This window comes from Streptomyces sp. NPDC091972 (assembly GCF_044756385.1).
Taxonomy (GTDB): Bacteria; Actinomycetota; Actinomycetes; order Streptomycetales; family Streptomycetaceae; genus Streptomyces.
Window position 1 is genome coordinate 225,990 of sequence record NZ_JBIVSV010000011.1, and the last position, 54,608, is coordinate 280,597.

Consider the following 54,608-nt stretch of genomic DNA (forward strand, 5'->3'; position numbering starts at 1 on the left):
CGCTGCCCTGGTACCTCACCTGCGCCTGCGCCGTCGCCTGGGCCGTGCTGCGCGCTCGCGAGAAGGCGGCCCGCGGCGGCCACGAGCCGCGGACCGGGACCGACGTCCGCACGGATTGGGACCAGGCCGCCTGAGAGTCCGGACGGCGGCTTCGGTCACCCCTCCGCGATCACCACGGCCGACGCGACCCCGGCGTCATGGCTGAGCGAGACGTGCCACGACCGCACCCCGAGCGCGGCGGCCCGCGCTGCGACGGTCCCGGTGACCCGCAGCCGGGGCTGCCCGCTGTCCTCGACGTACACCTCGGCATCGGTCCAGTGCAGCCCGGCCGGCGCCCCGAGCGCCTTGGCCAGGGCCTCCTTCGCGGCGAACCGGGCGGCCAGCGAGGCGACTCCGCGCCGCTCCCCGCTGGGCAGCGTCAGCTCACTGTCCAGGAACAGCCGCCGGGCCATCCCCGGCGTACGCTCCAGCGACGCCGCGAACCGCTCGATCTCGGCGACGTCGATACCGACCCCGATGATGCTCATCCGGGCACTCTACGATCCTCCCGGCACCCTCAGGCCGCGGCCAGCTCGCACCACACGTACTTCCCCCGGCTGCCGTGCCTGGCCAACGGCTGCCACCCCCACAGGTCGGCACACGCCTTCACCAACGCCAGCCCCCTCCCCTCCTCCGCCTCCCGCAGCAGATCCATCTCGCCCGGCGGCTCGGGCGGTTCGGGGTCGGCGTCCCACGCACCGATCCGCAGCACCCCGGCCGACCAGCACACCCGCAGCGCGGCCGGCCCCTTCGTATGGCGTACGGCGTTCGAGACCAACTCCGCAGCGAGGAGCTCCGCGGTGTCCGTCAGACGGATCAGACCGTGCAGGGTGAGGATCAGGCGCAGGGTGCGGCGGGCGACGGTGACTGCTCGGAGGTCGTTCGGGATGTACAGGGTGTACTCCCAGGGTGCGCTTTCGGGCATGCGGCAACTCCAGTCAGGTGGCAGGGGGTTGGCTGCGGTGGCAGTGCCGCCACGGCCGTCCTGGCGGGACGGGGCGGTGCGCTTCCGCAGCGTGTCGTTCTCGTCACCGACGGTAGATCTATACATAGAGATTGAGCAAGTGGATCGCGTAATCTGACCCCGAACGAGTCGCGCCCCCAGGCGCGTTGGACCTAGGAGCGTTCGAGAGCTTTGAGGCGCGAACCGACGGCACGCCAGATGCGACTGGCCACTGAGCTGCGCAGACTCCGAGAGGCCGCGGACCTCACCGCCCGCCAGGCGGCAGCGCTGCTAGGTGTGAGCCCGGCCCAGATCACTCACATCGAGTCCGCCCTCGCAGGGGTGAGCGAGAAGCGACTACGCCGCCTCGCGGCCCACTACGCCTGCACGGACGAGGAGTTCATCGACGCCTTGGTCTCGATGGCCACCGATCGCACCCGAGGCTGGTGGGAGGAGTACCGGGGGCTGCTGCCCACGCCGTTCCTGGACATCGCCGAGCTGGAGCACCACTCCACGTACCGGCACGACGTGGAATTCCTGTTCATCCCCGGCCTGCTCCAGACGCCGGACTACGCCCGCGCCGCCTTCTCGTCCAGGGTCCCCGAACTGCCCGACGAAGAGCGTGAATTGCGTGTACGCCACCGCATGGAGCGTCAGCGGATCACGGTCCCGTACGAGGCGGTCATCCACGAGGCGGCGCTGCGCATCCGGCTCGGGGACCGCGCCGCCTCACGCGCCCAGCTCAACCACGTCCTCGCACGCTCCGAAGCGGATCACATCACCGTGCGCGTGATCCCCTTCGACCTGGACGGATTCGGAGGAACGTGGAGCACCATGATGCTCGCCGGCGGCCCCGTGCCCCGGCTGGACACCGCCGTTCGTGACGCACCCCACGGCACCGCCTTCGTCGATTCCGAAGCCCAACTAGGCGTCTTTCGAACGCTCTTCCATAGAGTGAAGGACGCGTCACTGGACCCTGAGCGCTCCCGTGACTTCATCCACAGGCTGGGCAAGGAACTGTGAGGCACCCCATGACCGAGAACTGGCGGAAGTCGTCCTACTCAGGCGGCGGCGACGGCAACAACTGCGTCGAGATCGCCACCCACCCCACCCACATATCCGTCCGCGACTCCAAGACCCCGGCCGGCGCCACCCTCACCCTGCCGACCGAAGCCTTCGCCACCTTCCTCGACGGACTGAAGGAACCTCACTCCACCGTGACCGACTTCGCCAGGTTCCTCGGCTGATCCACCTCGTTGCCCCGGGCCGTCGCCAGCTCGCACGCGAACACCTGCAACGGCACGGTCGCCACCAGCGGCTGGAGCAGCGTCGGCGTGGCCGGGATCCGGATCAGATGGTCGGCGTACGGCACCACCGTCTCGTCGCCCTCCTCCGCGATCACGATCGTGCGCGCGCCCCGGGCCCGGATCTCCTGGATGTTGGACACGATCTTGTCGTGGATCACGGACCGTCCCCGGGGCGACGGTACGACCACGACGACAGGCAGGTCCTCCTCGATCAGGGCGATCGGCCCGTGCTTCAACTCCCCCGCCGCGAAGCCCTCGGCGTGCATGTAGGCGAGTTCCTTGAGCTTCAGCGCGCCTTCGAGGGCCACCGGATAGCCGACGTGCCGCCCCAGGAACAGCACCGTGTTCTTGTCGGCCAGCGAGCGGGCCAGCGCCCGCACCGGCTCCATCGTCTCCAGCACCCGCTCGACCTCGCCGGAGATGTGCGAGAGGTCCCGGATGACGGCGGTGATCTCGTCGCCCCACTTGGTCCCGCGCACCTGCCCCAGGTACAGCGCGACCAGGTAGCACGCGACGAGCTGCGTGAGGAACGCCTTCGTCGACGCGACCGCGACCTCGGGCCCCGCGTGCGTGTACAGCACGGCGTCCGACTCACGGGGGATCGTCGAGCCGTTGGTGTTGCAGATCGCGAGCACCTTGGAACCCTGCTCGCGGGCGTGCCGCAGCGCCATGAGGGTGTCCATGGTCTCCCCGGACTGGGAGATCGCGATCACCAAGGACCGCGGTCCCAGGATCGGGTCCCGGTAGCGGAACTCGCTCGCCAGCTCCACCTCGCAGGGGATGCGGGTCCAGTGCTCGATGGCGTACTTGGCGATCATCCCGGCGTGGAAGGCCGTACCGCACGCCACGATGACGACCTTGTCCACCTCCCGCAGTTCGGCGTCGGAGATGCGGACCTCGTCCAGCGTCAGGGAACCGGCCGCGTCGATACGGCCGAGCAGGGTGTCGGCGACCGCCTTCGGCTGCTCGGCGATCTCCTTGAGCATGAAGTAGTCGTAGCCGCCCTTCTCGGCGGCGGAGGCGTCCCAGTCGATGCGGAAGGAACGCACGTCGGCGGGCCGGCCGTCGAAGCCGGTGACGGTCACGCCGTCGCGCCGCACCTCCACGACCTGGTCCTGACCGAGTTCGATCGCGGAGCGGGTGTGGGCGATGAAAGCGGCCACGTCCGACGCCAGGAACGCCTCCCCCTCCCCCACGCCCACCACGAGCGGCGAGTTCCGGCGGGCGCCCACGACCACGTCCGGCTCGTCGGCGTGCACCGCGACCAGCGTGAACGCACCCTCCAGCCGCCGGCACACCAGTCGCATGGCCTCCGCGAGGTCGGCCGTCGCCGAGAACTCCTCGGTGAGCAGGTGCGCGACGACCTCGGTGTCGGTCTCGGAGGCGAGCTCGTGCCCCCGCTCCTCCAGCTCGCCCCGCAGCGCGGCGAAGTTCTCGATGATCCCGTTGTGGACGACGGCGACCCGCCCGGCGTTGTCCAGATGCGGATGCGCGTTGGCGTCCGTCGGCCCGCCGTGCGTGGCCCAGCGCGTGTGCCCGATACCGGTGAGCCCGGTCGGCAACGGCCGGTCCACCAGCTCCTTCTCCAGATTGACCAGCTTCCCGGCCTTCTTCGCCGCCGCCAGCCCGCCGTCCGCCAGCACGGCGACGCCTGCCGAGTCGTACCCCCGGTACTCCAGCCGCTTCAGCCCGGCCATCACGACATCGAGCGCCGACTGCGACCCCACGTATCCCACGATTCCGCACATGCGCGGCAGCCTAGGGCGCGGGCGGCGCCGGATCACGGCACTTCGTGCCCGGATTCGGATATCGCCGCGCCGGAGCACACTGCGATCATGGGCGTCCGGCCCTGATCCCCACTGGTCGTAGGAGCCACGTGAGCTACAGCATGTACGTCTGGCGTTTCGTGGACGAGGAACCCGCCCCCATGGACGAATCCGCGATACGCGACACCCTCGGCCCCGTCACCGTGGGCGGCATGCCCCCCACCGGTCTGCCGGAGTCCTGGGACCTCGAAGCCGAGGACGGCGGTGGGTCCGAGGTGTACGGGGACGCACTCGGGCTCACGTTCCACCGCTTCTCCCCCGGCCGGATCCTCGATCACGTGGCCGCACTCGTCCGAAGGACCGGCGCGGGCGTCATGCCGCTCGACTGCCCGATGATCATCACGAGCGAGGCCGACCGCGGACACCTCCCGGAGAGCCTGCGCGCGGAAGCGATCGTCGTGACCCCCGAGGCCCTGACCGGACGGGCGATCCAGCTCGTGATCTCCCCGCAGCCGGAGCCCCGCAGACGCCCCGCCCTGCCTTCGTTCCCCTACCACCCCAGCCCCGTCGCCACCGGATCCGTCATCGCCTCCGACGACCGGTGCGTGTGCTGCGGACAGGAACGCGGCTGGATCTACACCGGCCCCGTCCACGCCACGGACGCCCCGGACTCCGGCATCTGCCCGCACTGCATCGCCTTCGGCAAGGCCGCCGAGCGTTACGACGCCACCTTCACCGACGGCATCGAGGGTGACGTACCAGAAGACGTCGTGACAGCGATCCTCAGGCGCACCCCGGGGTTCTCCGCCTGGCAGTCGCCGCCCTGGCTCACGCACTGCGGTGACGGCGCCGAGTTTCTCGGTCGCGTCGGGGCGAAGGAGCTCGACGGGTACCCGGACGCCGTCGACCACCTCCGCCGGCAGTGGCCCCACGACGGCTTCGACGACCACCTCGGCTCCCTCGACAAGGACGACCAGCCCACCGCGTACCTCTTCCGCTGCCGGGTCTGCGCGACCCACCTCGCCCACGCGGACTTCACGTGACGGGCCCCGCGTGACGCACCCCACCCCCCACCCCGTTCAAACTCCGTTAACAATGGACTGTGATCTCTCCGGTCTCCCCGATGCCCCGGAGCGCCCACCGGCACAAGCCGGAGGCGACTCCCTACGTCGACCTCACCCGAGCGGAGTGGAGTGCGCTGCGCGACAAGACGCCGCTCCCCCTCACCGCCGACGAGGTCGAGAAGCTGCGCGGCCTCGGGGACGTCATCGACCTCGACGAGGTGCGGGACATCTACCTCCCGCTGTCCCGGCTGCTGAACCTGTACGTGGGCGCCACGGACGGCCTCCGAGGCGCACTGAACACCTTCCTCGGCGAGCAGGGCTCCCAGTCCGGCACCCCGTTCGTCATAGGGGTCGCCGGATCGGTCGCGGTGGGCAAGTCGACCGTCGCCCGACTCCTCCAGGCGCTGCTGTCCCGCTGGCCCGAGCACCCCCGCGTCGAGCTGGTCACCACCGACGGCTTCCTCCTCCCCACCCGGGAACTGGAGGCCCGCGGGCTCATGTCGCGCAAGGGCTTCCCGGAGTCGTACGACCGCCGCGCGCTGACCCGTTTCGTGGCCGACATCAAGGCGGGCAAGGACGAGGTCACCGCCCCCGTCTACTCCCACCTGATCTACGACATCGTCCCGGACCAGCGGCTCACCGTCCGCCGCCCCGACATCCTGATCGTCGAGGGCCTGAACGTCCTGCAACCGGCCCTGCCCGGCACGGACGGCCGCACCCGCGTCGGTCTCGCCGACTACTTCGACTTCAGCGTGTACGTCGACGCGAGCGCCGAGGACATCGAGCGCTGGTACCTCAGCCGGTTCAAGAAGCTCCGGCAGACCGCCTTCCAGGACCCCGACTCGTACTTCAGGAAGTACACCCAGGTCTCGGAGGAGGAGGCCCTCGACTACGCCCGCACCCTGTGGCGCACCATCAACAAGCCCAACCTGGTGGAGAACATCGCCCCGACCCGCGGCCGCGCCACCCTCGTCATCCGCAAGGGCCAGGACCACAAGGTGCGCAAGCTCAGCCTCCGCAAGCTGTGACCACCGGCGCCTGTTAGAAAGGCGTCATGCTGCATCTGCGCCTGATCACACCGTCCGACCGGACCGCCGACGTGGTCCGTCTGATCGAGGGGACGGTCGGCACCACCCATCTCGTCGTGCTGCCGGGCGCGGCCCGCAACCCGCAGGGGGACGTCGTCCTGTGCGATGTCGCCCGTGAGGCCGGCGACGAACTCCTCAGCGAACTCCAGGAGTTGGGCCTCGACGACAGCGGCTCCATCGCGGTGGAGAACATCGACCTGTCCCTGTCGAAACGCGCCGACAAGGCCGAGGCGGAGGCACCCGGCGAGGGCGCGGACGCGGTCCTGTGGGAGCACCTGACCGATGCCACGCACGAGGAGTCGACGCTCTCCGCCACCTACCTGGCCTTCATCACCCTGGCCACGATGATCGCGGCCTGCGGTGTGGTGCTCGACAACGCGGTCCTCATCGTGGGCGCGATGGCGGTGGGCCCGGAGTTCGGCCCCCTCGCCGGCATCTCCACCTCGATCGTGCAGCGCGCGCCCCGCCTGGCCCTGCGCTCCCTGATCGCCCTGCTGGCCGGCTTCGCCGTGGCGATGGCCGTGACGGTGGGCTTCAGTCTCTTCATGGACGCGCTGAACCTGTTCAGCGAGGGCAAGCTGGAGGGCGACCGTCCGCAGACCGGCTTCGTCTACGCCCCGGACGCCTTCTCCTTCATCGTCGCCGTCCTCGCGGGCGCCGCCGGCACCCTCTCCCTGACGTCGGCGAAGTCCGGCGCCCTGGTGGGCGTGGCCATCTCGGTCACCACGGTCCCGGCGGCCGCCAACGCCGCGGTGGCCCTCAGCTACGGCGACACCAACCAGACCTGGGGCTCGACGGAGCAGCTCCTCCTGAACCTCCTGGGCATCGTCCTGGCGGGCACGCTGACCCTGCTGCTCCAGAAGTGGGCCTGGCGGAAACGCCGTTAGGGGCGCGGGGAACTGCGCGACCAGCCACGACGGACCCGCAGCCCGCACCAGCGCAGGACCCCCGCCCCCACCCCGGACCCGGACCCGGACCTCAGCCCAGCGCGGACTTCACCGCATCCGCGAGCCGCCCGGCAACGGACCGCGCCTGATCGATGTCCGCGGCCTCGACCATCACCCGCACCAGCGGCTCCGTACCCGAGGGCCGCAACAACACCCGCCCCGTCTCCCCGAGTTCCCGCTCCGCCTCGGCGACGGCGGAAGCCAGTTCCGCGGACGTCGACACCCGCGACCTGTCCACATCAGGCACGTTGATCAGAACCTGCGGCAACCGCTCCATCACCGAGGCCAGCTCCCGCAGCGAGCGCCCGCTCTGCGCGACCCGCGCCGCCAGCATCAGCCCGGTCAGCGTCCCGTCCCCGGTCGTCGCGTGATCGAGGATGATGACGTGCCCGGACTGCTCGCCGCCGAGGGCGTACCCGTGCTCCTTCATCTCCTCGAGCACGTACCGGTCGCCCACCGCGGTCTGGACGAGCCGGAGCCCCTCCCGCTCCAGCGCCAGCTTGAACCCGAGGTTCGACATGACGGTCGCGACCACGGTGTCGGACCGCAGCGCGCCCCGCTCCTTCATCGCGAGCGCGAGCACGGCCATGATCTGGTCGCCGTCCACCTCCTCGCCGGTGTGGTCGACGGCCAGGCACCGGTCCGCGTCCCCGTCGTGCGCGATGCCGAAGTCCGCCCCGTGCTCGACGACGGCGGCCTTCAGCAGATCGAGGTGGGTGGAGCCGCAGCCGTCGTTGATGTTGAGCCCGTCCGGCTGGGCACCGATGGTGATCACCTCGGCGCCGGCCCGCGAGAACGCCTCCGGCGACACCCGGGCGGCGGCGCCGTGCGCCTCGTCGAGGACGATCCTCAGCCCGTCGAGCCGGTTCGGCAGTACGGCGATCAGGTGGGCCACGTACTTGTCGAAGCCCTCGGTGTACTCGCGGACCCGGCCGACACCGCCGCCGGTGGGCCGCTCCCAGGGCTCACCGCCCTTGTGCTCCTCGTAGACCGCCTCGATGCGCTCCTCCAGCTCGTCGTCGAGCTTGTGCCCGCCGCGGGCGAGGAACTTGATGCCGTTGTCGGGCATGGCGTTGTGGCTGGCGGAGAGCATGACACCGAGGTCGGCGCCGAGCACGCCCGTGAGATACGCCACCGCGGGGGTGGGCAGCACTCCGACGCGCAGGACGTCCACACCGGCGCTCGCGAGGCCCGCGACGACGGCGGCCTCCAGGAACTCCCCGGACGCGCGCGGGTCCCGTCCGACCACCGCCGTCGGCCGGTGGCCCTGGAACGTACCCGCCTCGGCCAGCACGTGCGCCGCCGCGACCGACAGACCGAGCGCCATCTCGGCCGTCAGATCCGCGTTGGCGACACCGCGCACGCCGTCCGTGCCGAAGAGTCGTCCCACTTGTCCTCCTGAGGAAGCGTCAGTAACGGAGATCATCCGATCACATGAGCCTTTGAGCGCCTTGTGCCGTTATACGCCTAAGGCTGTGATAAACGAACGCCCCGGCGGCACTGTGGCGTGCCGCCGGGGCGTTCGGACGTACAGGCAGCTGCGATTAACGCTTGCTGTACTGCGGAGCCTTGCGGGCCTTCTTGAGACCGGCCTTCTTGCGCTCGACCGCACGGTCGTCGCGGCGGAGGAAGCCGGCCTTCTTGAGGGCGCCGCGGTTGTTGTCCACGTCGGCCTCGTTCAGCGCGCGGGCCACGCCGAGGCGCAGGGCACCGGCCTGACCGGAGACGCCGCCACCCGAGATGCGGGCGATGACGTCGTAGCGGCCCTCGAGCTCGAGCACCTTGAAGGGCTCGTTGACTTCCTGCTGGTGCACCTTGTTCGGGAAGTAGTCCTCGAGGGTGCGACCGTTGATCTTCCACTTGCCGGTGCCCGGGACGATCCGGACGCGGGCGATGGCGTTCTTGCGACGGCCCAGGCCGGCGGCCGGCTGCGGGTCGCCGAAGCGGGACGCGAGCGACTCCGAGGTGTACTCGCCCTCGACGGGGACCTCGGACTCGGTGGTGTAGCTGTCGATGTCGACGATCTCTTCGCCCTCGACGGGCGTCTCGACGGTGGTCTCGGCCACGATTCTCCTCAGATTCTCTTCTGTCTTAGGGGGTGGCCGGACTTACTGCGCGACCTGGGTGATCTCGAACGGCACCGGCTGCTGGGCAGCGTGCGGGTGCTGGTCGCCCGAGTAGACCTTCAGCTTCGAGAGCATCTGACGGCCCAGGGTGTTCTTGGGGAGCATGCCCTTGACGGCCTTCTCGATGGCCTTCTCGGGGTTCTTGTCGAGGAGCTCGTCGTAACGGACGGAGCGCAGACCACCCGGGTAGCCGGAGTGGCGGTACGCCATCTTCTGGGTCCGCTTGTTGCCGGACAGGTGCACCTTGTCGGCGTTGATGATGATGACGAAGTCACCGGTGTCGACGTGAGGGGCGTAGATCGGCTTGTGCTTGCCGCGCAGCAGGGAGGCGGCAGTGGTGGCGAGACGGCCCAGGACGACGTCCTGAGCGTCAATGACGTGCCACTGGCGAGTCACATCGCCGGGCTTGGGGCTGTACGTACGCACTTCGCAGCCTTCTTCTTCAGTGGATGGGTGCTGACACATGGCATCACTGAAGCGATCGTGCAGCTGGGGACGACAATGGCCGGGTCACTGCCCGTATGCCGCCCACTGGTAACTGCTCCAGGGAACCTAGGTAAAGGCCACTCGGTGAGAATGAGGAGGCCGATACACAACGAAGAAGCAGGATACCCGGGGTCCCACGGACGGGTCAAAACGAGTCCGGCGGCGAGGGAGACGTCGCCGGCGTGCACGGCGGCCCGCCCCGGGTCTCCCGCGGCGGGGGCGACGCGCTCCCTGCGCCGGCCTCCCGTCCCTCGCGGTACCGGCCGAGCGTGGCCCGCGCCACATGTGCCGTCGGGGCCCCGATCTCCTGCACCGGCGCCGCAGGCGGCGGCCAGGCAGAACGCCACACCAATCACCCGGAGATGTCATGTTTGCCCGTGCTTCTTCCCCCGAACGCCGGGCACTGAGGGGCTTGTTGGGGCGGAGCAGTGGACCGCGTGCCCGTCTAAGATGCGCCCCATGAGCTTTGGGCAGCAGGGGGGACCCCCGTCCCAGTGGGATCCCTGGAAACCGCAGTCGCAGCAGCCGTGGAGCAGCGGCGGGGGCGAGCAGACTCCGGACTGGGCCGCGCTCGCCGAGGCCTCCGAGATCCGCAACAAACGGCGCCGGCTGTTCTTCATCGTCGGCGGCGCGCTCGCCACCGTGGCGATCGGCACCGCCGTGGCGATGGCCGTCGTGTCGGCGAACGGCGGTGACGAGGCGAACAAGCCGGCGTCCTCGCTGTCGGCCGCGGCGCTCCCCAGCGCGAGCGGCACCGCCCCGTCGTTCGCGCCGACCAGCGCCCCGCCGCCGCTGGACCCGAAGGACTTCATCGCCAGCAAGGCCAAGGACTCGGCCCCGCTCAGCGCCAAGATCCTCTTCCCGGGCACCCAGCTCACCATGGGCTCGACCGTGTACAAGAAGGGCACGACCTCCGACACGAAGAACTGCGCCGCGACGGACGGCGTCCAGGCCAGCCTCGGCAAGATCCTCGCCGCCGACGGCTGCACCCAGTTCATGCGCGTCAGCTACACCAAGGACGGCGTCTCGGTGACCGTCGGCGTGGCCGTCTTCGACACGGAGGCCCAGGCGACGAAGGCGAAGGGGCAGGTCAACACCAAGAAGGACATCGTCAAGTCGCTGCCCGGCGGCGCGGTCAAGGCCTTCTGCAACTCGGCGATCTGCCGCACGACCTCGAACTCCTACGGCCGCTACGCGTACTTCACCATCGCCGGCTTCGCCAGCGGCAAGAACGTCACGGAGAAGGACACCGCGGTCTTCAGCATCGGCGACAACCTGGCCGAGTTCACCTTCCGCCAGATCCACCGCCGCGGCGAGGCCCAGGCATCGGCGGCCGCGAGCGAGTGACCCGGCGCGCCGCCGTGTGAGAGCCTCCCCTTTTCCGATCACGCGCCGATCAGCAGTCCCGGGGGCCCGTCCATGGCCGCGCACCACATGTCCAGGCGCCACCTGCCTGCCGCTGCCCGCGGCCTCGGCGCCGCCGCCCTCGCCGCCTCGGCCGTCGCACGGCTCAGCGCGGTCCCGGCCTGACGCCTTGGACATGCGAGGGCGGGTCCGGATCGCGGGGGCCGCGGCCGGGGCGGCGCTGCTGGCCCCGCTGGGGGTGTGGGCATGGTCCGAGCGCAGCGGACAGGGGACCGCGCTCGTCCCCACCGAGCTGCGCGACCGGGACCCCAAGGCCGTGCCCGCGGCCCGGCGGGTGTACGCGTTGCTGGCCGGCCTGGAGAACGACGCCCGGCGCGACCGCTCGTCCCGCACGCTGATCGGGCAGCACGTGGAGCTGCACAACGAGCGGTACAACCCGCAGTACGGCGACTACCGCGGCACCAAGCAGCCCGGCTACTACTACCGCAAGGCACGGGACATCACGGGAAAGCTGCCCGCCTTCGTGGAGCTGGACCTCGGGCCCGGCTACGGCCGGCCCGGCTGGGCGGTGGGTGAGGCGCGCTCCTACAACCGCGACTGGCCGAGCTGTCGTCGTGACTGGGGGTATGTGGAGGACGCCGTGGACCTGGCCGTCGGCGTGTGGGCGGGACTGCCACGAGCCGCCGACGGCTCCTACCGCCCCTCCGGCACGCACCGGGAGTGCGCCACCGGCATCGAGGTCTCACTTCCGGACAACGGGGGCGGGCCCGCCGGCCTGGTCGGCTTCTCCTTCCACCAGCCCTACCCGGGCAGCCCCGTCAAGGGCTTCCCGGAGACCCGGCACAGCAACTCTCCCGGGGCGAGGGACCCCGGCTGGTTCGGCCGGGTGGTCACCGAAGGCACCACCGAACACCGGGCTCTGCTGCACGACCTGGCCTTCCTCGCGGACCACCTCGGCTACCTCGCCGACCGCGGGGTGCCGGTGCTGCTGCGGCCGTACCACGAGATGAACACGGTGCCGGGCCGCGGTTTCTGGTGGGCGGGGCAGGACCCGGCCGCCTTCCACAGACTGTGGCGGCTCACGTACGACTACCTCGTGAACCGTCGTGGCCTGCATCACCTGATCTTCGTCTGGTCGCCGAACTCCTGGGACGGCGGCTACGGCCGTGACCCCCGGCCGTACTACCCCGGCGGCCGTTTCGTCGACGTCGTCGGAGTCGACGACTACAGCGACACCCCGGCCGAGCCCTTCGGCGGGGGTTCCTGGACCGAGGTCTGGTACCGCGGCCTGGAGGCGTACCGCAGGCCGCGGATCATGGCCGAGTCCTTCCACGTACCGCTCAACGCCCAGCAGCCGGGGACCCTGTCCCGGACGCCGTGGGTGCTGTGGACGGTGTGGGGCCAGGCGCTGTCGTACGACAACGTCTCGGCGCCTCGCGCCAAGAACACCGCCGCCGACGTGAAACGCACCTATGCGTCACCGAGGGTGATCACCGGTGGTCATCGGGGTGTGTCCGACGCTGTTAGCAGATCACCACACAAGACGTGACTTGATTAACTTTTGAACACATCACCCTCACAAGCGTTTTCACTTTCACGCACGTGTGTAAAGATCTGTCTTCTGTTCGATCAGTCTTCGGGCGCCCGGGGGGGCATCTGAGCGCGGCTGATCGGAGGCGCCAAAGAAGGCGTTGAGGGGATGGACCCGGAACCACACCAGGCGTCACGGTGCGCACTCATGCCGTGACGCAGATCCGTCGTGCCTCAACGCGCCACTGATCTCAAGGGGAGTTCCGCAGTCGTCATGGCATCGACAGCCGTCGAGGGGGGCGTGCCGCATTCCCGGCACCATCAGAAGCTCGCGAAACGCACCGCTGCGTGGAAGCCGGGGATCCTCCCGTTCCTCCTGCCTTTCGTCCTGCTGGTGGCGTTCGGACTGTGGAGCTACCGCCCCAGTTCGTCCGTACTGAGCTGGGCTCTTTCCGTCGTCTGGACCCTGCCGGTGGTCGGCGTTCTGGTCGGCATCCAGGGTGCGCTGCTGATCCGCCGCCGAGTCCGCAGGAGCGACCGGATGGTCCCCCCTGCACCGGCCGAGGAGGACTTCCTGATCGTCCTCTGCCCGACCATCGGACGGAACGACACCTACCCGGCCCTGGAGCGCTCGATCCTCTCGTACGTCGAGCACCTGCCCGAGTGGTTTCCGTACATGCGCGTCGACATCCTCACCGAGGAGGGCTGCGAGGCGGCCGCGGACATCGACCGGCTGGCCGACTCCCATCCCCTGATCCGCGTGATCACCGTGCCCAAGGACTACGTCCCGGCCAACGGCACCCGCTTCAAGGCGCGCGCCAACCACTACGCCCACGAGCTGCGCATCGCGGAGGGCGAGGCCCTCGACTACGTCTGGGTGCTGCACATGGACGACGACACCGGTGTCGGGCCGGACACCGCGTCCTCGCTCGCCCAGTTCATCAACCGTCAGCGCCGCGCCCACCCCGACGAGGCCAAGCACATGGCCCAGGGCATCCTCACCTACCCCCGCGAGAACGCGGTGAACATGTTCACGTGGCTCGCCGACGCGGTGCGCCCCGCCGACGACATCGCCCGCTTCCGCGCCCTGACCGGCATGGGCACCCCGGCCGCCGGCGTGCACGGCGAGCTGCTGGTGCTCCGCGCGTCCATCGAGGCGACCATCGGATGGGACTTCGGGCCCAAGGAGATCGTCGAGGACGCTCGCCTCGCCCTGACCTTCTGCCGCAAGTACCCGGGCCGGAGCGACTGGTTCAACGGCCGCTGCTACGGCGCCTCCCCCGCCACCGCCGCCGACTTCATCAAGCAGCGCGACCGGTGGGCCTGGGGCCTCGTGGCGCTCTGCTTCAACAAGGCCGTGCCCTGGCGCTACCGCTGGTTCCTGTCGATCTGCGTGACCACCTGGATCCTCGGTCCGCTCCAGCACATCGGTGCCGTGCTGCTCATCGGCTGGCTCTTCAACGACATGAACACCTCGCCCGTGACGCAGTCCGTCACCATCCTGTGGGCCTTCAACTTCGCCTATGTCATCTGGACCTACTGGGAGGGTCTGCGACTGAACGCGCTCGCGTCGCTCAGCGGACGGCGCAAGTGGTGGGAGCCGATCGTGGTGGTCGTGTGCATACCCGTCTTCTCCGTGCTGGAGGGTCTCGGCGGCTTCAAGGGCTTCCTGAGGTTCGTCCGGCGCGAGGAGAACAAGTTCGTCGTGATCGCCAAGCCCGCCTGACCAGCCCGGAAGACATCTGACTCATGCGCTCACGACTGCCCCTGCTCGCGATCTTCCCTGTGACCGTTCTCAGCCTCGTGCTGGGCGCCCCGTTCGTCCTCGGCGACCACCCGGTGCGCTGGGAGGCGGGTTCGGCCCTGCCCAAGGTCGTCATCGGCGACTCGGAGACCTCCGCCACCCCGTCCGGCACGGCGTCGGCCTCCGCGTCGACCGATACCCCTTCCTCCTCCCTGTCCACCGGCGCCCCCCGGGTCGCCAAGCCCTGGAAGAAGGGCATGCCGCAGTGGGGCGTCCAGCTCTACTGGGAGGAGGAGGCGAAGAAACGATCCGACACGTTCATCGAGAACCAGGCCCGCAAGCACGCGAAGTACCTCATCGGGCTGGGCGCGAACTCGGTGTCCGTCTCGTTCCCCTACTTCATCGGCGGCCCCACCTCCGACGAACTGTCGGCCGGAGCCAAGACCCCGTCCCCCGAACGCCTCGGACGGGTGCTGAAGGTCTTCAAGGACGCCGGGTTCCGCACCACGCTCCGCCCGATCCTGGACGAGGGCAACCTGAAGCAGAACAACGGCTGGCGCGGCAACATCGACCCGGCCTCGCGCTCGGCCTGGTTCGCCTCGTACAAGAAGCTCCTGGCGCCGTATCTCGGTACCGCCGAGGAGACGAAGGCGAACACCTTCGTGATCGGCACCGAGCTCAACTCGCTGGAGGGCGACCCTGGTTGGGACGCCCTGGTCACCTCCGCCGAGAAGACCTTCTCGGGTGAGGTCTCCTACGACGCGAACTGGGACAACTACGTCTCCGGCCGCATCAACATGCCGGTCAACCACCTGGGCGTCGACGCCTACTTCCCGGTCAAGGTGCCGGACACCGCCCCGGTCTCCGCCCTCGTCGACGGCTGGAACACCTGGCTGGACAAGAAGGCCACCGGCCCGCTGCCGAACATCCTCGTCTCCGAGACCGGTATCGGTGCCATGAAGGGCGCCTACCACGCGCCGGGCGACTTCTACACCCGCCGGGCCCTCGAACCCGAGGTACAGGCCAACTGGTACAAGGCGGTCTGCGAGGTCGTCCAGGACCGGAAGATGCAGGGCATCTACTGGTGGTCGCTCTGGTTCGACGACGACCCCAACACCAAGCCCGACGACAAGGTTGCCTCCCGGCTCGACTTCGCCGGACGTCCCCTCTCCGAAAAGGCGATCAAGTCCTGTTTCACCTCGGACTACGCAGGACCCGGGACCGACACCGCAAGCTGACCGAGCGGAGGCAGTCATGCAAGAAGCCATCATCCTGGTGGGCGGCAAGGGAACCCGCCTGCGCCCCCTGACCAATCACACCCCGAAGCCGTTGCTCGGCGTCGCGGGCTCTTCCTTCATCCGGCACCAGATCGCCAAGCTGACGGACGCGGGCGTCGAGCACGTGGTCTTCGCGACCTCGTACCTCGCCGGCCTCTTCGAGGAGGAGTTCAAGGACTTCTCCCAGGACCTGAGAATCTCGTACGCCGTCGAGGAGGTACCGCTCGGCACGGGCGGAGCGATCCGCAACGCGGCCCGTCTCCTGCACGGCACCTCACCCGACGCGCCGGTCCTGATCCTCAACGGCGACATCCTCTCCGGGGTCGATCTGCGCACCCTCCTGGAACGCCACGAGGAGCGCGCGGCGGACGTGAGCCTGCACCTCACCCGCGTCCCCGACCCCCGGGCGTTCGGCCTGGTCCCCACCGACGGATCCGGCCGGGTGCTCTCCTTCCTCGAGAAACCGAAGACGCCCGAGGAGTGCGTCACGGACCAGATCAACGCCGGCTGCTACGTCTTCCGCCGCTCGGTCCTCGACGCCATTCCGGCCGACCGCGAGGTATCGGTCGAGCAGGAGATCTTCCCGCAGCTCGTCGCCACGGGACGGCGGGTGTACGGCCACACGACCGAGGAGTACTGGCGTGACCTCGGCACCCCGCTCGCCTTCGTCCACGGCTCCGCCGACCTGGTGACCGGCCGCGCGCCCTCGCCCCTGGTCGGCCCGCCGTCCGAGGCTCTGATCCACCCCGCCGCTGTCGTCCACCCGACCGCCCGGGTCACGGGCGGCTCGACGATCGGACCGCGCGCCGTGATCGGCCCGCACGTGGTCGTCGACCGCTCGATCATCGGGGCCGCCGTGACCGTGGCCGAGAGCGCCCGGATCCACGAGTCGGTGGTGGACCACGACTCCACGATCGGCCGTGCCTCCGTCCTGCGCGAAGTGGTCGTGGGCTGCCACGCACACATCGGCGCGGACAACGAACTGCCCGCCCAGCTACGGCTGTCGTGCGGCATCCGCATACCCGCCCAAGGGGTGCGCGTCAGCGGGACGGCTGCCGCCTGCCCGACGGTCCACTGAAGTCGTCCGCCTGCCAGCGTGCTCGACCGGAGAATTCCTTGACAACCGACACCCGCACCCGCCGTCGCGCACCGGCCGCGCAGACAGAGCGTCTTCGCAAGTACCGGCCGGACATCCAGGGCCTGCGTGCCGTGGCCATCATGATGGTCGTCAGCATGCACTGCGGCATCCTGGACATCCATGGCGGCGTGGACGTCAGCTTCGTGCTGAGCGGCTTCCTCATCGGCGGCCAGTTGCTGGCCGAGATCGACAAGACCGGCAAGGTCTCCCTGAGCAAGTTCTGGGCACGCCGCTTCCGGCGGCTCGCGCCGGCGATGGCCGTCACCATCATCGGAACGGCGGTCCTGGCCTGGCTCTATGCCAGCCCGCTCAGGTTCCGCTCGTACATGGAGGACGGCCTCGCAGCCTCGCTGAGCGTCATGAACTGGCGCCTCGTCGAGACCGGCACCGACTACTTCGCCGACGACGGCAGCCAGTCCCCGTACCAGCACTTCTGGTCGCTGGGCATCGAGGAGCAGTTCTACGTGATCGCGCCGATCGCGCTCGTCGTCACGGCCTGGCTCAGCCGTCTCCTCTTCCGCAACCGCGTCCTCGTGGCGCTGTTCCTCATGACGGTGATCGGCGGATCGGCCTACCTGGGCTACGCGCAGACCTCAGAGAACCAGCCCCTCGCCTACTTCAGCACCCACACCCGCATCTGGGAGATCACCTTCGGCGTTCTCCTCGCCCTCGGCGGACCGCTCCTGTCCCGGATGAACACCGGGTTCGCGGCGGTGCTCTCCTGGGCGGGGCTCGGCACCACCCTCGTCACCGCGCTCCTCATCTCGGCGAAGACACCGTTGCCCGGGTACGCGGTGGCCGGCCCGGTGCTGGGCGCGGGCATGATCATCGCCGGTGGCTGCGCGGCTCCGCGCCTGGGCGCGGAACGGCTCCTCGACAACCCCGTCTTCAACTTCATCGGAAACGTCAGTTACGGCTGGTACCTCTGGCACTGGCCACTCCTGATCCTCTGGCCGTACCTGGTGTCCTGGGAGGTCACGTACTCGGACCGGTTCCGGGTCGCCGTCGCGTCGTTCCTCGTGGCCGTCGCGATGCACTACGCCGTCGAACGCCGCTTCAGGAACAACGCGCAGCTGGTGGCACGCCCCTGGAAGGGCATCCTCGCGGGCGGCACGGCCACCGCCTGCGCGGCCGGAGCCATGGCACTGGCCATGATCGTCCCGCTGAACCTCGCCACCGCCTCCTCGAACACCGTCGCCGTCGGCTACACCGACGAGGCCTCGGTCGAGACGGCCGCACTGCGGACGAAGCTCTCCGCGGCGGTACAGGGTGCCCTGCCGAAGACCGCGGACAACCACGCTTCGAGCGGCTGCATCGACAACACCGAAGTCGCGAAGTTCACGATGCAGGACCATTGCGTCATCGGGGATCCCGAAGGGAAGAAGACGGTCGTCCTCATGGGCGACTCGCACGCCTGGCAGTGGAACGACGCCTTCGACGAGATCGGGAAGAGTCTCGGGGTCAGGGTGGTGACCATGGCGAAGGGCGGCTGCTCACCCCAGGAGTACCGCATCGTCAACGACGAGCTGCACCGCGAGTACACCGAGTGCGACAGCTGGCGCGAGTCGGTGTTCGAGGAACTCGGCGACCTCAAGCCCGATGTCGTGGTCGTCGCCAACCGGACGCGCCGCGAGGCGACGCGGCAGGGGGCGGAAGCCACGTTCAAGGTCCTCAAGGCAACCGGAGCCGAACTCGTCTACATGACGGACACCCCCCAGCCCGGCCAGAACGTGCCCGACTGCCTCGCCACTCACATCGACGACATCTCCTCCTGCAACCGCAAGCAGTACGAGGCGCTCGAGTACACGGACTTCCGGACCATGGAGCGGGAGGTAGCCGAGAAGTACGGCGCCTCGATCATCGACACGGTGCCCGCCTTCTGCACGAAGCACGTCTGCCCCAGCGTGATCGGCGACCAGGTCGTCTACTTCGACGCCAGCCACATCACCTCGAGCTACTCGAAGACCCTGGAGCCCTTCCTCAAGCCGGCTCTGGAGAAGGTCCTGGCCGACTGACCCTGTGCACCTCCCCGCGTACCCGGCGGGCCTGAAGCTGCCGATCCGACAGCAGCTCGTCCGCCGGGTACGCGACCTCCTCCAGCGTCAGCCCGTGCGGTCGTACGACATGCACCGCGCTGTCCCGCACCCGCGCGTCCAGCACCTTACGCGGCCACTCCACGCCCCGGTGGCCGTCCCCGACGAACAGCAGCGCCCCGACCATGGACCGCACCTGGTTGTGGCAGAAGGCGTCGGCCCGGACCTCGATCTCGACGATGCCGTCCGCCGTGCGCCGCACTCCGAAGTCGAAGATCTCACGAACCGTCGAGGCCCCCTCACGCTTCTTCGCGTAGGCCGCGAAGTCGTGCTCCCCCACGAGTGACTTGGCGGCGGCGTCCATGACCGCGACGTCCAGTTCCCAGTCGTGCCACAGCACATGGCTGCGCAGCAGCGGATCGACCCCACCGGGCCGGTCGCCCACCCGGTAGATGTACCGCCGCCACAGAGCGGCGAACCGCGCATTGAACCCGCCCGGCGCCTCCCCCACCCGCCACACCCGCACATCCTTCGGCAACCGTCCCGCCAACCGCTTCAGGAGCTTCTCCCGGTGCTCCTCCCACAGCTCCGCGGGCAGGTCCACGTGGGCCACCTGGCCCCGGGCGTGCACACCGGCGTCGGTGCGGCCGGCCACGGTCAGTTCGTACGTCACGTCCTTCGACCGGGTGACCGTGCGCAGCGCGTCCTCGATCTCGCCCTGGACGGTCCGCCGGCCGCCGGCCTGCTTGGCCCATCCGGAGAAGTCGGTCCCGTCGTAGGAGAGGTCGAGGCGGACACGGACGTAACCCGGCTGTACTTCGTCGCTCACCCCCCGATCCTCTCAGGAACGCGGAACGGGCCCGCCCCGAGGGGCGGGCCCGCACACCCGTGGATCAGCGGCGATCACCGTCGGTCAGTGCCCGCCCCGCGGGTTGAGCACGATGTCGCCGGAGTCGTTCGCCGGGTTGCCCTCGTTCGGCATGGTGTAGGCGAAGAACGCCCGGCCCGTGGCGTTGCGGATCACCTCGTCGACGCGGAGGCCGAAGGTGAAGGTGCGGGAGGCGTCCTCCAGGATCGGCGTGTCGAGGTAGCAGAGGTAGTCGCCCTCGGCGCCCTCCCAGTCGGCGGCCCGGCAGCCCTCGGGAACCGTGGTGACCGTGGTGCCCGGGGGAAGGTCGACCCAGAAGGCGATCGGCTCGCCGCCGGAGCGCAGCAGGGCCAGCCAGGCGGGGCCGTGGTTGGCGAAGCCGACGTCCACCGACACGGTCTCGCCCTTGCGGGCCCGCAGCCGCTCACCGGTCAGGTCGAGGTCGAAGGTGTTCTTCGTCGGGAAGTCCAGATCCGCGTACCGGGTGTAGCCGGCGGGGTCGGCGTCCGGCAGCCGCACCAGCCCCAGCTCGGGACCGGTGCCCGCCTGGTAGTCGCCCTCCGCCAGCAGCTTCCCGACCTGGTCGGCGGGCACCGCGCTGAAGGAGTAGGACATCACGTCGTAGAGCGCGAAGCCGGCCGTCTCGACCGGGAAGGGAGCGCTGAGCCCGTAGGCCGCCTGGGCCGCGAACTCCTCGTCGAAGACGCACAGGGCCTGAGAGCTCCCGAACAGGTCGTCGGGGTCACGCGGGTCGTACCAGCAGTTCCCGTAGGTGCTGGGGAAGGAGAGGCCACGGCTGCCGTACATCCGCAGCACCACGCCCCTGCCGCCCAGGCCGCCGACGTTGCGGAAGCTCAGCGGCGCCTGGAAGGTGTCGCCGGCCTGGAAGCCCTCGGGCTCGGCCAACTGCTTCATCTGCAGCTCGGGGCCGCCGACCAGGACGTCCACCGTGTGCCCGGTGAAGGCCAGGCCCTCCCCCGCGGCCGTGACCTCGATGGTGCCGAAGTCGCCCGCGGCGCTCTCGTCGGTCACGTCGAGACGAATGCCGCCCAGGTCGTTGTAGTCCCGGCCGGCGTAGATCTCGTAACCGTGGCAGGTGGCCACCAGCCCCTCGACGGAGCAGCCCTGCCAGCCGCCGAGGCGGGAGAAGTCCACCGCGGCGACCCCGGCCAGGGAGCTCGCGTCCACGGTGACCGTGTACTCGCCCTGGTGGATCGGGTAGGTGACGCCGTTCTCGTCCGGCACCGGTTCGCCGGGCGCCCGGAGTCCGAGCTCGATCTGCGGCTCACCCGGCTCGCCCGGCTCACCGGGCTCCGGCTGCATCGAGAGGTTCACGCTGTCGGTGCCTTCGACGGACACCGGCAGCGGCTCCTCCTCGGCACCGGCGGGAACAGCGAGTGCCGCACCGGCCAGGGCGGCCAGCGCGAACACGGAGATGGTGCGCCGCACAGCGGCCAGAGACGTCATGGGACCCCCGTAAGTGGGACATCGTGCGCACCGGATCGGTGTCGCCGTATGCATGACACATGAGCCCGCTGTGAGGTTGCAGTCCCCTTGCGCCACAACGCGAACGGGCCCGCTCCTCGAAAGGAACGGGCCCGCAATCGCCCTAGGGGCGCGGGGAACTGCGAGACCGACCACGACGGCGCCGCAGCCGCAAACGCATCCCCGGCAGAACGCTTACGCGTCCTTGGACTCCTCGGCCGGAGCCTCGGCGCCGTCCTCGGCGTCGGCGGCCTTGGTCGTGTCGACCTTGGTCTCCTCGGCGGCCGGAGCGGCCTCGGCGTCCTTGGCGGCACGCTTGGTGGCGGCCTCGGCCTCACCCGTCGCCTGCTGCGCGACCGTCAGGGCCTCGACCAGCTCGATGACAGCCATGGGCGCGTTGTCGCCGCGGCGGTTACCGATCTTGGTGATGCGGGTGTAGCCACCGGGACGGTTCTCGTAGCGCGGGCCGATCTCGGTGAAGAGCGTGTGGACGACGCTCTTGTCCGTGATCACCTGGAGCACCTGACGGCGGTTGTGAAGGTCGCCCTTCTTCGCCTTGGTGACCAGACGCTCGGCGTACGGACGCAGCTTGCGCGCCTTCGCCTCGGTGGTGGTGATGCGGCCGTGCTCGAAGAGGCTCTTCGCGAGGTTCGCGAGGAGCAGCTTCTCGTGCGCGGCGCTGCCGCCCAGACGGGCACCCTTGGTGGGCTTCGGCATGGTGTGTCTCCTAGATGTCTGCCCCGGCCGTACTAGGTACCGGGGTCAGTATCCGAGCAGGCGGTCGCCTGTCGGAGATCCAGGCCCCCGAAGAGGCCTGGAAGGGGCGCGGAGAACTGCGCGATCAAGCACAGCGCACCCGCGCCCGAGTACGGACCGGTGGTCCCGAGCTCTTAGTACTGCTCGGTCTCGACGAACCCGGCGTCCGCGTCGTCGTCCGCGCCGAAGGCGTCCGCGGCGGCGGTCGGGTCGAATCCGGGCGGGCTGTCCTTCAGGGCCAGGCCCATGCCGGCCAGCTTCGCCTTGACCTCGTCGATGGACTTCGCACCGAAGTTGCGGATGTCCAGGAGGTCGGCCTCGGAGCGCGCCACGAGCTCACCCACGGAGTGGATGCCCTCACGCTTGAGGCAGTTGTAGGAGCGGACCGTGAGCTCCAGCTCCTCGATCGGCAGCGCCAGGTCGGCGGCGAGGGCGGCGTCCGTGGGGGACGGGCCCATGTCGATGCCCTCGGCGTCGATGTTCAGCTCGCGGGCGAGACCGAACAGCTCGACCAGGGTCTTGCCGGCCGACGCCATGGCGTCACGGGGACGCATGGCCTGCTTCGTCTCGACGTCGACGATCAGCTTGTCGAAGTCGGTGCGCTGCTCGACACGGGTCGCCTCGACCTTGTACGTGACCTTCAGCACGGGGCTGTAGATGGAGTCGACCGGGATACGGCCGATCTCCTGGCCCACCTGCTTGTTCTGCACGGCGGAGACGTAACCGCGGCCACGCTCGACCGTGAGCTCCATCTCCAGCTTGCCCTTGCCGTTGAGCGTGGCGAGGACGAGGTCGGGGTTGTGCACCTCGACACCGGCCGGGGGCGCGATGTCGGCGGCGGTGACCAGACCCGGGCCCTGCTTGCGCAGGTACATCACGACCGGCTCGTCGTGCTCCGAGGAGACGACCAGCTGCTTGATGTTGAGGATCAGGTCGGTGACGTCCTCCTTGACGCCCGGCACGGTGGTGAACTCGTGCAGGACGCCGTCGATGCGGATGCTGGTGACAGCGGCACCGGGGATCGACGACAGGAGGGTGCGGCGGAGGGAGTTGCCGAGGGTGTAGCCGAAGCCCGGCTCCAGCGGCTCGATCACGAACCGGGAGCGGAACTCGTCGACGACCTCTTCGGTCAACGAGGGACGCTGAGCGATCAGCATGTGTGGATCAGATCCTTCTTTCGTGGACGCCCGCTATTTGACGCCCGACGGAACCGCCCCCGGCAAAAGGGACGGGTACTGCAAGGGTACGGGCGATACGGCCCATCAGAGCCGTACCGCCCGAACCAAGCCTGCGTGCAGCAGCCGTGCGTCAGACGCGGCGGCGCTTCGGCGGACGGCAGCCGTTGTGCGGCGTGGGCGTGACGTCCTGGATCGAGCCGACCTCGAGGCCGGTGGCCTGGAGGGAGCGGATCGCGGTCTCACGGCCGGAGCCGGGACCCTTGACGAACACGTCCACCTTGCGCATGCCGTGCTCCTGCGCGCGGCGGGCGGCCGACTCGGCGGCCATCTGCGCGGCGAAGGGGGTGGACTTGCGCGAGCCCTTGAAGCCGACGTGGCCGGCGGAGGCCCAGGAGATCACGTTGCCCGAGGGGTCCGTGATCGAGACGATCGTGTTGTTGAACGTGCTCTTGATGTGGGCGTGCCCGTGAGCGACGTTCTTCTTTTCCTTGCGGCGCACCTTCTTGGCAGCGCCCTGACGACCCTTGGGGGGCATCTACAAACTCCTACGGGGAGGTGGTCGGTCCTACAGCGAAGACCGCTGATGAAGCGTTGTCCGCTGAGGACTACTTCTTGCCCGGCTTCTTCTTGCCGGCGATGGCGCGACGCGGGCCCTTGCGGGTACGAGCGTTCGTGCTGGTGCGCTGACCACGGACGGGCAGTCCACGGCGGTGACGCAGACCCTGGTAGCAGCCGATCTCGACCTTGCGGCGGATGTCGGCCTGGATCTCGCGACGGAGGTCACCCTCGGTCTTGAGGTTGTTGTCGACGTACTCACGAATCGCGACGAGCTCCTCCTCGGAGAGGTCGCGAACGCGGGTGTTCGGGTTGACGCCGGTCTCGGCCAGCGTCTGCTGCGAAAGGGTCCGGCCGATGCCGAACACGTAGGTCAGGGCGACCTCCACGCGCTTGTCGCGCGGGATGTCAACACCGGAAACGCGTGCCATTCAATGGCTCCTGGTGATCTTCGGAGGTCTTCCGCAGAACCGGTTCCCAGCCGCCGTACCAGGTACGAACTGGGTCCCCGGCCTCCGAACCGGGGGTGTCAGACGAAGGACGTCTGGGCTCTGCGTATGAACAAATTCAGCTTGCGTCGCGCGAATCCCTGCGAGAGCAGAGGGTTCGGTCGTGCGTCAGCCCTGGCGCTGCTTGTGGCGCGGGTTCTCGCAAATGACCATGACCCGACCGTGACGGCGGATCACCCTGCACTTGTCGCAGATCTTCTTGACGCTCGGCTTGACCTTCATGGGATTGAGGTTCTCCGGGTCAGTGCCACCACCCCGCCGAAACGGAATGCGGGCAAGATCTACTTGTACCGGTAGACGATCCGGCCACGTGTCAGGTCGTACGGAGACAACTCCACCACGACCCGGTCGTCAGGGAGGATGCGGATGTAGTGCATACGCATCTTGCCGCTGATGTGTGCCAGGACCTGGTGGCCGTTCTGGAGCTCGACCTTGAACATGGCGTTCGGAAGAGACTCGACGACAGTGCCCTCGATCTCGATGGCACCTTGCTTCTTGGCCACGCTTCGCCCTTCGAATCGACTACCTTGATCGACTCTCCTGCGTTTCCCATCAGGGGCGCATGCGGACATGCGGGTGCACGAGAGCCGACGAGTCAGTCTACGTCAGCGCACCCAGAAAGACGAATCGAGGAAGGATGCCCCGACACAGAGATCCTTAAGCACCTAGGCCAGCGGATCCGGCGCCGCGACGATCCCGTGCTCCGCGAGCTTCGCCTTGCCGCCGTCGGGAGCCGTGAGCACGAGCGGCCCCTCCTCCGTCAGCGCCACCGAGTGCTCCCAGTGGGACGACCACGTGCCGTCCGTCGTGATGACCGTCCAGTCGTCCGACAGGACCTCCGTCCTGGGCGTGCCCAGGGACACCATCGGCTCGATCGCCAGGCAGAACCCGGTGACCAGCTTCGGCCCCTTCCCGCGCCGCCGGTCGACGTAGTTCAGCAGGTGCGGGTCCATGTGCATCTCGGTGCCGATGCCGTGGCCGCCGTAGTCCTCGATGATCCCGTAGCGGCCGCCGCCGGGCTTCGGCTGGCGGCGGATGTACGTCTCGATGGCCCGGGAGACGTCGACGAGCCGGTTGCCCTGCTTCATCGCCGCGATGCCGGCCCACATCGACTCCTCGGTGACCCGGGAGAGCTCGATCAGTTCGGGGGCGTGGCCCGAGCCCACGAACGCCGTGTAGGCCGCGTCCCCGTGCCAGCCGTCGATGATCGCGCCGCAGTCGACGGAGATGATGTCGCCGTCCTTGAGGACGACCTCGTCGGACGGGATGCCGTGGACGACGACCTCGTTCACCGAGGTGCAGATCGTCGCCGGGAAGCCGCCGTAGCCCAGGAAGTTCGGCTTCGCGTCGTGCTCCGCGAGGACCTTGCGCGCGACCTGGTCGAGATCCCTGGTCGTGGCCCCGGGCACCGCGGCCTCTCGGGTCGCCGCGTGGATGGCGGCGACGACCAGCCCCGCCTCACGCATCTTGGCGATCTGCTCGGGGGTCTTGATCTGCACCATGCGGCGGGAGCCTTTCAAAGGGAGAGGGACGGGTGCCTTCAACGATACGTGCACCCACACAGCAGCCGCGGCCCCCTCGGAAGGGAACCGCGGCTGTCGTACTCGGGGAAACCGCTACGCGGCGTCGTCCTCGTGCTGGAGGGCCTCCATGGCACGGCCGGTGACGTCCTCCACCTTGCCGAGCGCCGAGATCGTGACCACCAGGCCCTGGGCCTTGTAGTAGTCGATGATCGGCTCGGTCTGGGTGTGGTAGACCTCGAGGCGCTTGCGGACCGTCTCCTCGGAGTCGTCGTCCCGCTGGTACAGCTCGCCGCCGCAGACGTCGCAGACGCCGTCCTGCTTCGGCGCCTTGTACGAGACGTGGAAGACGTGCGCCGAGTCGTTGCGGCAGATGCGGCGGCCGGCGATGCGCTTGACGACCTCCTCCTCGGGGACCTCCAGGTCCAGCACCGCGTCCAGCTTCATGCCCTCGGTACGGAGCATCTCGTCGAGCGACTCGGCCTGCGAGACGTTGCGCGGGAAGCCGTCGAGCAGGAAGCCCTTCTCGGCGTCGGGCTGCTCCATGCGGTCCTTGGCCATCCCGATGGTGACCTCGTCCGGAACCAGGTTGCCCGCGTCCATGTAGGACTTCGCGAGTTTGCCGAGGTCCGTCTGCTGGCTGATGTTGGCGCGGAACAGGTCGCCCGTGGAGATGTGCGGGATCGACAGGTTCTTGGCGAGGAACGCGGCCTGCGTTCCCTTGCCGGCACCCGGCGGCCCGACGAGGACGATACGCATCAGCGGAGGAACCCTTCGTAATTGCGCTGCTGGAGCTGGCTCTCGATCTGCTTCACCGTCTCGAGACCCACACCCACGATGATCAGGATGCTGGTCCCACCGAACGGGAAGTTCTGGCTTGCCCCGAAGCCGACCAACGCCATCGTTGGCACAAGAGCGATCAGACCCAAGTACAGCGAACCCGGCCAGGTGATCCGGTTGAGTACGTACGAGAGGTACTCAGCGGTCGGTCGGCCAGCCCGGATGCCCGGGATGAAGCCACCATACTTCTTCATGTTGTCGGCGACTTCCTCGGGGTTGAAGGAGATCGCCACGTAGAAGAACGCGAAGAAAACGATGAGCAAGAAGTACAGGGTGATGTAGATCGGGTGGTCGCCCTTGACGAGGTTGGCCTCGATCCAGGTCTTCCACCCCGAGTTCCCGCTGGAGAACTGCGCGATCAGAGCCGGGATGTAGAGCAGCGACGACGCGAAGATGACGGGGATCACACCGGCCTGGTTGACCTTCAGCGGGATGTACGTCGACGTACCGCCGTAGGAACGGCGGCCGATCATGCGCTTCGCGTACTGCACCGGGATGCGGCGCTGGGCCTGCTCGACGAAGACCACCAGACCGACCATGACCAGGCCGACCGCGATGACCGTGCCGAACTCGATCCAGCCGTCCGCCAGGGTGCCCTGCTTCTTGATGGCCCACAGCGCGGACGGGAAGGTGGCGGCGATCGAGATGAACATCAGGATCGACATGCCGTTGCCGATGCCGCGGTCGGTGATGAGCTCACCGAGCCACATGACGACGGCCGTACCGGCGGTCATCGTGATGACCATGACGATCGTGGTGAAGATCGCGCGGTCCGGGACGATGCTCGACGCGACCGTGCACCCGGAGAAGAGGGCGCCGCTGCGGGCGGTGGCCACCAGGCCGGTGCCCTGAAGGATGGCCAGGGCCACCGTGAGGTAACGGGTGTACTGCGTGATCTTCGCCGTACCGGCCTGGCCCTCCTTCTTGAGGGCTTCCAGGCGCGGGATGACCACGGTGAGCAGCTGCAGAATGATGCTCGCGGTGATGTACGGCATGATGCCGAGCGCGAAGACCGTGATCTGGAGCAGCGCGCCGCCGCTGAACATGTTGACCAGACCGAAGAGTCCCTGGTTGCCGGACGCCTGGTCCACGCACTCCTGGACCGACTTGTAGTCGACGCCGGGGATCGGGATGTGGGTACCCACGCGGTACACCACGATGATGCCGAGCGTGAAGAGCAGCTTCTTGCGCAGGTCGGGCGTCTTGAACGCCCGGGCGAACGCGGTGAGCACGGTGCCTCCTGCGACCCCCGCGCTACTGCGTCAAGGGTGACGGTCTTGAGGTTCGACGAATATGTGGGAAAGCAGTGCAGGCCACCTTACCCGGGGGGCCGCCTGCCGTGGAACGACCAACCGGGGATACCTCGTTGTGAGGTATCCCCGGTGGGTACTGCTTCAGGTCATCGCGCTCAGACGAGCTCGGTGACCGTGCCGCCGGCGGCGGTGATCTTCTCCTTGGCGGAGCCGGAGACGGCGTCGACCGTCACCTGCAGCGCCACCGAGATCTCGCCCTGGCCGAGGACCTTGACGAGGCTGTTCTTGCGAACGGCACCCTTGGCCACCAGACCCTCGACGGTGACCTCGCCACCCTCGGGGTAGAGCGCGGCCAGCTTGTCGAGGTTCACGACCTGGAACTCGGTCTTGAACGGGTTCTTGAAGCCCTTCAGCTTCGGAAGACGCATGTGGAGGGGCATCTGGCCACCCTCGAAGCGCTCCGGAACCTGGTAACGGGCCTTCGTACCCTTGGTACCACGACCGGCCGTCTTACCCTTCGACGCCTCACCACGACCCACACGGGTCTTGGCGGTCTTGGCGCCCGGGGCGGGACGGAGGTTGTGGATCTTGAGCGGGTTGTTCTCCGCCATGATCAGTCGACCTCCTCGACCGTCACGAGGTGGCGGACGGTGTGCACCATGCCGCGGAACTCGGGACGATCCTCCTTGACGACCTGCGTGTTGATGCCCTTGAGACCAAGGGAACGCAGGGTGTCACGGTGGTTCTGCTTGCTGCCGATGTACGACTTCGTCTGCGTGATCCTGAGCTGAGCCATTACGCAGCACCAGCCCCGGCACGCGCACGAAGCAGAGCCGCGGGAGCGACGTCCTCAAGGGGCAGACCGCGGCGGGCCGCGATCTCCTCGGGACGCTGCAGGCCCTTCAGGGCCTCCACGGTCGCGTGCACGATGTTGATCGCGTTCGACGAGCCGAGCGACTTCGACAGCACGTCGTGGATACCGGCGCACTCCAGGACGGCACGCACGGGACCACCGGCGATAACACCGGTACCCGGCGAAGCCGGCTTGAGGAGAACGACGCCGGCAGCCTTCTCACCCGTGATCGGGTGCGGGATGGTGCCCTGGATACGGGGGACCTTGAAGAAGTGCTTCTTGGCCTCCTCAACACCCTTGGCGATGGCGGCCGGCACCTCCTTGGCCTTGCCGTAACCGACACCCACGGTGCCGTCACCGTCGCCCACCACGACCAGCGCGGTGAAGCTGAAGCGACGACCACCCTTCACAACCTTGGCGACACGGTTGATCGCGACGACACGCTCAACGTAAGCAGTCTTCTCGGCGGCGGCTGCGCCACCGTCACGACCCTTACGGTCCCGCCGCTCGCCGCCACCGGCACCGCCACCGCGGCGCTGGGGTCCAGCCATTGGATTACCTCTCTCTTTCCGCTAGCTACGAGCGGCTCAGAACTTGAGCCCGGCTTCGCGGGCGGCGTCCGCCAGGGCGGCGATGCGCCCGGCGTACTGGTTGCCACCACGGTCGAATACGACAGCCTCGACACCGGCGGCCTTCGCGCGCTCGGCGACCAGGGCGCCGACCTGCTTGGCCTGCGCGGACTTGTCGCCCTCGCCACCGCGGACCGTGGTGTCCAGGGTGGACGCCGACGCCAGGGTGTGACCCTTGATGTCGTCGATCACCTGGGCCACGATGTGGCGGTTGGAGCGGGTAACGACCAGACGGGGACGCTCCGCCGTACCGGAGATCCGCTTGCGGATCCGGATGTGACGGCGCTTGATCGCGGCGCGCTTGTAGGCGTCGCCCTTCAGGATCTTCTGTCCGTATGCCATGGCTTACTTACCCGCCTTTCCGACCTTGCGGCGGATGACTTCGCCCTCGTACTTGACGCCCTTGGCCTTGTACGGGTCGGGCTTGCGCAGCTTGCGGATGTTGGCCGCAACCTCGCCGACCTTCTGCTTGTCGATGCCCTCGACCGAGAACCGGGTGGGGGCCTCCACCTTGAAGGTGATGCCCTCGGGGGCCTCGACGGTGATCGGGTGGCTGTAGCCGAGAGCGAACTCGAGGTTCGAACCCTTGGCCGTCACGCGGTAACCGACACCGCTGATCTCGAGCTTCTTCACGTAACCCTGGGTCACGCCGGTGATCATGTTCGCCACCAGCGTGCGGGACAGGCCGTGCAGGGCCTTGTTCTGACGCTCGTCGTTGGGGCGGGTGACGTTGAGAACGCCGTCCTCACCCTTGGCGATGTCGATCGGCGCAGCGACGGTGTGGGTCAGTTCGCCCTTGGGGCCCTTGACCGAGACCGTACGGCCGTCGATGGTGACGTCCACGCCGGCGGGAACCGTGATGGGGAGCTTGCCAATACGCGACATAGCTGTTTCCTCCGTTCCCTTCCGCTACCAGACGTAGGCGAGGACTTCCCCACCCACGCCCTTCTTGCCGGCCTGCTTGTCGGTCAGGAGACCGTGCGACGTGGAGATGATCGCCACGCCGAGGCCACCGAGGACCTTGGGCAGGTTGGTGGACTTCGCGTACACCCGGAGACCGGGCTTGGAGATCCGCTTGATGCCCGCGATGGAGCGCTCACGGTTCGGGCCGAACTTCAGCTCGAGGACGAGGTTCTTGCCGACCTCGGCGTCCTCGACCTTCCAGCCCGTGATGAAGCCCTCCTGCTGGAGGATCTCCGCGATGTGAGACTTGATCTTGGACGCCGGCATCGTCACGGAGTCGTGGTACGCCGAGTTCGCGTTCCGCAGACGCGTAAGCATGTCTGCGATCGGATCAGTCATGGTCATGAATTGGCCTTCGGCCTCTCTCGCCGGGGTTTCCAGGTGCCCATCCCTCTCCTCGATCCGAGACGAGGCGGGTGCGGTGCGGTGGACCTACGGCGTAGTAAGTCGTACGGGCGACCGTCAGGCGCCCAACCCTCCAAGCCTAAGCCATGGAAGGGAGGGCGCCTGACACGCCCATTGCTTACCGAGAGCTTCCAGAATCCCTAAATGGTGGGATTACCAGGAGCTCTTGGTCACGCCCGGCAGCTCGCCACGGTGAGCCATCTCACGAAGGCACACGCGGCACAGGCCGAACTTGCGGTACACGGAGTGCGGACGGCCGCAGCGCTGGCAGCGGGTGTAGCCACGCACACCGAACTTGGGCTTGCGAGCAGCCTTGGCAATCAGAGCCTTCTTCGCCATCTCGCTCACGCCTCCTTGAACGGGAAGCCGAGGTGACGAAGGAGCGCGCGGCCCTCAGCGTCGTTGGTCGCCGTGGTCACCACGGTGATGTCCATGCCCCGGGTACGGTCGATCTTGTCCTGGTCGATCTCGTGGAACATGACCTGCTCCGTGAGACCGAAGGTGTAGTTGCCACGGCCGTCGAACTGCTTGGGGGACAGGCCGCGGAAGTCGCGGATGCGCGGCAGCGCGAGCGACAGGGTGCGGTCCAGGAACTCCCACATGCGGTCGCCACGAAGCGTGACGTGGGCACCGATCGGCTGGCCCTCACGCAGCTTGAACTGCGCGATGGACTTGCGGGCCTTGGTGACGGCCGGCTTCTGACCGGTGATCGTGGTGAGGTCGCGGATGGCGCCCTCGATCAGCTTGGAGTCGCGGGCGGCGTCGCCCACACCCATGTTGACCACGATCTTGACGAGGCCGGGGATCTGCATGACGTTCTCGTACTTGAACTCGTCACGCAGCTTGCCCGCGATCTCCTCGCGGTACTTCGTCTTGAGACGCGGAGTGGTGGTGGTAGCCATCAGATGTCCTCACCCGTCCGCTTGGCAACGCGGATCTTGTTGCCCTCGTCGTCGAAGCGGTAACCGACACGCGTGACGACCTTGTTGCCGTCCTTCTCAACGACCAGCTGGACGTTGGAGACGTGGATCGGCGCCTCGGTCGTGACGATGCCACCGGCCTGCGAACCGCGAGCGGTCGGGCCGGCCTTGGTGTGCTTCTTGACCCGGTTGACACCCTCGACCAGGACGCGGTCCTCGCGGGGGAAGGCCGCGATGACCTTGCCCTGCTTGCCCTTGTCCTTACCGGTGATGACCTGGACCAGGTCGCCCTTCTTGATCTTCATGCTTACAGCACCTCCGGCGCGAGCGAGATGATCTTCATGAACTTCTTCTCGCGCAGCTCACGGCCGACGGGGCCGAAGATACGGGTGCCGCGAGGGTCGCCGTCGTTCTTCAGAATGACGGCGGCGTTCTCGTCGAAGCGGATGTACGAGCCGTCCGGACGGCGGCGCTCCTTGACGGTGCGAACGATGACCGCCTTGACGACGTCACCCTTCTTCACGTTGCCACCGGGGATCGCGTCCTTGACGGTGGCGACAATGACGTCACCGATGCCCGCGTAGCGGCGACCGGAGCCACCGAGCACACGGATGCAAAGGATCTCCTTCGCACCAGTGTTGTCGGCGACACGCAGTCGCGACTCCTGCTGGATCACGTCTATCTCCTGTTTGTCTGCCGGTTCCCGGCAGGGGCCTCAGTACGAGGACCCCTGCCGAGCCTGGCGGAACTGACCTGCGGGGTTGACCGCAGGAATTACTTGGCCTTCTCGAGGATCTCGACGACGCGCCAGCGCTTGGTCGCCGACAGCGGGCGGGTCTCCGCGAGGAGGACCCGGTCGCCGACGCCGGCGGCGTTCTGCTCGTCGTGCGCCTTGAGCTTGTTGGTACGGCGGATGACCTTGCCGTACAGCGCGTGCTTGACGCGGTCCTCGACGGCGACGACGACGGTCTTGTCCATCTTGTCGCTGACGACGAGACCCTCACGGGTCTTGCGGAAGCCGCGGGCCTCTGCAGTCTGCTCAGTCACGTTGCTCTCACTCATCAGGCGCTCTCCACCGTCTCGATGCCCAGCTCGCGCTCACGCATCAGGGTGTAGATCCGCGCGATGTCCTTACGGACGGCCTTGAGCCGACCGTGGTTCTCGAGCTGACCGGTCGCCGCCTGGAAGCGGAGGTTGAACAGCTCTTCCTTGGCCTCGCGGAGCTTGTTCAGCAGCTCCTCGTTGCCCAGTTCGCGCAGCTCGGACGCCTTGGTACCGGCCGACATCACGCTTCACCTGCCTCGCGCTTGACGATCCGGCACTTCATCGGCAGCTTGTGGGCTGCGCGAGTCAGCGCCTCACGGGCGATCTTCTCGTTGGGGTACGACAGCTCGAACATGACCCGGCCCGGGTGCACGTTCGCGATCCACCACTCCGGAGAACCCTTACCGGAACCCATGCGGGTCTCGGCAGGCTTCTTGGTGAGGGGGCGGTCCGGGTAGATGTTGATCCAGACCTTGCCGCCACGCTTGATGTGGCGGGTCATCGCGATACGGGCCGCCTCGATCTGGCGGTTGGTCACGTACGCCGGCGTGAGGGCCTGGATGCCGTACTCGCCGAACGCGACCGTCGTACCGCCCTTGGCCTGACCACGGCGCTTCGGGTGGTGCTGCTTGCGGTGCTTGACCCTACGGGGGATCAGCATGTCGGTCAGGCCTCCGTTCCGGTGCTCTCAGCCGGAGCGGCGGCGGGAGCCTCGGCCTTGGGGGCCTCGGCGCCGGCAGCCTGCTGCGGCTTGCGACCGCGCCGCTCGCCACCGCGGCCACCACGGGCCGGGCGGTCGGCACCACCGCGGGCCGGGCGGTTACCCGCACGGGCCGCAGCGTTCTCGGCGCGGACCTCGGCGATGTTCTTGACGTCGCCCTTGTAGATCCAGACCTTCACACCGATGCGGCCGAAGGTCGTCTTGGCCTCGAAGAAGCCGTAGTCCACGTTCGCGCGGAGCGTGTGCAGGGGCACGCGGCCCTCGCGGTAGAACTCCGAGCGGGACATCTCGGCGCCGCCGAGGCGGCCACCGCACTGGATCTTGATGCCCTTGGCGCCGGCCTTCATGGCGGACTGCATGCTCTTGCGCATGGCCCGACGGAAGGAGACGCGGGAGGAGAGCTGCTCGGCGACGGCCTGGGCAACCAGCTGAGCGTCGGTCTCGGGGTTCTTGACCTCGAGGATGTTCAGCTGGACCTGCTTGCCCGTGAGCTTCTCGAGGTCACCGCGGATGCGGTCGGCCTCGGCGCCACGGCGGCCGATGACGATGCCCGGACGCGCGGTGTGGATGTCCACGCGGACGCGGTCACGGGTGCGCTCGATCTCCACCTTCGAGATGCCGGCGCGCTCCATGCCGGACGTCATCATCCGACGGATGGCGACGTCTTCCTTGACGTAGTCCTTGTACAGCTTGTCGGCGTACCACCGGGACTTGAAGTCCGTGGTGACACCGAGCCGGAACCCATGCGGGTTAACCTTCTGGCCCATTACCGGGTTCCTTCCTTGCTGCTGACGACCACGGTGATGTGGCTGGTCCGCTTGCGGATCCGGTAGGCACGGCCCTGGGCGCGCGGCCGGAACCGCTTCAGGGTCGGGCCCTCGTCGACGTACGCCTCGGAGATGAAGAGGCTGTCGGCGTCGGTGTGGTCGTAGTTGTGCGCGGCGTTGGCGATGGCGCTGTCGAGCACCTTGCCGACGGGCACTGAGGCGGCCTGCGGAGCGAATCGCAGGACCGCCTGAGCCTCCGTGGCGTCCATGCCACGGATAAGGTCCACCACGCGGCGGGCCTTCATGGGCGTAACGCGGATGTACCGCGCCTGGGCCCTGGCTTCCATGGTTGTCCCTCTCAGTTACTTACGTGTCTGAATGCGATCCGCGTTTAGCGGCGCTTCGACTTCCGGTCGTCCTTGACGTGACCCCGGAAGGTGCGCGTCGGCGAGAACTCGCCGAGCTTGTGGCCGACCATCGACTCGGTGACGAACACCGGGATGTGGGTCTTGCCGTTGTGCACCGCGATCGTGTGGCCGAGCATGGCCGGGACGATCATCGAGCGACGGGACCAGGTCTTGATGACGTTCTTGGAACCGGCTTCGTTCTGGGCGTCCACCTTCTTGATCAGGTGGTCGTCGACGAAGGGCCCCTTCTTGAGACTGCGCGGCATCTAAACCCGCTCCTAGCGCTTCTTGTTCGTCTTGCGGCGGCGGACGATGTACTTGTTCGAAGCCTTCTTCGGCGAACGAGTACGACCTTCCTTCTGACCCCAGGGGCTGACCGGGTGGCGACCACCGGAGGTCTTGCCCTCACCACCACCGTGGGGGTGGTCAACCGGGTTCATCGCCACACCGCGGACGGTCGGGCGGACGCCCAGCCAGCGCTTGCGGCCGGCCTTACCCCAGTTGATGTTGCTCTGCTCGGCGTTGCCGACCTCGCCGACCGTGGCGCGGCAGCGCTGGTCGACCAGGCGGATCTCACCGGAGGGCATGCGGAGGTGGGCCATCGTGCCCTCCTTCGCGAGCAGCTGCACGGAGGCACCGGCGGAGCGGGCGAACTTGGCGCCGCCACCGGGACGGAGCTCGATCGCGTGGATCGTGGTACCGACCGGGATGTTGCGGAGCGCCAGGTTGTTGCCCGGCTTGATGTCGGCCCCGGGACCGTTCTCGACGCGGTCACCCTGCTGCAGGTTGCGCGGGGCGAGGATGTAGCGCTTCTCGCCGTCGGCGTAGTGCAGCAGCGCGATGCGCGCGGTGCGGTTGGGGTCGTACTCGATGTGCGCGACCTTCGCCGGCACGCCGTCCTTGTCATGGCGACGGAAGTCGATGACACGGTAGGCGCGCTTGTGTCCGCCACCCTGGTGGCGAACGGTCACACGACCGGCGTTGTTACGGCCGCCCTTGCTGTGCAGCGGGCGGACCAGCGACTTCTCCGGCGTGGACCGCGTGACCTCGACGAAGTCGGCGACGCTGGAGCCGCGACGGCCCGGCGTAGTCGGCTTGTACTTGCGGATTCCCATTTCTCAGTCCTCGTCCGATATCGGACGATCCGACCCGCTTACGCGGTCGGACCGCCGAAGATGTCGATACGGTCGCCCTCGGCAAGGGTCACGATCGCGCGCTTGCTGTCGGCACGCTTGCCGAAGCCGGTGCGGGTCCGCTTGCGCTTGCCCTGGCGGTTGATCGTGTTCACCCCGGTGACCTTGACCGAGAAGACCGCCTGGACGGCCTGCTTGATCTGGGTCTTGTTGGCGCCGGGGGCCACGATGAACGTGTACTTGCCCTCGTCGAGAAGCGCGTAGCTCTTCTCGGACACGACCGGCTTCAGCAGGACGTCACGGGGGTCCGTGAAGGCCTTGCTCGCCGGCGTGACGACGGTGTTCTTGCCCTCGGCGGCGTGGCGGCGCGCCTTGGCGACGCGCGCGGCCTTGGCGGCCTTCGCAGCCTTGGAGGCGATGCTCGGGTGACGCGTAGCCATCAGGCCTCGCTCCCTTCGGTGTCGTTGGCCTTCGGGCCGGACACGAAGGACTCGAAGGCGGCCTGGGTGAAGACCACGTCGTCCGAGACGAGAACGTCGTACGTGTTCAGCTGGCCCGGCTCCAGGATGTGGACCTGGGGCAGGTTGCGGGCGGACAGCCACGCGGCCTCGTCGGCGCGGTCGACGACCAGGAGCAGGTTCTTGCGCTCCGAGATCTTGCCGAACAGCGACTTGGCGGCCTTCGTGGAGGGGGTCGCGCCCTCGACCACGCCGGAGACGACGTGGATGCGGTTGTGGCGGGCCCGGTCGGTGAGGGCGTGGCGCAGGGCCGCGGCCTTCATCTTCTTGGGCGTCCGCTGCGAGTAGTCACGCGGCACGGGGCCGTGGACGACGCCACCGCCGGCGAACTGCGGCGCACGGGTCGAACCCTGACGGGCGCGGCCGGTGCCCTTCTGGCGGTACGGCTTCTTGCCGCCACCACGGACCTCGCCACGCGTCTTGGTCTTGTGCGTGCCCTGGCGGGCAGCGGCCAGCTGCGCGACGACGACCTGGTGGATCAGCGGGATGCTGACCTTCTCGACGTCGAAGATCTCGGCCGGGAGCTCGACGGTCCCGGCGGTGTCGCCGGAGGGCGACAGAATGTCAATGGTGCTCATATCCTCAGGCCCCCTTGGCCGCGGTGCGGACCAGGACGAGGCCGCCGTTCGGACCAGGAACCGCACCCTTGATGAGGAGCAGGCCCTTCTCCGCGTCAACGGCGTGAACGGTCAGGTTCTGGGTGGTGACCCGCTCGTTGCCCATGCGACCCGCCATGCGGAGGCCCTTGAACACGCGGCCCGGGGTGGCGCAGCCACCGATGGAACCGGGAGAGCGGTGCTTGCGCTGGGTGCCGTGACCGGCGCCGAGGCCCTTGAAGTTGTGACGCTTCATGACACCGGCGAAGCCCTTGCCCTTGCTCTTGCCGGTCACGTCGACCTTGATGCCGGCCTCGAACACCTCGGCGGTGATCTCCTGGCCGAGGGTGTACTCGCTGGCGTCAGCGGTACGGATCTCGACGAGGTGGCGGCGGGGAGTGACGTCGGCCTTGGCGAAGTGGCCCTTGAGGGGCTTGTTCACCTTGCGCGGGTCGATCTCGCCGAACGCGATCTGGACGGACTCGTAGCCGTCGGCGTCGTTCGTACGGACCTGGGTCACGACGTTGGGGCCGGCCTTGACGACGGTGACCGGAACAACACGGTTGTTCTCGTCCCACACCTGCGTCATGCCGAGCTTCTCGCCCAGGATGCCCTTGATCTGCTTAGCCATCGTTCAGATCACCGGCCTCAGAGCTTGATCTCGATGTCGACACCGGCCGGGAGGTCGAGTCGCATCAGAGAGTCAACGGTCTTGGGGGTCGGGTCGAGGATGTCGATCAGGCGCTTGTGCGTGCGCATCTCGAAGTGCTCGCGCGAGTCCTTGTACTTGTGCGGCGACTTGATGACGCAGTACACGTTCTTCTCAGTGGGCAGCGGCACCGGGCCCGCGACCGACGCACCAGTGCGCGTCACCGTCTCGACGATCTTCTTCGCCGAGGAGTCGATGACCTCGTGGTCGTAGGCCTTGAGCCGGATGCGGATCTTCTGTCCCGCCATGGCTACTCAGTAGTCCTGTCTCTCTACAGCTCTGGAACCCGGTGTTCCGTTGACTTCCTCCGACCCACGCGGTCGGGCGTGTCGCACTTCCACTGACACAGATGTCCCTTGTTCGAACATCCCTGCTGGGAATGAACACGGCCCTTCCGGAACCGCAAGCCGGGGACAGAAGCCCACCGGGTGCCTGGCCGGTGCCGCACTGACACTTCCCGAAAGATTCCCGTACGTCCGCCCCAGCGCTGCCTCACGGCAGTTGGAACGACGAGTACTGTGGGACTCGCTTCCGGTCCTCCCGGCGGGAGGCGCGCAGCATCAACACTCGACCGAGCAACCCCGCTAGTCTGCCATACGGGGCAGGGGCCTGGCCAATCGAGCCGGAGACAATACCCCGAGAGTGACGCAGGTCAAACACAGGTCCTGTCCCCGGCCCGCCGCGGGGCTGCTCGTCCCCCCGTGAGCGGCGCGTCAGCGCACGTCCACGTGGTCCCCGCCGCTCGTCGTGGCACCCGTCGTGTCGTTGCCGCCGTACGACCAGCGCCAGGTCCCGTCCTTCGACGCGGTGACCGTGGTCTTCAGGGCGCCGGTGCTGCTCGTCGTGACCTTCTTCACCGTGACGAAGGAGCTGGTGCCCGTCGCACGGAACTGGAGGCTGACCGAACGGCCGCCGTAGCCGCCGTACTTCTTGGTCGCCCAGTCCGCCCGGGTGAGCCTGCCGGTGACGGTGATCTTCCTGCCCTTGACGACCGGCTCCGGCGAGGCGTTCACGGTCACCTTCGACGCCCGCTTGAGCCGGACGGTCAGGGACCGGGTCTCGTGCTCCTCGGCCACGAGGCTCCCACTGGCCCGGAAGAGGCGCAGGGCCACAGCCGTCTTCCAGGTGGTGGCGTCGCCGTTGGAGTCGACGTGCTCCTGGGAGGGGTGCGGGTCGATGTAGAGGGACCCCTCGCACTCGGCCTTCCGGGCGCTCAGCTCGTAGCAGGTGTAGCTGCCCGGCCCGATGTAGTTGTCACCGGTGCCGGCCGCGTGCTCCAGACCTCCCCGGTAGATGAAGGGGAACGCGTCGTACCGGGACGGGTCGCTCGTGCTGTACCCGGACGGCAGGGCGATCTTGAAGGTGAGGGACGGCTCCACCACCGCCGAGGTGCCGACGACGATCGGTCTGCCCTTGTTGATCACGATGTCGGACACGGTGATCCCGGTGTCCTGGGCCTGGGCCGCCGGGGCGTTCAGAAGGGTGAGGGCCAGTGCCCCCACGAGCGCGGCCCCGGTGGCCGTACGTCTGCCAGTGGTCATTACCACCACTTTCATGGTGCGGAAAAAGGAGGAGGCAGACTATCCCATGACCTGATCATGACTTTCGCCCGGACTACGGCCTGCTGGCCAGGGCGGCGAAGACGGCGTAGGCGAGCGGGACCGTGAAGGGTGCCGCCGCCGCGAGGCCCAGGCGGCGGGCGGAGTCGTGGCGCTCCCAGGGCAGCGCCCAGCTCGCCGCCACCAGGAACAGGGCCACAGCCAGGCCCGCCAGCAGCATCGGGAAGGCCACGCCGTAGCTCGCGGCGAAGCGGTCGGCCCGGGCGTAGGCCACCAGGCAGGCGGGGAGCGTGAGCAGGGTCGAGATCAGCGGGGCCGCCCAGGCCCCCTGTGCGCGGTCGTCCAGTGAATTGTCCGGCATGGCACCATCCCAGCGCCCGCCGCGCCCGTGCGCATGAGCGTTCGTACTCAGAACGCACGGTCGCCGTACGGAGTTCAGACGCTCGCGTTCCGCAGCCGGGCGAACGAGGTGTCCAGCCCCCGCTTCAGCACGCGTGCCGCCGGCCGCTCCACGAACCGGTGCACCAGCCAGCTCAGCAGCATGAAAGCGGCGATGAGGCAGACGACCAGGAGGCGGGCGTCCATCGTGTCGCGCAGGCGGTTGATCACCGCCGTACCCGCCGCGTAGTGCATCAGGTAGAGCGGGTAGGTCAGGGCTCCCGCCGTCACCAGCCACTTCCAGCGGACGCCGTCCGTCGCGCCGAGGGCGATGGCGACCATGGCCAGCAGGAACACCGTGAAGATCAGAACACTCCCCCGCCATCCCGACACGTGCTCGACCTCGTCGATCCGGATGCCGAGTTCGCGCTGGCCCATCAGCCAGGCCATCGCCAGGACGCCCCACAGCAGCAGGTCCTGGCCGAAGCGGTGCATCAGGTACAGGGCGAGGCCCGCGATGAAGTACCAGGCGCCCTCGGGGTTCGCGACCAGTTCCAGCAGCGGCAGCTTCGAGATCGGGGCCAGCATCGCCGCGGCGCCCCACACGCAGCAGAAGACGACGACCTTGCGGTAGGTCAGGCCGCTCCACACGACGACCAGGAAGAGGAGGTAGAAGCGCAGCTCCGACCAGAGGGTCCAGTAGACGCCGTCGACGTTCATGACGCCCGAACCCGACTGCAACATCGTGAAGTTGAGGAGGACGTCACGGGTGCGCAGGCGGTCCCAGACGCCCGGCAGGGCCACCAGGACGGCCGTGGTGAAGACGATGGCGAACCAGTACGCCGGGTACAGCCGGATCACCCGGGACGTGAAGAACTGCCGGGGGCTGCGGCCCCAGCAGGACATGCAGATCACGAAGCCGCTGATCACGAAGAAGATCTCGACGCCGATCCAGCCGTAGGAGGCGAACCGGAACACCGTCGGCATGATGTCGGAGACCGGGCGGTCCCAGATGCGGTTGCCGGGCTGGTCGACGCGCCGGGTGCCGGCGTAGTGGTGCACGGCGACCATGAGGGCGGCGAGGAGCCGGATGCCGTCGATGGCGTAGAGCCGACGGCCGGCGCGGTCGCGTACGGCGGCGTGCCGGGCGGGCCGGATCTGCTCGGTGGGCGCGGCGAGGGGCGGAAGGGGCTGTTGCAGGCCGCCGCGGACGATCCGTCGCGGCATCGGCCTTCTGCTCTCCGCGTCCTGCATCGACACCTGCGAGTCCGTCCGTCTCGTGAGGAAACCGGGCCGGGAGTGGCCACCGGGCGCCTCAGGCTACGACCCTCACAACCACCCCACAGCGGCCAGACAAGACCATTCGGGACGGCCTCGCGCGACAGTTGGCCGAAGCCTCGGGAAGACGTCCACCGGAGTTCGCCCACTCTTCACCCGCCCCGCGGGCAACCCCCCCAAAAGGCGAAGGGGCCCGTACGACCGAAGTCGTACGGGCCCCTTCAGAGACCTGCGAGTCCACAGACCTACGGGTCTCGGAGACCTACCGGGTCAGAACAAGATCAGGCGGTGATCTTGGTGACCTGGCCGGCGCCGACCGTCCGGCCACCCTCACGGATGGCGAACTTCAGGCCCTCTTCCATGGCGACGGGCTGGATGAGCTCCACCTTCATCTCGGTGTTGTCACCCGGCATGACCATCTCGGTGCCCTCGGGGAGGGTCACGACGCCGGTCACGTCCGTCGTACGGAAGTAGAACTGCGGACGGTAGTTGTTGAAGAACGGCGTGTGGCGGCCACCCTCGTCCTTGGAGAGGATGTAGGCCTGGGCCTCGAACTGGGTGTGCGGCGTGACCGAACCCGGCTTGATGATGACCTGGCCGCGCTCGACGTCCTCGCGCTTGATGCCACGGAGCAGCAGACCGACGTTCTCACCGGCCTGGCCCTCGTCGAGCAGCTTGCGGAACATCTCGATGCCGGTGACCGTGGTGGTGGTCTTCTCGGTCTTGATGCCGATGATGTCGACGGTCTCGTTGACCTTGAGGACACCACGCTCGATACGACCGGTGACGACGGTGCCACGACCGGTGATCGTGAAGACGTCCTCGATCGGCATCAGGAACGGCTTGTCGACGTCACGCTCGGGCTGCGGGATCGCCTCGTCGACGGCGGCCATCAGGTCCAGGACCGACTGGCCCCACTCCTTGTCGCCCTCGAGAGCCTTGAGCGCCGAGACCTTGACGACGGGAACGTCGTCGCCCGGGAACTCGTACTCGGAGAGGAGCTCACGCACCTCGAGCTCGACGAGCTCCAGGATCTCCTCGTCGTCCACCATGTCGGCCTTGTTCAGGGCGACGACGATGTACGGAACGCCGACCTGGCGGGCCAGGAGCACGTGCTCCTTGGTCTGCGGCATCGGGCCGTCGGTGGCGGCGACCACGAGGATGGCGCCGTCCATCTGGGCAGCACCGGTGATCATGTTCTTGATGTAGTCCGCGTGACCGGGGCAGTCGACGTGGGCGTAGTGACGCGTCTCGGTCTGGTACTCGACGTGCGCGATGGAGATGGTGATACCGCGCTGGCGCTCCTCGGGAGCCTTGTCGATCTGGTCGAAGGCCGAGGCCTCGTTCAGGTCCGGGTACGCGTCGTGCAGCACCTTGGTAATGGCGGCCGTGAGGGTCGTCTTACCGTGGTCGATGTGACCGATGGTGCCGATGTTGACGTGGGGCTTAGTCCGCTCGAACTTCGCCTTCGCCACGGGGTCCTCCTGTGGAGTGGTTCTGAACGCCTTGCTTCATCGGCGCCAGGTGATCTTTGCTGGAAAGCCTCGGCCCGGGGGCACTCCCCCACGAATGCGGGTGAATGCCCCTCCGGGCTCCGGAGTCAAGCCTAAAGCGTGCGAACGCGGTGCGTTACTCGCCCTTGGCCTTCGCGATGATCTCCTCGGCGACGTTCCGCGGAACCTCGGCGTAGGAGTCGAACTGCATCGAGTAGCTTGCGCGACCCGACGTCTTGCTGCGGAGGTCTCCGACGTAGCCGAACATCTCCGAGAGGGGCACGAGGCCCTTCACGACGCGGGCACCGGCCCGCTCCTCCATGGCCTGGATCTGACCACGGCGGGAGTTGATGTCGCCGATGACCTCACCCATGTAGTCCTCGGGCGTGGTGACCTCGACGGCCATCATCGGCTCGAGCAGCACGGGGCTGGCCTTGCGCGCGGCCTCCTTGAAGGCCTGCGAGCCGGCGATCTTGAACGCGAGCTCGGAGGAGTCCACCTCATGGTAGGCGCCGTCGAGAAGCGTGACGCGGACGCCCGTCATCTCGTACCCGGCGAGGATGCCGAACTGCATGGCCTCCTGCGCACCGGCGTCCACCGAAGGGATGTACTCCTTCGGGATACGGCCACCGGTCACCTTGTTCACGAACTCGTACGAGGCGTCGCCGCCCTCGATCGGCTCGATCGCGATCTGCACCTTGGCGAACTGGCCGGTACCACCAGTCTGCTTCTTGTGCGTGTAGTCGACGCGCTCGACGGCCTTGCGGATCGTCTCGCGGTACGCGACCTGCGGCTTGCCGACGTTGGCCTCGACCTTGAACTCACGGCGCATACGGTCGACCAGCACCTCGAGGTGCAGCTCGCCCATACCACCGATGATGGTCTGGCCGGTCTCCTCGTCCGAGTGGACCTGGAAGGAGGGGTCCTCCTCCGCGAGACGCTGGATGGCGACACCCAGCTTCTCCTGGTCACCCTTGGACTTGGGCTCGATGGCGACCTGGATGACCGGCGCCGGGAAGTCCATGGACTCCAGGATCACCGGCTGCTTGTCGTCGCACAGCGTCTCACCGGTCGTGGTCTGCTTCAGACCCATCACGGCGATGATGTCGCCGGCGCCCACCGAGTCGATCTCCTCACGCTTGTTCGCGTGCATGCGGTAGATCTTGCCGATGCGCTCCTTCTTGCCCTTGACGGAGTTCAGCACCGCGGTGCCGGACTCCAGGCGGCCCGAGTAGACCCGGACGAAGGTGAGCTTGCCGAGGTGCGGGTCGCTCATGATCTTGAACGCCAGCGCGGACAGCGGCTCGTCGTCGGACGGCTTGCGCTTGACGATCTCCTCCGCGTCGTTCACGGCGTGGCCCTCGATGGCCTCGACGTCGAGCGGCGTGGGGAGGTAGCGCACGACCGCGTCGAGCAGGGGCTGGACGCCCTTGTTCTTGAACGCGGTGCCGCAGAACACCGGGGTGACCGTGGTGTCCTTGGACTTGCCGGACGCGATGGTGATGCGACGGATCGCCGCGTAGAGCTGCTCCTCGGTGGGCTCCTCGCCCTCCAGGTACAGCTCCATGATCTCTTCGTCGTTCTCGGCGACGGCCTCGATGAGCTTGCCGCGGTACTCCTCGGCAGCCTCGGTGTGCGTGGCCGGGATGTCGACGGTGTCGTACATCTCGCCCTTGGCCGCCTCGGCGGACCACACGAGCGCCTTCATGGTGACGAGGTCGACGACACCCTTGAAGTCGGCCTCGGCGCCGATCGGCAGCTGCATGACGAGCGGCTGGGCGCCCAGGCGGTCCGAGATCATGTCCACGCAGCGGTGGAACTCGGCGCCGGTACGGTCCAGCTTGTTGACGAAGCAGATGCGGGGCACGCCGTAACGGTCGGCCTGACGCCACACCGTCTCGGACTGCGGCTCCACGCCGGCGACGCCGTCGAACACCGTCACGGCACCGTCGAGAACGCGGAGCGAACGCTCCACCTCGACGGTGAAGTCGACGTGACCCGGGGTGTCGATGATGTTGATGGTGTGGTCGACGCCGTCGAGCGGCCAGTGACAGGTGGTGGCAGCAGAGGTGATCGTGATGCCACGCTCCTGCTCCTGCTCCATCCAGTCCATGGTGGCGGCGCCGTCGTGGACCTCACCGATCTTGTACGAAACGCCGGTGTAGAACAGGATCCGCTCGGTGGTGGTCGTCTTGCCCGCGTCGATGTGGGCCATGATCCCAATGTTGCGGACCCTGGCCAGGTCAAGCGAAGTGGTAGCCATAAGGCTTCAGTCTTCTCTCGGTCTCGATGGGGTCTGCGACTACCAGCGGTAGTGCGCGAAGGCCTTGTTGGACTCGGCCATCTTGTGCGTGTCCTCGCGCTTCTTGACGGCCGCGCCGAGGCCGTTCGAGGCGTCGAGAAGCTCGTTGAGCAGACGCTCGGTCATGGTCTTCTCGCGACGGGCGCGGGAGTAACCGACCAGCCAGCGCAGCGCCAGCGTGTTGGCGCGGCCGGGCTTGACCTCGACCGGCACCTGGTAGGTGGCGCCACCGACACGGCGGGACTTGACCTCAAGGGTCGGCTTGATGTTCTCGAGCGCGCGCTTGAGGGTGATGACCGGGTCGTTGCTGGTCTTCTCGCGCAGGCCCTCCATGGCGCCGTACACGATGCGCTCGGCGGTGGAGCGCTTGCCGTTCAGCAGCACCTTGTTGATCAGGGAGGTGACAAGAGGAGAACCGTAGACCGGGTCGATGATGACCGGGCGCTTCGGGGCGGGGCCCTTACGAGGCATTCTTACTTCTCCTTCTTGGCGCCGTAGCGGCTGCGGGCCTGCTTGCGGTTCTTGACACCCTGGGTGTCGAGCGAACCGCGGATGATCTTGTAGCGAACACCGGGCAGGTCCTTCACACGGCCGCCGCGCACGAGCACGATGGAGTGCTCCTGCAGGTTGTGTCCCTCACCCGGAATGTAAGCAGTGACCTCGATCCCGCTGGTCAGACGCACACGCGCGACCTTACGCAGGGCCGAGTTCGGCTTCTTCGGGGTGGTCGTGAACACACGCGTGCAGACGCCGCGACGCTGAGGGGAACCCTCGAGTGCGGGCGTCTTGTTCTTCTCGACCTTGTCCTGCCGGCCCTTGCGGACCAGCTGCTGGATCGTAGGCACTACTTCTCCGGTTTCTGTGTGCCGAATGGTGAAGCTAACCTGGAACGTCGCCGACCCACGCGGTCGGGTGTGTCGAATCCGGCGGACTCCCGCCGCAAGGCGAAAAGGGCGCAGATTACGGTGGCCGCTCACGGCCCCCCTAGTGCGGTTCAAGGCACGCACGGGAGCCAGGGCACACCCCAGGCACAAGGTCTGAGCGTACCCAGCTCATTCGCTGCGGTCAAAACAGATGGCCGCCGGCACCCTCGGGGAGCGGTCGATGTCAAGCCCCTACGCCGTGGACGATCTTCGATTTCACACGGCGCACACGTGCGGGAAGCCGCTCACCCCGAGGCGAGCCCCACCGCGACCAGCAGCGTCATCATGACCGACCACGCGGCGATCGACAGCCAGCCGAACACCAGCCCGGTCAGCGCCAGCCCGTCCCCGCTCTCCCCCGTCCGCTCGATCTCCGCCCGTGCCGCGTGCCCGAGGATCACCGCCGGAATCCCGGTGAACCCGAAGGTCGGCACGCACAGCAGCCCGCACACCGCGGCTCCGACCGCCTTCCCGTTCGCCCGCGGCCGCGGGGCGGGCAGGAACGTCCGCGGTACGGCCGTGACGGGCGCCGGCTGCGGCACGGGGCCCACCGGCAGGTCGGACACGAGCAGCGCCAGCTCCCCCACGGTCCGCGCCGCGTACGCCCGCTCCACCCGCTTGTCGAACTCCCCCTTCTCCAGCCGCCCCTCCCCGTACCCGGCCCGCAACACGTCGACGGCCCGCTCCCGATCGGCATGCGAGGCGAGCATGGCGGAGGCGGCGGGCTGCGGCGCGGCGTACCCCGGCCAGGGACGGGCAACGGGGGCATGCGCACCGGACCAGGCCCCCGCCACCGGACCGTCCCTGCCCGGCCCTGACGGCGACTCCTCGTTCCCCTGCCACGGTTGCCACGACGGTTGCGACACAGGAGCACCCCCTGGGCGGTCGAATGCCTCCATGATGCTCCAACGCTGCGATACCGGGACAGGTTCCCGCATCCCGAAGCGGAAACACCCACGGGGTTCAGCGCCTCGACCGCCCCGGCCTCGAATGAACGCCTTCATCACCCCGGCAATCGCGTACGCCGACGGCGCGTCGGCCACGACGGCCGGTTGTCGCCCGTTTCCCGAACCGGCGCTTCAAGTACGTTGACTGGTTGCGGAATCAACGGCATCCGTGCAGGTGAAGGAGGGGGCAGGGGAGATGGCCGGGGGACAGACGCAAACATGGGACGACAGCGGTTTCGACGACAAGGTTCCTTTCCTCGCTCGTCTCGAGAAAGAGGACAGGGCCGCCCTGCTCGGCATCGGCCGGCCGCTGAGCTATCCGGCCCGCGGTGTCGTCATGCGCCAGAACGAACCGTCCACCCACGTGCTGCTGCTTCTGCACGGGTGGACCAAGGTCACGGTGATCGCAGTCAACGGCTACGAGGCCCTACTCGCCCTGCGCGGCCCGGGTGACATAGTCGGCGAGGGTGCTGCACTCAGCAGGCGCTTGCGTTCGGCGACGGTCACCGCGCTGGAGCCGGTCGAAGCGGTCGTCGTCGAGGAGAAGCGCTTCACTGCGTTCCTCGCCGACAACGCACGGGTGGCCCTGCAGTTGCTGGGCCTCACCACGGACCGACAGCGCTCCACGGACCGTCGTCGACTGGAATGGGCCGCTCTGTCGGTGCGCGAGCGGCTGGCCGCCCTGTTGCTCGAACTCGTGCGCACGCACGGCCGGCACACGGACGCGGGGATAGAACTCACCATCGGCCTCAGCCAGCAGGAGTTCGCGGGCTCGGTCGGTTCCTCGCGCGAGGCGGTCGCTCGCCTGCTCAAGGACCTGCGCAGCCGCGAGATCGTCATCACCGATCGCCGCCGCATCGTCGTGCTCCGTCCCGACGTGCTGCGCCGCATCGTCACCGGCGGCGCGGCCTGACACACGGGTCCCGTCTCCCGTCCCGTCTGTGCACACGGTCACAGTTCCTCCGTGTCATCGGGCCTTCGGCCGCCGCGACCGGGCGGGCCATCGTGCTGGGCAACAGCCCGACCCCCGAGAGGCAGCCATGACCGACCCCGTGTACCGCACCATCCTGCTCTTCGACATCGAGCAGTTCGGCAAGCGCGACGACGTGGAGCAGGCCTATCTCCGCCGGATGCTCTACGACGTGGTCGACGCCACACTCCTCGCCGCCGGCGCCGACGAGACGTCACGGCTGCGGGCGGACCGCGGTGACTCCGTCATGGAGCTCATCGACACCCACGTCTCCGTACCGGTCCTGGCCAAGACCCTGCTGAGCGAGACCCCCGCCCACCTGCACAGCAAGAACCGCCTGATCGCCGACGGCACCCGGATGCGCCTGCGCATGGTGCTCTCGGCCGGTTACGTCGCCGTGGACGAGCTCGGCGGATGGGTCGGCAGGGACCTCAACCACGCTGTACGGCTACTGGACTCCGAGCCCCTGAAGGCGGCGCTCAGGAACCGCGGCGACGACTGGGTGCTGTGCGCGTCGGACGGCGTCTACCAGGGTGTCGTCAGCAACGGCCACCTGGGCGTGCGGCCGGAGGACTTCCACCGGATCACCTTGGAGACCAAGGAGGGCCCGACCGTGGCCTGGCTCCACGGCGCACCCGCGGACCCGACCCCGGAGGCACCCGCCGGTGACTCCCGCACAGACTCCTCGACTGGCGGCACCGCGTCCGCCCAGCACAACGAGACCCGTGTCAGGGGTGACCACTACGGCCCCAGCGGCGGAAGCAACGGCAACCTGAACTACGACTTCGGCTCGTCCCGGCGAGGTGGGCGCCGATGAGCCAGGAGAACGTGGCGCCCGCGTCCAACGCCGACGCGGTCAAGCCGGACGGCGAGCAGAAGAAACAGGACGAGTCGACGGATTCACAGGAGCGGCAGCGGCAGAAGGCCTGGGACGCGCGGTGGGACCTGATCGCCCACGGACCGGCTTTCGTCTCCCCACTGGCCCGCACCGACGCCAACAGGGACCTGTTCGGCGTCACTGGCGGCATCGTCAAGGGCGACGTGAACTACCATTTCGGCTCACGGCAAGAGCGGCTCGAACACCTCTCCGGTGAGATCCCCCGGGAACAGGTCGAGGAGCTGTCCTACGTATTCCATGACTGCCCGAGCTTCGACGAGGCGCTCGACCGGCTGCGCAGCGACCGGGTCGTCATCCTCTCCGGCGGGCGGGACACCGGTCGGCGCTCGGCGGCGCTCATGCTGCTGCTGCGCCTGGGCGCCGAGCCCATGCGCAGCCTCCACGCACCCTCCACGCTCTCCACTCTCCCGGAGCAGTTGGCCGACTCGTGCGGATACCTGCTGCTCAACCTGGTGACCACCCGCAGCCACCCCTTACGTGAACCGCACCTCCTGGCCCTGCGGGAGCGCCTGGAGCGCACCGGAGGCCACCTGGTCATCACGATCGAGCCGTCGGCGGCTCTGGAGGACGTCCCCGTCGTGCGTTGGGAACCGCCGCCGACTGAGGAGATGCTGCGTTCCCACGTCACCCGGCATGCCGGAGCCGCCGCATGGGACGACCTCCGCGACATTGCGCCAGTGCAGGAGTTCCTCATACGACAGCAGCAGCCCGGCGAGATCGACCAGTTCGCACGACAACTCGTCGCGTTCCAGGGCGGCAGGATCGGCGTGGAAGAGCTCGCCGCTCAAGGACAGGCCGCTGTGGCCGCACAGGTCTCCCGCTGGCTCACCGACGACCAGCGAGATCTGCGCGACAAGGCGTTCCTCATCGCACTCGCCGTCTTCGACAAAGCTCCTTACGCGGTGACGGCCGAACTCGCCGACCAGCTCTTCGTGCACCTGCACCGCACGGCAGACCCCCATGCGGCGCCCGTGATCCCGATCTTCGGCAGCTCCCGTGAGGAGCGGCTCCACCTCGCCCGTGCCCGCGGATACGTGGGCACGGAAGTCACCGAATGGGGCCCGCTCGTGGGCCGGTACATCGCCGAGTTCCGCGACGAGCGCACGGCTCCCATCCTGCTGGAGGAGGTGTGGAACCTCCATCCGTCCGCTCGGCCCGCGCTCGTCGAGTGGATCCACGAACTCGCCGATGACGGACGCCCTCTGGTACGGACCCGGGCAGCTTCGGCCACCGCGCTGCTGGCCAAGGCAGACCTGTCCTCAGCCATGGCCCTGCTCATCGAACGCTGGGCGGACGACGGCCACTTCAACTCCTGGCTCACCGCGGCAAACGCACTCACGATGGCACAGCTCTTGGACGTGCCCACCGTCCTGCGCATCCTGCACGACTGGTGCACCAGCGACGACGACTACGAAGGCCGCCGCTGGACGGCCGTACGGGCATACGGCCTTCTGGGCCCGGTGCATTCCCAGTCCGCGCTGAACGCCCTGCTGGACGCCATACACCTGCAGCGACCCCACGAGGACCAGGACGACGAGTTCGACGCCGAGGCCTACGCGAAGGAGGAGGCCCTTCAGTTCGCGGACGCTCTGGAGCTCCTACTCCTCGCCGTGCGCGAACCTGTGTTGAGCGCCTTGGCCGAACGCCTGGACAGCGACCGCAGGGTTCGTACCTATGCGCTGCTCGCCTTCCTCCAGGCCTGCCGGCAGACCGACGGAGCGGCCGACCGTCCCATCGTCCTGGACTGGTACGCACAGGCCGCGGCGACCGTCGACGACACCGCGGCACCACACCTCGTGTCGTTCTGGAACGCGGCGCTGACCGACCGGGACACCACCTCCGAGGCCCTGCGCATCCTGCGCAGTTGGGTCCTGACGGCGGACCGCGACCCGGAGTGCGAGGCGGCTCTCACCTCACTGCTGCCCGCCCTCGTCGTCACATCGGCGAACCGCCACCGCATCAGCCACCTCCTCCGCGCGGTCAGGGACGCCAAGAAACCTCCGTCACCGGCGGCCGAACGGCTGCTGGCACGCATCCCCAGCCATTGAGAGAGGCCGATGATGGAACACACCGACCCACGATCCGAACGGCGACACCCCGCCCCACCCAAACGACAGGCGGCCGGCGGGGACCCGCGCGCCGCACGCATGGACAAGAAGGCGGAGCGGGACGGGCAAGGCGACGACACCCGGCGGTCCGAGCAGCTCGACTGGTTCACGCAGCGACCCGGAAAGCCGTTCAGCCCTCATCCCGACTCGGACCCGGTCCACACCGTCTGGCACCTGTCACGGTTCCGGTTCGGCAGCCGGCGCTACGCCGGGCGCCTCGACCACGCGCTGGTCCTGGTCACCCAGCAGGGGACGTACCGGACCTTCATGCCGCCGAAGCGTCCCACCTCGGTCTGGGGGTGCATCACGGTGTACGAGGTGGACACAGACGCCCACTCGTTCCAGCTCACCGTGCCCCTGCCCAGCCGGATCGACAGTTTCGAGTTCGAGGCCACCGCCGACATCGGTTGGCGTGTGGTCGATCCGGAACTGTTCGTGCGCAGCCAGCAGCACGACGTGCCCGCGCTGCTCACCCGCAGGCTCCTGCCCGTGATGCGAGCCGCCGGACGCGGCCACTTCATCGAGGCCAGCGCCGACGCCGAGGAGGCCGTGCAGCGGGCGGTGGACGCCACCCCGCAGATCGGCACCGCCGAAGGCTTGGAGGTCACCTGCTCGGTCCGGTTGCGGCGGGACGCCGCCGAGCGACATCACCAAAGCCGGTTGCGCACCGCACGGCACGAGGAGGAGGCCGCCGAACCGGAGCACCGGGCGTCCATGCTCCGCGACGAGTACGAGGCGAAACGGACGGCCGCGAAGATCGACTTCTATGAGCGCCACCTGGCCCGGGGCGGCACAGCTGCCCTGGCCCTGCATCTTGCGGTGCATCCCGAGGACACGAATCTGATCCTCCAGCACCTCCAGACCGACCAGGCCGAGCTCGTGCGGTCTCAGCTGCACCTGATCGACCAGGCGCTGGACAGCAAGCGGCTGGAGGACTACCACCTCGAAAAGCCCCACCAGCTCATAGCCGAACGGATGATGGCCATCCTGCGGGCGACAGGAGCCTCCGCAGAAGGCGAGCCTCCGCCCGCCTACCCGGAGCTGCCGCGCGAACGTCGCCCGGACGACGGCTCGTGAGCAGGGCCCCGCGCAGTCCACGTCCACGGGCCGATGTCCACCTGCTCGCCGAGCTACGCGGCGAGATCGCCCGCGCCGATGCCAAGGCAACGGTCCTGGTCGGCATGCTCGGCCTGACGGCCGGTGTACTGAGCGCCCTCCTGATCAACTTGCGATGGAGCCCTGCGGGCCTCTCCATGCCGGCCGCCCTGTTGTGGTGGTCGGGAACCGCCCTGCTCCTCGTCTCGCTCCTCGCCCTGCTTCTGGCCGTCACGCCTCGCTACAGCAGGAGCCACTGGGCGCCGGGCCTTCCACTCACCTACTTCGACGACATCCGCCGCGCCGCCCGTGCCGGACTGCTCACCTCCGCTCTCGCGGACACGGAACGCTCGCCCGCTCGCGCTACGCGCACCGCTCTCGCCGAGAACAGCCGGATCGCCGCTCGCAAACACTTCTGGATCCGGAACGGCTTGATCGCCTTCGGCGGCTCGGCAGTCCTGCTCCCCGTGTCACTGCTCATCGCCTGAGATCGTCCCCACTCGGAAGGAAGAACCATGTCCCTGCCCTACCAACCCGAGGAATCCGAGGAGTCTCGGAAACCGGATGAGGAGCTGCCGTTCCGCTCCGGCCGCGTCCACATATCCACCCGCCGACGGGGCGCGGACATCACCGCCCTCGGCCATCTGGCGCTCCACCTCCCCCACGGTCTCGCCAGTCTGGCCGTCGTCTTCCTGGCGTCGTACGTCGTGGGGCTCGTGAGCGGCCTTCCCTGGTGGGTCCCGTTCGGGTGCTGGGCGCTCAGCGGAGCCCTGGTCTTCAGCAGTTCCTGCGAACGCCTTCTGGCCCGGTGGCTCTTCCGGCTCCGCTACCCCGCCCCGGAGGAGGAGAGGAAACTCCGTCCCGTCTGGCGGGAGGTGGCGGGCCGGGCCGGAGTCGATGCGCACGCGTACCAGCTCTGGGTGGAGAACAGCTCCGACATCAACGCCCTGGCGGCCGCCGGCCACATCGTCAGCGTCACCAGCCACTCGCTGAAGGAACTGACCCCGGCCCAGCTCGGCGGCGTCCTCGCTCACGAACTGGGCCATCACACTCGGGGGCACGCGTGGGCGTCTCTGCTCTCCCTCTGGTACGCGCTGCCCGCCCGGTTCGCGTGGCGTCTGCTGCTCCGACTGGCCTCACGAGTCAAGCGACTCTCCGCGAACGCAGCGACCCTCACGATCATCGTGGCGGCGGTTGTCGTCCTCACGTTGGCCACCGCGACTTACGGCCTGATCTTCCTTCCGCTGGCCACGCCGTATCTGTGGCCGCTGTCTCCCGGCGCGCCGAACTACGCGCGGACGAGCACGCCGCCGGTCTCGGCTTCGCCGCGCATCTGCTGGAGGTGCTGCGTGCGGAGCACGACCGCATGGAGTCCCGGCAGACCGCCAGGGAGGGCCTGATGCTGCGCCTGCTCGACTCCCATCCCGATGTCCATACGCGGATGCACCACCTGCGGGCCTATGTGGAACGCGGGCGCTGACACGCCGAAGGGCGGCCACCCCAAAAGGTGACCGCCCTCCGGCTCAAGCGACCCGCTTACTGGTTGTACGGCCCGTAGTCGTAGTCCTCCAGCGGAACGGCCTGGCCGGAGCCCGTGCCGAACGGCGAGTAGTCGATGTCGTCGTAGCCGACGGCCGAGTACATCGCGGCCTTGGCCTCCTCGGTCGGCTCGACCCGGATGTTGCGGTAGCGGGACAGACCCGTACCGGCCGGGATGAGCTTACCGATGATGACGTTCTCCTTGAGGCCGATGAGCGAGTCGGACTTGGCGTTGATCGCCGCGTCCGTGAGGACTCGCGTCGTCTCCTGGAAGGACGCCGCCGACAGCCAGGACTCCGTGGCCAGCGAGGCCTTGGTGATACCCATGAGCTGCGGACGACCGGAGGCCGGGTGACCGCCCTCCTGGACCACACGACGGTTCTCGGTCTCGAACTTCGAGCGCTCGACCAGCTCGCCGGGCAGCAGCTCGGCGTCGCCGGACTCGATGATCGTCACCCGGCGGAGCATCTGCCGGATGATGATCTCGATGTGCTTGTCGTGGATCGACACACCCTGCGAGTTGTAGACCTTCTGGACCTCGCCGACCAGGTGGACCTGGACGGCACGCTGGCCCAGGATGCGCAGCACGTCGTGCGGGTTGGTGGCACCCACGGTGAGCTTCTGGCCCACCTCGACGTGCTCGCCCTCGCTGACCAGGAGCCGGGCACGCTTCGAGATCGGGAACGCCGTCTCGTCGCTGCCGTCGTCCGGCGTGATGACGATCTTCTTGGTCTTCTCGGTCTCCTCGATCCGCACGCGGCCCTGGGCCTCGGAGATCGGGGCGACACCCTTCGGAGTACGGGCCTCGAAGAGCTCGACGACACGCGGCAGACCCTGGGTGATGTCGTCACCGGCCACACCACCGGTGTGGAAGGTACGCATCGTCAGCTGGGTACCGGGCTCACCGATGGACTGGGCGGCGATGATGCCGACCGCCTCACCGATGTCGACCAGCTTGCCGGTGGCCAGCGAGCGGCCGTAGCACATGGCGCAGGTGCCGACGGCGGACTCGCAGGTCAGGACCGAGCGGGTCTTGACCGTCTCGACACCGTGCTTGACCAGCTCGTCGATGAGCACGTCACCGAGGTCGGTACCGGCCGGGGCCAGCACCTTGCCGTCGACGACGATGTCCTCGGCGAGGCAGCGCGCGTACACGGAGGTCTCGACGTCGTCCGCCTTGCGCAGGACGCCGTCGGCGCCACGCTCGGCGATCGCGAGCTTGAGGCCGCGGTCGGTGCCGCAGTCCTCCTCGCGGATGATGACGTCCTGCGAGACGTCCACCAGGCGACGGGTCAGGTAACCCGAGTCGGCGGTACGCAGGGCGGTGTCCGCGAGACCCTTACGGGCACCGTGCGTGGAGATGAAGTACTCCAGCACGGACAGGCCCTCACGGAAGGACGCCTTGATCGGACGCGGGATCGTCTCGTTCTTGGCGTTCGACACCAGACCACGCATACCGGCGATCTGCCGCATCTGCATCATGTTTCCTCGGGCACCCGAGTCAACCATCATGAAGATGGGGTTCGTCTTGGGGAAGTTCTCGTTCATCGCCTCGGCGACCTCGTTGGTCGCCTTGGTCCAGATCGCGATGAGCTCCTGAGTGCGCTCTTCCTTGGTGATCAGACCGCGCTCGTAC

At 68.2% G+C, this 54,608-nt stretch carries 64 protein-coding genes and 1 pseudogene (2 of these 65 cut by a window edge); 18 read left to right on the plus strand and 47 right to left on the minus strand.

Annotated features, from left to right (window positions below):
- Positions 1-134 carry the 3' end of a hypothetical protein gene (locus ACIQJT_RS29795; RefSeq protein WP_365456066.1) on the plus strand. It extends 151 nt beyond the left edge of the window, so the window shows 134 of its 285 coding nt (coding positions 152-285); the start codon falls outside the window, past its left edge; the stop codon is at positions 132-134.
- Positions 135-155: 21 nt separating this feature from the next.
- Here the strand turns inward: ACIQJT_RS29795 and ACIQJT_RS29800 are convergent, their stop codons facing one another.
- Entirely contained in the window at positions 156-527 is a 372-nt protein-coding gene (locus tag ACIQJT_RS29800; RefSeq protein WP_053846761.1) for a holo-ACP synthase, read from the minus strand.
- Positions 528-556: 29 nt separating this feature from the next.
- Positions 557-964: an ATP-binding protein gene (locus ACIQJT_RS29805; RefSeq protein WP_365456069.1), complete on the minus strand. Its 408-nt coding sequence runs from the start codon at positions 962-964 to the stop codon at positions 557-559.
- A 237-nt stretch (positions 965-1,201) separates the two neighbouring features.
- Here ACIQJT_RS29805 and ACIQJT_RS29810 point away from each other — a divergent pair, with 237 nt between their 5' ends.
- Positions 1,202-2,005: a helix-turn-helix transcriptional regulator gene (locus ACIQJT_RS29810; RefSeq protein ID WP_365456072.1), complete on the plus strand. Its 804-nt coding sequence runs from the start codon at positions 1,202-1,204 to the stop codon at positions 2,003-2,005.
- An 8-nt stretch (positions 2,006-2,013) separates the two neighbouring features.
- Entirely contained in the window at positions 2,014-2,229 is a 216-nt protein-coding gene (locus tag ACIQJT_RS29815) for a DUF397 domain-containing protein (RefSeq protein ID WP_402648716.1), read from the plus strand.
- Here the strand turns inward: ACIQJT_RS29815 and glmS are convergent.
- Entirely contained in the window at positions 2,190-4,037 is a 1,848-nt protein-coding gene (glmS, locus tag ACIQJT_RS29820) for a glutamine--fructose-6-phosphate transaminase (isomerizing) (protein ID WP_365456078.1), read from the minus strand. The genes ACIQJT_RS29815 and glmS overlap by 40 nt on opposite strands.
- Before the next feature lie 128 nt (positions 4,038-4,165).
- Between glmS and ACIQJT_RS29825 the strand changes: the two genes are divergently transcribed.
- The 3 genes from ACIQJT_RS29825 (at position 4,166) to ACIQJT_RS29835 (ending at position 7,094) form a co-directional block, all read left to right on the plus strand.
- Positions 4,166-5,098 (plus strand): CbrC family protein, encoded by a 933-nt coding sequence (locus ACIQJT_RS29825; RefSeq protein WP_402648719.1) that lies wholly within the window; start codon positions 4,166-4,168, stop codon positions 5,096-5,098.
- Positions 5,099-5,178: 80 nt separating this feature from the next.
- On the plus strand, positions 5,179-6,147 hold the full coding sequence (gene coaA, locus ACIQJT_RS29830; RefSeq protein ID WP_402648721.1) for a type I pantothenate kinase: 969 nt from the start codon (positions 5,179-5,181) through the stop codon (positions 6,145-6,147).
- Positions 6,148-6,173: 26 nt separating this feature from the next.
- Positions 6,174-7,094 (plus strand): DUF389 domain-containing protein, encoded by a 921-nt coding sequence (locus ACIQJT_RS29835; RefSeq protein ID WP_402648724.1) that lies wholly within the window; start codon positions 6,174-6,176, stop codon positions 7,092-7,094.
- 91 nt (positions 7,095-7,185) lie between these two features.
- Here the strand turns inward: ACIQJT_RS29835 and glmM are convergent, their stop codons facing one another.
- From glmM to rplM, 3 genes are all read right to left on the minus strand, one after another.
- Positions 7,186-8,544 carry a phosphoglucosamine mutase gene (gene glmM, locus ACIQJT_RS29840; protein ID WP_365456090.1) on the minus strand — a complete coding sequence of 453 codons (1,359 nt, stop codon included), beginning with the start codon at positions 8,542-8,544 and terminating at the stop codon, positions 7,186-7,188.
- Positions 8,545-8,698: 154 nt separating this feature from the next.
- Entirely contained in the window at positions 8,699-9,220 is a 522-nt protein-coding gene (gene rpsI, locus ACIQJT_RS29845; protein WP_053846769.1) for a 30S ribosomal protein S9, read from the minus strand.
- Between the two features lie 42 nt (positions 9,221-9,262).
- Complete coding sequence (gene rplM, locus ACIQJT_RS29850) at positions 9,263-9,706, minus strand: 50S ribosomal protein L13 (protein WP_053846770.1); 444 nt, start codon at positions 9,704-9,706, stop codon at positions 9,263-9,265.
- Positions 9,707-10,225: 519 nt separating this feature from the next.
- Here rplM and ACIQJT_RS29855 point away from each other — a divergent pair.
- The 6 genes from ACIQJT_RS29855 (at position 10,226) to ACIQJT_RS29880 (ending at position 18,835) form a co-directional block, all read left to right on the plus strand.
- Entirely contained in the window at positions 10,226-11,113 is an 888-nt protein-coding gene (locus ACIQJT_RS29855) for a hypothetical protein (protein ID WP_402648727.1), read from the plus strand.
- A 193-nt stretch (positions 11,114-11,306) separates the two neighbouring features.
- Positions 11,307-12,680 (plus strand): glycoside hydrolase family 26 protein, encoded by a 1,374-nt coding sequence (locus ACIQJT_RS29860; protein WP_402648730.1) that lies wholly within the window; start codon positions 11,307-11,309, stop codon positions 12,678-12,680.
- A 255-nt stretch (positions 12,681-12,935) separates the two neighbouring features.
- Entirely contained in the window at positions 12,936-14,387 is a 1,452-nt protein-coding gene (locus ACIQJT_RS29865; RefSeq protein ID WP_402648732.1) for a glycosyltransferase family 2 protein, read from the plus strand.
- A 23-nt stretch (positions 14,388-14,410) separates the two neighbouring features.
- Positions 14,411-15,643, plus strand: coding sequence for a glycoside hydrolase family 113 (locus tag ACIQJT_RS29870; RefSeq protein WP_402648735.1), 1,233 nt, complete (start codon positions 14,411-14,413; stop codon positions 15,641-15,643).
- A 16-nt stretch (positions 15,644-15,659) separates the two neighbouring features.
- Positions 15,660-16,760: a sugar phosphate nucleotidyltransferase gene (locus ACIQJT_RS29875; RefSeq protein ID WP_402648738.1), complete on the plus strand. Its 1,101-nt coding sequence runs from the start codon at positions 15,660-15,662 to the stop codon at positions 16,758-16,760.
- Positions 16,761-16,798: 38 nt separating this feature from the next.
- Positions 16,799-18,835, plus strand: coding sequence for an acyltransferase family protein (locus ACIQJT_RS29880; protein ID WP_402648740.1), 2,037 nt, complete (start codon positions 16,799-16,801; stop codon positions 18,833-18,835).
- Here the strand turns inward: ACIQJT_RS29880 and truA are convergent.
- The 40 genes from truA to ACIQJT_RS30080 form a co-directional block, all read right to left on the minus strand.
- Positions 18,801-19,682: a tRNA pseudouridine(38-40) synthase TruA gene (gene truA / locus ACIQJT_RS29885; RefSeq protein WP_402648742.1), complete on the minus strand. Its 882-nt coding sequence runs from the start codon at positions 19,680-19,682 to the stop codon at positions 18,801-18,803. The two genes, ACIQJT_RS29880 and truA, sit on opposite strands and share 35 nt — an antisense overlap.
- An 84-nt stretch (positions 19,683-19,766) precedes the next feature.
- Complete coding sequence (locus ACIQJT_RS29890) at positions 19,767-21,188, minus strand: hypothetical protein (protein WP_402648745.1); 1,422 nt, start codon at positions 21,186-21,188, stop codon at positions 19,767-19,769.
- 213 nt (positions 21,189-21,401) lie between these two features.
- Entirely contained in the window at positions 21,402-21,923 is a 522-nt protein-coding gene (gene rplQ, locus ACIQJT_RS29895) for a 50S ribosomal protein L17 (RefSeq protein WP_053846779.1), read from the minus strand.
- 173 nt (positions 21,924-22,096) lie between these two features.
- The gene (locus tag ACIQJT_RS29900; RefSeq protein WP_003966937.1) at positions 22,097-23,119 is read right to left on the minus strand and encodes a DNA-directed RNA polymerase subunit alpha; all 1,023 of its coding nucleotides are present in this window, start codon (positions 23,117-23,119) and stop codon (positions 22,097-22,099) included.
- A 151-nt stretch (positions 23,120-23,270) separates the two neighbouring features.
- Positions 23,271-23,675, minus strand: a complete 405-nt coding sequence (rpsK, locus tag ACIQJT_RS29905; protein ID WP_003956432.1) for a 30S ribosomal protein S11 — start codon at positions 23,673-23,675, stop codon at positions 23,271-23,273.
- Positions 23,676-23,745: 70 nt separating this feature from the next.
- Entirely contained in the window at positions 23,746-24,126 is a 381-nt protein-coding gene (gene rpsM, locus ACIQJT_RS29910; RefSeq protein ID WP_053846780.1) for a 30S ribosomal protein S13, read from the minus strand.
- Between the two features lie 186 nt (positions 24,127-24,312).
- Positions 24,313-24,426 carry a 50S ribosomal protein L36 gene (rpmJ, locus tag ACIQJT_RS29915; protein ID WP_003998809.1) on the minus strand — a complete coding sequence of 38 codons (114 nt, stop codon included), beginning with the start codon at positions 24,424-24,426 and terminating at the stop codon, positions 24,313-24,315.
- A 59-nt stretch (positions 24,427-24,485) separates the two neighbouring features.
- The gene (gene infA / locus ACIQJT_RS29920) at positions 24,486-24,707 is read right to left on the minus strand and encodes a translation initiation factor IF-1 (protein WP_003948620.1); all 222 of its coding nucleotides are present in this window, start codon (positions 24,705-24,707) and stop codon (positions 24,486-24,488) included.
- A gap of 162 nt (positions 24,708-24,869) precedes the next feature.
- Entirely contained in the window at positions 24,870-25,706 is an 837-nt protein-coding gene (map, locus tag ACIQJT_RS29925) for a type I methionyl aminopeptidase (RefSeq protein WP_402648750.1), read from the minus strand.
- A gap of 114 nt (positions 25,707-25,820) precedes the next feature.
- Complete coding sequence (locus tag ACIQJT_RS29930) at positions 25,821-26,483, minus strand: adenylate kinase (protein ID WP_053846782.1); 663 nt, start codon at positions 26,481-26,483, stop codon at positions 25,821-25,823.
- Positions 26,483-27,796, minus strand: coding sequence for a preprotein translocase subunit SecY (gene secY / locus ACIQJT_RS29935; protein ID WP_365456125.1), 1,314 nt, complete (start codon positions 27,794-27,796; stop codon positions 26,483-26,485). The genes ACIQJT_RS29930 and secY overlap by 1 nt, the downstream gene beginning before the upstream one ends.
- A gap of 176 nt (positions 27,797-27,972) precedes the next feature.
- The gene (gene rplO / locus ACIQJT_RS29940) at positions 27,973-28,428 is read right to left on the minus strand and encodes a 50S ribosomal protein L15 (RefSeq protein WP_003974249.1); all 456 of its coding nucleotides are present in this window, start codon (positions 28,426-28,428) and stop codon (positions 27,973-27,975) included.
- A gap of 2 nt (positions 28,429-28,430) precedes the next feature.
- Entirely contained in the window at positions 28,431-28,613 is a 183-nt protein-coding gene (gene rpmD / locus ACIQJT_RS29945) for a 50S ribosomal protein L30 (RefSeq protein WP_053846785.1), read from the minus strand.
- Positions 28,613-29,221 (minus strand): 30S ribosomal protein S5, encoded by a 609-nt coding sequence (gene rpsE / locus ACIQJT_RS29950; protein ID WP_030671799.1) that lies wholly within the window; start codon positions 29,219-29,221, stop codon positions 28,613-28,615. Before rpsE ends, rpmD begins: the two co-directional genes overlap by 1 nt.
- Positions 29,222-29,257: 36 nt before the next feature.
- On the minus strand, positions 29,258-29,641 hold the full coding sequence (gene rplR / locus ACIQJT_RS29955) for a 50S ribosomal protein L18 (protein WP_030317315.1): 384 nt from the start codon (positions 29,639-29,641) through the stop codon (positions 29,258-29,260).
- Between the two features lie 3 nt (positions 29,642-29,644).
- Positions 29,645-30,184, minus strand: coding sequence for a 50S ribosomal protein L6 (gene rplF, locus ACIQJT_RS29960; RefSeq protein WP_053846786.1), 540 nt, complete (start codon positions 30,182-30,184; stop codon positions 29,645-29,647).
- A 24-nt stretch (positions 30,185-30,208) separates the two neighbouring features.
- The gene (rpsH, locus tag ACIQJT_RS29965) at positions 30,209-30,607 is read right to left on the minus strand and encodes a 30S ribosomal protein S8 (RefSeq protein ID WP_007384075.1); all 399 of its coding nucleotides are present in this window, start codon (positions 30,605-30,607) and stop codon (positions 30,209-30,211) included.
- Between the two features lie 213 nt (positions 30,608-30,820).
- Positions 30,821-31,006, minus strand: coding sequence for a type Z 30S ribosomal protein S14 (locus ACIQJT_RS29970; RefSeq protein ID WP_003948630.1), 186 nt, complete (start codon positions 31,004-31,006; stop codon positions 30,821-30,823).
- A 5-nt stretch (positions 31,007-31,011) separates the two neighbouring features.
- Positions 31,012-31,569, minus strand: coding sequence for a 50S ribosomal protein L5 (gene rplE / locus ACIQJT_RS29975; RefSeq protein WP_020135807.1), 558 nt, complete (start codon positions 31,567-31,569; stop codon positions 31,012-31,014).
- Entirely contained in the window at positions 31,569-31,892 is a 324-nt protein-coding gene (gene rplX, locus ACIQJT_RS29980; protein ID WP_003992365.1) for a 50S ribosomal protein L24, read from the minus strand. The genes rplE and rplX overlap by 1 nt, the downstream gene beginning before the upstream one ends.
- Positions 31,893-31,894: 2 nt before the next feature.
- Entirely contained in the window at positions 31,895-32,263 is a 369-nt protein-coding gene (gene rplN, locus ACIQJT_RS29985; RefSeq protein WP_003998823.1) for a 50S ribosomal protein L14, read from the minus strand.
- Between the two features lie 98 nt (positions 32,264-32,361).
- Positions 32,362-32,649, minus strand: coding sequence for a 30S ribosomal protein S17 (gene rpsQ / locus ACIQJT_RS29990; RefSeq protein WP_007384073.1), 288 nt, complete (start codon positions 32,647-32,649; stop codon positions 32,362-32,364).
- Positions 32,649-32,873, minus strand: coding sequence for a 50S ribosomal protein L29 (gene rpmC, locus ACIQJT_RS29995; RefSeq protein ID WP_010036720.1), 225 nt, complete (start codon positions 32,871-32,873; stop codon positions 32,649-32,651). Before rpmC ends, rpsQ begins: the two co-directional genes overlap by 1 nt.
- Entirely contained in the window at positions 32,873-33,292 is a 420-nt protein-coding gene (rplP, locus tag ACIQJT_RS30000; protein ID WP_004927269.1) for a 50S ribosomal protein L16, read from the minus strand. Before rplP ends, rpmC begins: the two co-directional genes overlap by 1 nt.
- Positions 33,293-33,297: 5 nt before the next feature.
- Positions 33,298-34,119: a 30S ribosomal protein S3 gene (gene rpsC / locus ACIQJT_RS30005; RefSeq protein WP_014674374.1), complete on the minus strand. Its 822-nt coding sequence runs from the start codon at positions 34,117-34,119 to the stop codon at positions 33,298-33,300.
- Positions 34,119-34,466: a 50S ribosomal protein L22 gene (gene rplV, locus ACIQJT_RS30010; protein ID WP_003974262.1), complete on the minus strand. Its 348-nt coding sequence runs from the start codon at positions 34,464-34,466 to the stop codon at positions 34,119-34,121. The genes rpsC and rplV overlap by 1 nt, the downstream gene beginning before the upstream one ends.
- A gap of 44 nt (positions 34,467-34,510) precedes the next feature.
- Positions 34,511-34,792: a 30S ribosomal protein S19 gene (gene rpsS / locus ACIQJT_RS30015; protein WP_007384069.1), complete on the minus strand. Its 282-nt coding sequence runs from the start codon at positions 34,790-34,792 to the stop codon at positions 34,511-34,513.
- Between the two features lie 12 nt (positions 34,793-34,804).
- Entirely contained in the window at positions 34,805-35,641 is an 837-nt protein-coding gene (gene rplB, locus ACIQJT_RS30020) for a 50S ribosomal protein L2 (RefSeq protein ID WP_007384068.1), read from the minus strand.
- A 38-nt stretch (positions 35,642-35,679) separates the two neighbouring features.
- On the minus strand, positions 35,680-36,099 hold the full coding sequence (gene rplW / locus ACIQJT_RS30025; protein WP_053846787.1) for a 50S ribosomal protein L23: 420 nt from the start codon (positions 36,097-36,099) through the stop codon (positions 35,680-35,682).
- Complete coding sequence (gene rplD / locus ACIQJT_RS30030) at positions 36,099-36,755, minus strand: 50S ribosomal protein L4 (protein ID WP_053846788.1); 657 nt, start codon at positions 36,753-36,755, stop codon at positions 36,099-36,101. The genes rplW and rplD overlap by 1 nt, the downstream gene beginning before the upstream one ends.
- 4 nt (positions 36,756-36,759) lie before the next feature.
- Positions 36,760-37,404 (minus strand): 50S ribosomal protein L3, encoded by a 645-nt coding sequence (rplC, locus tag ACIQJT_RS30035; RefSeq protein WP_007384065.1) that lies wholly within the window; start codon positions 37,402-37,404, stop codon positions 36,760-36,762.
- Between the two features lie 17 nt (positions 37,405-37,421).
- Positions 37,422-37,730 (minus strand): 30S ribosomal protein S10, encoded by a 309-nt coding sequence (gene rpsJ / locus ACIQJT_RS30040; RefSeq protein ID WP_003948644.1) that lies wholly within the window; start codon positions 37,728-37,730, stop codon positions 37,422-37,424.
- Between the two features lie 465 nt (positions 37,731-38,195).
- The gene (locus ACIQJT_RS30045; protein WP_402648759.1) at positions 38,196-39,023 is read right to left on the minus strand and encodes a hypothetical protein; all 828 of its coding nucleotides are present in this window, start codon (positions 39,021-39,023) and stop codon (positions 38,196-38,198) included.
- A gap of 73 nt (positions 39,024-39,096) precedes the next feature.
- Positions 39,097-39,402, minus strand: coding sequence for a hypothetical protein (locus ACIQJT_RS30050; RefSeq protein ID WP_365456137.1), 306 nt, complete (start codon positions 39,400-39,402; stop codon positions 39,097-39,099).
- 74 nt (positions 39,403-39,476) lie between these two features.
- Complete coding sequence (locus ACIQJT_RS30055) at positions 39,477-40,646, minus strand: acyltransferase family protein (protein ID WP_402648762.1); 1,170 nt, start codon at positions 40,644-40,646, stop codon at positions 39,477-39,479.
- A 332-nt stretch (positions 40,647-40,978) separates the two neighbouring features.
- The gene (gene tuf / locus ACIQJT_RS30060) at positions 40,979-42,172 is read right to left on the minus strand and encodes an elongation factor Tu (RefSeq protein ID WP_007384061.1); all 1,194 of its coding nucleotides are present in this window, start codon (positions 42,170-42,172) and stop codon (positions 40,979-40,981) included.
- A 154-nt stretch (positions 42,173-42,326) separates the two neighbouring features.
- Positions 42,327-44,453: an elongation factor G gene (gene fusA, locus ACIQJT_RS30065; protein WP_365456144.1), complete on the minus strand. Its 2,127-nt coding sequence runs from the start codon at positions 44,451-44,453 to the stop codon at positions 42,327-42,329.
- Positions 44,454-44,492: 39 nt separating this feature from the next.
- Positions 44,493-44,963, minus strand: a complete 471-nt coding sequence (gene rpsG / locus ACIQJT_RS30070; RefSeq protein WP_007384059.1) for a 30S ribosomal protein S7 — start codon at positions 44,961-44,963, stop codon at positions 44,493-44,495.
- A gap of 2 nt (positions 44,964-44,965) precedes the next feature.
- A complete protein-coding gene (gene rpsL, locus ACIQJT_RS30075) occupies positions 44,966-45,337 on the minus strand; it encodes a 30S ribosomal protein S12 (RefSeq protein WP_003948652.1) in 372 nt (123 codons plus the stop codon).
- Between the two features lie 323 nt (positions 45,338-45,660).
- Complete coding sequence (locus ACIQJT_RS30080; RefSeq protein ID WP_402648765.1) at positions 45,661-46,209, minus strand: DUF1707 and DUF4190 domain-containing protein; 549 nt, start codon at positions 46,207-46,209, stop codon at positions 45,661-45,663.
- 349 nt (positions 46,210-46,558) lie between these two features.
- On the opposite strand from ACIQJT_RS30080, the gene ACIQJT_RS30085 reads away from it, so the two are divergent.
- The 6 genes and pseudogenes from ACIQJT_RS30085 (at position 46,559) to ACIQJT_RS30110 (ending at position 52,913) form a co-directional block, all read left to right on the plus strand.
- Positions 46,559-47,275 (plus strand): Crp/Fnr family transcriptional regulator, encoded by a 717-nt coding sequence (locus tag ACIQJT_RS30085; RefSeq protein ID WP_402648890.1) that lies wholly within the window; start codon positions 46,559-46,561, stop codon positions 47,273-47,275.
- Positions 47,276-47,402: 127 nt separating this feature from the next.
- Positions 47,403-48,149: a hypothetical protein gene (locus tag ACIQJT_RS30090; protein ID WP_402648768.1), complete on the plus strand. Its 747-nt coding sequence runs from the start codon at positions 47,403-47,405 to the stop codon at positions 48,147-48,149.
- Positions 48,146-50,278 carry a hypothetical protein gene (locus tag ACIQJT_RS30095; protein WP_402648771.1) on the plus strand — a complete coding sequence of 711 codons (2,133 nt, stop codon included), beginning with the start codon at positions 48,146-48,148 and terminating at the stop codon, positions 50,276-50,278. The genes ACIQJT_RS30090 and ACIQJT_RS30095 overlap by 4 nt, the downstream gene beginning before the upstream one ends.
- Positions 50,279-50,377: 99 nt before the next feature.
- Entirely contained in the window at positions 50,378-51,415 is a 1,038-nt protein-coding gene (locus ACIQJT_RS30100; protein WP_402648773.1) for a hypothetical protein, read from the plus strand.
- On the plus strand, positions 51,412-51,921 hold the full coding sequence (locus ACIQJT_RS30105) for a Pycsar system effector family protein (RefSeq protein WP_402648775.1): 510 nt from the start codon (positions 51,412-51,414) through the stop codon (positions 51,919-51,921). The genes ACIQJT_RS30100 and ACIQJT_RS30105 overlap by 4 nt, the downstream gene beginning before the upstream one ends.
- A 27-nt stretch (positions 51,922-51,948) precedes the next feature.
- Positions 51,949-52,913: pseudogene (locus ACIQJT_RS30110) on the plus strand (M48 family metalloprotease).
- A 56-nt stretch (positions 52,914-52,969) separates the two neighbouring features.
- Here the strand turns inward: ACIQJT_RS30110 and ACIQJT_RS30115 are convergent.
- Positions 52,970-54,608, minus strand: partial view of a DNA-directed RNA polymerase subunit beta' gene (locus tag ACIQJT_RS30115; protein WP_365456147.1) — the end only. The gene runs 2,261 nt beyond the window's last position; only the last 1,639 of its 3,900 coding nucleotides appear in the window; its start codon lies beyond the right edge, outside the window; it ends in the stop codon at positions 52,970-52,972.

What these genes read in the sequence shown, in the direction of transcription:
- rplB (WP_007384068.1), bottom strand. Translation starts at nt 35,641, where the DNA reads ATGGGAATCCGCAAGTACAAGCCGACTACGCCGGGCCGTCGCGGCTCC.
- rplC (WP_007384065.1), bottom strand. Translation starts at nt 37,404, where the DNA reads ATGGCTAAGCAGATCAAGGGCATCCTGGGCGAGAAGCTCGGCATGACG.
- rpmJ (WP_003998809.1), bottom strand. Translation starts at nt 24,426, where the DNA reads ATGAAGGTCAAGCCGAGCGTCAAGAAGATCTGCGACAAGTGCAGGGTG.
- ACIQJT_RS29875 (WP_402648738.1), top strand. Translation starts at nt 15,660, where the DNA reads ATGCAAGAAGCCATCATCCTGGTGGGCGGCAAGGGAACCCGCCTGCGC.
- rpmC (WP_010036720.1), bottom strand. Translation starts at nt 32,873, where the DNA reads ATGTCGGCCGGTACCAAGGCGTCCGAGCTGCGCGAACTGGGCAACGAG.
- rpsC (WP_014674374.1), bottom strand. Translation starts at nt 34,119, where the DNA reads ATGGGCCAGAAGGTTAACCCGCATGGGTTCCGGCTCGGTGTCACCACG.
- ACIQJT_RS30085 (WP_402648890.1), top strand. Translation starts at nt 46,559, where the DNA reads ATGGCCGGGGGACAGACGCAAACATGGGACGACAGCGGTTTCGACGAC.
- rpmD (WP_053846785.1), bottom strand. Translation starts at nt 28,613, where the DNA reads ATGGCTCAGCTCAGGATCACGCAGACGAAGTCGTACATCGGCAGCAAG.
- ACIQJT_RS29870 (WP_402648735.1), top strand. Translation starts at nt 14,411, where the DNA reads ATGCGCTCACGACTGCCCCTGCTCGCGATCTTCCCTGTGACCGTTCTC.
- rplP (WP_004927269.1), bottom strand. Translation starts at nt 33,292, where the DNA reads ATGCTGATCCCCCGTAGGGTCAAGCACCGCAAGCAGCACCACCCGAAG.
- rpsG (WP_007384059.1), bottom strand. Translation starts at nt 44,963, where the DNA reads ATGCCTCGTAAGGGCCCCGCCCCGAAGCGCCCGGTCATCATCGACCCG.
- rplW (WP_053846787.1), bottom strand. Translation starts at nt 36,099, where the DNA reads ATGGCTACGCGTCACCCGAGCATCGCCTCCAAGGCTGCGAAGGCCGCC.
- ACIQJT_RS29835 (WP_402648724.1), top strand. Translation starts at nt 6,174, where the DNA reads ATGCTGCATCTGCGCCTGATCACACCGTCCGACCGGACCGCCGACGTG.
- ACIQJT_RS30055 (WP_402648762.1), bottom strand. Translation starts at nt 40,646, where the DNA reads ATGCCGCGACGGATCGTCCGCGGCGGCCTGCAACAGCCCCTTCCGCCC.
- rplQ (WP_053846779.1), bottom strand. Translation starts at nt 21,923, where the DNA reads ATGCCGAAGCCCACCAAGGGTGCCCGTCTGGGCGGCAGCGCCGCGCAC.
- rpsS (WP_007384069.1), bottom strand. Translation starts at nt 34,792, where the DNA reads ATGCCGCGCAGTCTCAAGAAGGGGCCCTTCGTCGACGACCACCTGATC.
- rplR (WP_030317315.1), bottom strand. Translation starts at nt 29,641, where the DNA reads ATGGCATACGGACAGAAGATCCTGAAGGGCGACGCCTACAAGCGCGCC.
- rplD (WP_053846788.1), bottom strand. Translation starts at nt 36,755, where the DNA reads ATGAGCACCATTGACATTCTGTCGCCCTCCGGCGACACCGCCGGGACC.
- rpsJ (WP_003948644.1), bottom strand. Translation starts at nt 37,730, where the DNA reads ATGGCGGGACAGAAGATCCGCATCCGGCTCAAGGCCTACGACCACGAG.
- glmS (WP_365456078.1), bottom strand. Translation starts at nt 4,037, where the DNA reads ATGTGCGGAATCGTGGGATACGTGGGGTCGCAGTCGGCGCTCGATGTC.
- ACIQJT_RS29865 (WP_402648732.1), top strand. Translation starts at nt 12,936, where the DNA reads ATGGCATCGACAGCCGTCGAGGGGGGCGTGCCGCATTCCCGGCACCAT.
- ACIQJT_RS30050 (WP_365456137.1), bottom strand. Translation starts at nt 39,402, where the DNA reads ATGCCGGACAATTCACTGGACGACCGCGCACAGGGGGCCTGGGCGGCC.
- ACIQJT_RS29810 (WP_365456072.1), top strand. Translation starts at nt 1,202, where the DNA reads ATGCGACTGGCCACTGAGCTGCGCAGACTCCGAGAGGCCGCGGACCTC.
- rplO (WP_003974249.1), bottom strand. Translation starts at nt 28,428, where the DNA reads ATGGCGGAGAACAACCCGCTCAAGATCCACAACCTCCGTCCCGCCCCG.
- map (WP_402648750.1), bottom strand. Translation starts at nt 25,706, where the DNA reads ATGGTGCAGATCAAGACCCCCGAGCAGATCGCCAAGATGCGTGAGGCG.
- rpsQ (WP_007384073.1), bottom strand. Translation starts at nt 32,649, where the DNA reads ATGAGTGAGAGCAACGTGACTGAGCAGACTGCAGAGGCCCGCGGCTTC.
- coaA (WP_402648721.1), top strand. Translation starts at nt 5,179, where the DNA reads ATGCCCCGGAGCGCCCACCGGCACAAGCCGGAGGCGACTCCCTACGTC.
- rpsH (WP_007384075.1), bottom strand. Translation starts at nt 30,607, where the DNA reads ATGACCATGACTGATCCGATCGCAGACATGCTTACGCGTCTGCGGAAC.
- ACIQJT_RS30045 (WP_402648759.1), bottom strand. Translation starts at nt 39,023, where the DNA reads ATGACCACTGGCAGACGTACGGCCACCGGGGCCGCGCTCGTGGGGGCA.
- rpsK (WP_003956432.1), bottom strand. Translation starts at nt 23,675, where the DNA reads ATGCCCCCCAAGGGTCGTCAGGGCGCTGCCAAGAAGGTGCGCCGCAAG.
- rpsM (WP_053846780.1), bottom strand. Translation starts at nt 24,126, where the DNA reads ATGGCACGCGTTTCCGGTGTTGACATCCCGCGCGACAAGCGCGTGGAG.
- ACIQJT_RS29890 (WP_402648745.1), bottom strand. Translation starts at nt 21,188, where the DNA reads ATGACGTCTCTGGCCGCTGTGCGGCGCACCATCTCCGTGTTCGCGCTG.
- rplV (WP_003974262.1), bottom strand. Translation starts at nt 34,466, where the DNA reads ATGGAAGCCAGGGCCCAGGCGCGGTACATCCGCGTTACGCCCATGAAG.
- ACIQJT_RS29930 (WP_053846782.1), bottom strand. Translation starts at nt 26,483, where the DNA reads ATGCGTATCGTCCTCGTCGGGCCGCCGGGTGCCGGCAAGGGAACGCAG.
- ACIQJT_RS29855 (WP_402648727.1), top strand. Translation starts at nt 10,226, where the DNA reads ATGAGCTTTGGGCAGCAGGGGGGACCCCCGTCCCAGTGGGATCCCTGG.
- rplF (WP_053846786.1), bottom strand. Translation starts at nt 30,184, where the DNA reads ATGTCGCGTATTGGCAAGCTCCCCATCACGGTTCCCGCCGGCGTGGAC.
- ACIQJT_RS29805 (WP_365456069.1), bottom strand. Translation starts at nt 964, where the DNA reads ATGCCCGAAAGCGCACCCTGGGAGTACACCCTGTACATCCCGAACGAC.
- ACIQJT_RS29800 (WP_053846761.1), bottom strand. Translation starts at nt 527, where the DNA reads ATGAGCATCATCGGGGTCGGTATCGACGTCGCCGAGATCGAGCGGTTC.
- ACIQJT_RS29860 (WP_402648730.1), top strand. Translation starts at nt 11,307, where the DNA reads ATGCGAGGGCGGGTCCGGATCGCGGGGGCCGCGGCCGGGGCGGCGCTG.
- ACIQJT_RS29815 (WP_402648716.1), top strand. Translation starts at nt 2,014, where the DNA reads ATGACCGAGAACTGGCGGAAGTCGTCCTACTCAGGCGGCGGCGACGGC.
- rpsE (WP_030671799.1), bottom strand. Translation starts at nt 29,221, where the DNA reads ATGGCTGGACCCCAGCGCCGCGGTGGCGGTGCCGGTGGCGGCGAGCGG.
- ACIQJT_RS29900 (WP_003966937.1), bottom strand. Translation starts at nt 23,119, where the DNA reads ATGCTGATCGCTCAGCGTCCCTCGTTGACCGAAGAGGTCGTCGACGAG.
- rplE (WP_020135807.1), bottom strand. Translation starts at nt 31,569, where the DNA reads ATGGCTACCACCACCACTCCGCGTCTCAAGACGAAGTACCGCGAGGAG.
- ACIQJT_RS30100 (WP_402648773.1), top strand. Translation starts at nt 50,378, where the DNA reads ATGGACAAGAAGGCGGAGCGGGACGGGCAAGGCGACGACACCCGGCGG.
- ACIQJT_RS30090 (WP_402648768.1), top strand. Translation starts at nt 47,403, where the DNA reads ATGACCGACCCCGTGTACCGCACCATCCTGCTCTTCGACATCGAGCAG.
- ACIQJT_RS29970 (WP_003948630.1), bottom strand. Translation starts at nt 31,006, where the DNA reads ATGGCGAAGAAGGCTCTGATTGCCAAGGCTGCTCGCAAGCCCAAGTTC.
- rplX (WP_003992365.1), bottom strand. Translation starts at nt 31,892, where the DNA reads ATGAAGATCAAGAAGGGCGACCTGGTCCAGGTCATCACCGGTAAGGAC.
- ACIQJT_RS30095 (WP_402648771.1), top strand. Translation starts at nt 48,146, where the DNA reads ATGAGCCAGGAGAACGTGGCGCCCGCGTCCAACGCCGACGCGGTCAAG.
- fusA (WP_365456144.1), bottom strand. Translation starts at nt 44,453, where the DNA reads ATGGCTACCACTTCGCTTGACCTGGCCAGGGTCCGCAACATTGGGATC.